General features: G+C 62.4%; 56 protein-coding genes and 1 pseudogene (2 of these 57 only partly in view). 23 read left to right on the top strand and 34 right to left on the bottom strand.

What is annotated here, in order from left to right; all coding sequences use genetic code 11:
• The 4 genes from RR_RS12415 to RR_RS12400 form a co-directional block, all read left to right on the top strand.
• Positions 1 to 975 carry the 3' portion of a S66 family peptidase gene (locus tag RR_RS12415; RefSeq protein ID WP_011223909.1) on the top strand. It extends 87 nt beyond the left edge of the window, so 975 of the gene's 1062 nt are visible here — the last part of the coding sequence; its start codon lies off the left edge, out of view; it ends in the stop codon at positions 973 to 975.
• Between the two features lie 337 nt (positions 976 to 1312).
• Positions 1313 to 1969 (top strand): DsbA family protein, encoded by a 657-nt coding sequence (locus RR_RS12410; protein ID WP_011223908.1) that lies wholly within the window; start codon positions 1313 to 1315, stop codon positions 1967 to 1969.
• Positions 1966 to 2565 carry a hypothetical protein gene (locus tag RR_RS12405; protein ID WP_004958045.1) on the top strand — a complete coding sequence of 200 codons (600 nt, stop codon included), beginning with the start codon at positions 1966 to 1968 and terminating at the stop codon, positions 2563 to 2565. The genes RR_RS12410 and RR_RS12405 overlap by 4 nt, the downstream gene beginning before the upstream one ends.
• Before the next feature lie 104 nt (positions 2566 to 2669).
• Positions 2670 to 3209, top strand: coding sequence for a hypothetical protein (locus tag RR_RS12400; RefSeq protein WP_011223907.1), 540 nt, complete (start codon positions 2670 to 2672; stop codon positions 3207 to 3209).
• A 44-nt stretch (positions 3210 to 3253) separates the two neighbouring features.
• Here RR_RS12400 and RR_RS12395 read toward each other — a convergent pair whose 3' ends face one another.
• Together RR_RS12395 and RR_RS12390 are read right to left on the bottom strand one after the other, a co-directional pair.
• Positions 3254 to 4441: a redox-regulated ATPase YchF gene (locus RR_RS12395; RefSeq protein ID WP_004958040.1), complete on the bottom strand. Its 1188-nt coding sequence runs from the start codon at positions 4439 to 4441 to the stop codon at positions 3254 to 3256.
• A gap of 100 nt (positions 4442 to 4541) precedes the next feature.
• Positions 4542 to 5039, bottom strand: a complete 498-nt coding sequence (locus RR_RS12390; protein WP_049938937.1) for a GNAT family N-acetyltransferase — start codon at positions 5037 to 5039, stop codon at positions 4542 to 4544.
• A gap of 130 nt (positions 5040 to 5169) precedes the next feature.
• Here RR_RS12390 and trpC point away from each other — a divergent pair, with 130 nt between their 5' ends.
• Genes trpC through RR_RS12370 form a run of 4 tightly spaced genes read left to right on the top strand, consistent with a single transcriptional unit; the run spans position 5170 to position 8955 of the window.
• Positions 5170 to 5985: an indole-3-glycerol phosphate synthase gene (trpC, locus tag RR_RS12385; RefSeq protein WP_011223905.1), complete on the top strand. Its 816-nt coding sequence runs from the start codon at positions 5170 to 5172 to the stop codon at positions 5983 to 5985.
• Entirely contained in the window at positions 5982 to 7244 is a 1263-nt protein-coding gene (gene trpB, locus RR_RS12380; RefSeq protein ID WP_004958030.1) for a tryptophan synthase subunit beta, read from the top strand. Before trpC ends, trpB begins: the two co-directional genes overlap by 4 nt.
• A complete protein-coding gene (gene trpA / locus RR_RS12375; protein WP_004958029.1) occupies positions 7244 to 8125 on the top strand; it encodes a tryptophan synthase subunit alpha in 882 nt (293 codons plus the stop codon). Before trpB ends, trpA begins: the two co-directional genes overlap by 1 nt.
• A 26-nt stretch (positions 8126 to 8151) precedes the next feature.
• Positions 8152 to 8955 carry a 2-amino-3,7-dideoxy-D-threo-hept-6-ulosonate synthase gene (locus RR_RS12370; protein WP_004958027.1) on the top strand — a complete coding sequence of 268 codons (804 nt, stop codon included), beginning with the start codon at positions 8152 to 8154 and terminating at the stop codon, positions 8953 to 8955.
• On the opposite strand, the gene RR_RS12365 is transcribed toward RR_RS12370, so the two are convergent.
• Positions 8952 to 10190, bottom strand: a complete 1239-nt coding sequence (locus RR_RS12365; protein WP_049938936.1) for a P-loop NTPase — start codon at positions 10188 to 10190, stop codon at positions 8952 to 8954. The genes RR_RS12370 and RR_RS12365 overlap by 4 nt on opposite strands.
• A 239-nt stretch (positions 10191 to 10429) precedes the next feature.
• On the opposite strand from RR_RS12365, the gene RR_RS12360 reads away from it, so the two are divergent.
• Positions 10430 to 11596 carry a 3-dehydroquinate synthase II gene (locus RR_RS12360; RefSeq protein ID WP_011223903.1) on the top strand — a complete coding sequence of 389 codons (1167 nt, stop codon included), beginning with the start codon at positions 10430 to 10432 and terminating at the stop codon, positions 11594 to 11596.
• A 35-nt stretch (positions 11597 to 11631) separates the two neighbouring features.
• On the opposite strand, the gene RR_RS12355 is transcribed toward RR_RS12360, so the two are convergent.
• The 6 genes from RR_RS12355 to RR_RS12330 all read right to left on the bottom strand — a co-directional run bounded on the left by RR_RS12355 (position 11632) and on the right by RR_RS12330 (position 19274).
• Positions 11632 to 12048, bottom strand: coding sequence for a DUF6677 family protein (locus tag RR_RS12355; RefSeq protein ID WP_004958019.1), 417 nt, complete (start codon positions 12046 to 12048; stop codon positions 11632 to 11634).
• An 84-nt stretch (positions 12049 to 12132) separates the two neighbouring features.
• The gene (locus tag RR_RS12350) at positions 12133 to 12822 is read right to left on the bottom strand and encodes a type I 3-dehydroquinate dehydratase (RefSeq protein ID WP_011223902.1); all 690 of its coding nucleotides are present in this window, start codon (positions 12820 to 12822) and stop codon (positions 12133 to 12135) included.
• Positions 12823 to 12858: 36 nt separating this feature from the next.
• The gene (locus RR_RS12345) at positions 12859 to 13887 is read right to left on the bottom strand and encodes a DNA-methyltransferase (protein WP_011223901.1); all 1029 of its coding nucleotides are present in this window, start codon (positions 13885 to 13887) and stop codon (positions 12859 to 12861) included.
• 499 nt (positions 13888 to 14386) lie between these two features.
• Positions 14387 to 15352 carry a transcription initiation factor IIB gene (locus tag RR_RS12340; RefSeq protein WP_004591241.1) on the bottom strand — a complete coding sequence of 322 codons (966 nt, stop codon included), beginning with the start codon at positions 15350 to 15352 and terminating at the stop codon, positions 14387 to 14389.
• Positions 15353 to 15669: 317 nt separating this feature from the next.
• Entirely contained in the window at positions 15670 to 17487 is a 1818-nt protein-coding gene (locus RR_RS12335) for a flippase-like domain-containing protein (protein WP_011223900.1), read from the bottom strand.
• A 68-nt stretch (positions 17488 to 17555) separates the two neighbouring features.
• Positions 17556 to 19274, bottom strand: a complete 1719-nt coding sequence (locus RR_RS12330) for a radical SAM protein (RefSeq protein ID WP_011223899.1) — start codon at positions 19272 to 19274, stop codon at positions 17556 to 17558.
• 148 nt (positions 19275 to 19422) lie between these two features.
• Here RR_RS12330 and RR_RS12325 point away from each other — a divergent pair, with 148 nt between their 5' ends.
• Positions 19423 to 19761, top strand: coding sequence for a hypothetical protein (locus RR_RS12325; RefSeq protein ID WP_049938935.1), 339 nt, complete (start codon positions 19423 to 19425; stop codon positions 19759 to 19761).
• Positions 19762 to 19821: 60 nt separating this feature from the next.
• On the opposite strand, the gene nhaC is transcribed toward RR_RS12325, so the two are convergent.
• From nhaC to RR_RS12310, 3 genes are all read right to left on the bottom strand, one after another.
• Positions 19822 to 21276, bottom strand: a complete 1455-nt coding sequence (gene nhaC / locus RR_RS12320; RefSeq protein ID WP_004957998.1) for a Na+/H+ antiporter NhaC — start codon at positions 21274 to 21276, stop codon at positions 19822 to 19824.
• A gap of 279 nt (positions 21277 to 21555) precedes the next feature.
• Positions 21556 to 23478, bottom strand: coding sequence for an ABC transporter ATP-binding protein (locus RR_RS12315; protein ID WP_011223896.1), 1923 nt, complete (start codon positions 23476 to 23478; stop codon positions 21556 to 21558).
• A 69-nt stretch (positions 23479 to 23547) separates the two neighbouring features.
• A complete protein-coding gene (locus RR_RS12310) occupies positions 23548 to 24345 on the bottom strand; it encodes a DUF429 domain-containing protein (RefSeq protein WP_011223895.1) in 798 nt (265 codons plus the stop codon).
• Between the two features lie 104 nt (positions 24346 to 24449).
• Here RR_RS12310 and RR_RS22445 point away from each other — a divergent pair, with 104 nt between their 5' ends.
• Both RR_RS22445 and RR_RS12305 read left to right on the top strand, forming a co-directional pair.
• Entirely contained in the window at positions 24450 to 24608 is a 159-nt protein-coding gene (locus RR_RS22445) for a DUF7559 family protein (protein ID WP_004517194.1), read from the top strand.
• Positions 24605 to 25129, top strand: coding sequence for an Hsp20/alpha crystallin family protein (locus RR_RS12305; RefSeq protein ID WP_004957992.1), 525 nt, complete (start codon positions 24605 to 24607; stop codon positions 25127 to 25129). The genes RR_RS22445 and RR_RS12305 overlap by 4 nt, the downstream gene beginning before the upstream one ends.
• 30 nt (positions 25130 to 25159) lie before the next feature.
• Here RR_RS12305 and RR_RS12300 read toward each other — a convergent pair whose 3' ends face one another.
• The 5 genes from RR_RS12300 to RR_RS12280 all read right to left on the bottom strand — a co-directional run bounded on the left by RR_RS12300 (position 25160) and on the right by RR_RS12280 (position 29471).
• Positions 25160 to 26263, bottom strand: coding sequence for an NAD(P)/FAD-dependent oxidoreductase (locus RR_RS12300; protein WP_011223893.1), 1104 nt, complete (start codon positions 26261 to 26263; stop codon positions 25160 to 25162).
• Positions 26264 to 27049 carry a DUF7388 family protein gene (locus RR_RS12295; RefSeq protein WP_011223892.1) on the bottom strand — a complete coding sequence of 262 codons (786 nt, stop codon included), beginning with the start codon at positions 27047 to 27049 and terminating at the stop codon, positions 26264 to 26266.
• Between the two features lie 70 nt (positions 27050 to 27119).
• On the bottom strand, positions 27120 to 27740 hold the full coding sequence (locus RR_RS12290; protein WP_004957985.1) for an NUDIX hydrolase: 621 nt from the start codon (positions 27738 to 27740) through the stop codon (positions 27120 to 27122).
• 91 nt (positions 27741 to 27831) lie between these two features.
• Complete coding sequence (locus tag RR_RS12285) at positions 27832 to 28302, bottom strand: DUF7109 family protein (RefSeq protein WP_011223891.1); 471 nt, start codon at positions 28300 to 28302, stop codon at positions 27832 to 27834.
• Positions 28303 to 28334: 32 nt separating this feature from the next.
• The gene (locus tag RR_RS12280; protein WP_004957982.1) at positions 28335 to 29471 is read right to left on the bottom strand and encodes an MFS transporter; all 1137 of its coding nucleotides are present in this window, start codon (positions 29469 to 29471) and stop codon (positions 28335 to 28337) included.
• Between the two features lie 119 nt (positions 29472 to 29590).
• Between RR_RS12280 and RR_RS22440 the strand changes: the two genes are divergently transcribed.
• Complete coding sequence (locus RR_RS22440; protein WP_004517187.1) at positions 29591 to 29761, top strand: HVO_0758 family zinc finger protein; 171 nt, start codon at positions 29591 to 29593, stop codon at positions 29759 to 29761.
• On the opposite strand, the gene RR_RS12275 is transcribed toward RR_RS22440, so the two are convergent.
• The 13 genes and pseudogenes from RR_RS12275 to RR_RS22995 all read right to left on the bottom strand — a co-directional run bounded on the left by RR_RS12275 (position 29762) and on the right by RR_RS22995 (position 43057).
• A complete protein-coding gene (locus RR_RS12275) occupies positions 29762 to 30847 on the bottom strand; it encodes an aldo/keto reductase (RefSeq protein WP_011223890.1) in 1086 nt (361 codons plus the stop codon).
• 72 nt (positions 30848 to 30919) lie between these two features.
• Positions 30920 to 32104 carry a DHH family phosphoesterase gene (locus tag RR_RS12270; RefSeq protein WP_011223889.1) on the bottom strand — a complete coding sequence of 395 codons (1185 nt, stop codon included), beginning with the start codon at positions 32102 to 32104 and terminating at the stop codon, positions 30920 to 30922.
• Between the two features lie 48 nt (positions 32105 to 32152).
• Positions 32153 to 33043, bottom strand: coding sequence for an SDR family oxidoreductase (locus RR_RS12265; RefSeq protein WP_049938934.1), 891 nt, complete (start codon positions 33041 to 33043; stop codon positions 32153 to 32155).
• The gene (locus RR_RS12260; protein ID WP_049938933.1) at positions 33040 to 33468 is read right to left on the bottom strand and encodes a DUF5791 family protein; all 429 of its coding nucleotides are present in this window, start codon (positions 33466 to 33468) and stop codon (positions 33040 to 33042) included. Before RR_RS12260 ends, RR_RS12265 begins: the two co-directional genes overlap by 4 nt.
• Positions 33469 to 33518: 50 nt before the next feature.
• Positions 33519 to 36521: a DUF7286 family protein gene (locus RR_RS12255; protein WP_049938932.1), complete on the bottom strand. Its 3003-nt coding sequence runs from the start codon at positions 36519 to 36521 to the stop codon at positions 33519 to 33521.
• Positions 36509 to 37381, bottom strand: a complete 873-nt coding sequence (locus RR_RS12250; protein WP_011223885.1) for a DUF7284 family protein — start codon at positions 37379 to 37381, stop codon at positions 36509 to 36511. The genes RR_RS12255 and RR_RS12250 overlap by 13 nt, the downstream gene beginning before the upstream one ends.
• Entirely contained in the window at positions 37378 to 37773 is a 396-nt protein-coding gene (locus RR_RS12245) for a DUF7285 family protein (RefSeq protein ID WP_011223884.1), read from the bottom strand. Before RR_RS12245 ends, RR_RS12250 begins: the two co-directional genes overlap by 4 nt.
• On the bottom strand, positions 37754 to 38215 hold the full coding sequence (locus tag RR_RS12240; protein WP_004957964.1) for a DUF7283 family protein: 462 nt from the start codon (positions 38213 to 38215) through the stop codon (positions 37754 to 37756). The genes RR_RS12245 and RR_RS12240 overlap by 20 nt, the downstream gene beginning before the upstream one ends.
• A 34-nt stretch (positions 38216 to 38249) precedes the next feature.
• A complete protein-coding gene (locus RR_RS12235; RefSeq protein WP_049938931.1) occupies positions 38250 to 39995 on the bottom strand; it encodes a type II secretion system F family protein in 1746 nt (581 codons plus the stop codon).
• Positions 39992 to 41854: pseudogene (locus RR_RS23080) on the bottom strand (ATPase, T2SS/T4P/T4SS family). The gene RR_RS12235 and the pseudogene RR_RS23080 overlap by 4 nt, the downstream one beginning before the upstream one ends.
• Positions 41847 to 42320 carry a DUF7311 family protein gene (locus tag RR_RS12225; protein WP_004957958.1) on the bottom strand — a complete coding sequence of 158 codons (474 nt, stop codon included), beginning with the start codon at positions 42318 to 42320 and terminating at the stop codon, positions 41847 to 41849. Before RR_RS12225 ends, RR_RS23080 begins: the two are co-directional and overlap by 8 nt.
• On the bottom strand, positions 42317 to 42838 hold the full coding sequence (locus RR_RS12220) for a DUF7310 family coiled-coil domain-containing protein (RefSeq protein WP_011223879.1): 522 nt from the start codon (positions 42836 to 42838) through the stop codon (positions 42317 to 42319). Before RR_RS12220 ends, RR_RS12225 begins: the two co-directional genes overlap by 4 nt.
• A 90-nt stretch (positions 42839 to 42928) precedes the next feature.
• Complete coding sequence (locus RR_RS22995) at positions 42929 to 43057, bottom strand: hypothetical protein (protein ID WP_004957955.1); 129 nt, start codon at positions 43055 to 43057, stop codon at positions 42929 to 42931.
• Positions 43058 to 43246: 189 nt separating this feature from the next.
• On the opposite strand from RR_RS22995, the gene RR_RS12215 reads away from it, so the two are divergent.
• From RR_RS12215 to rad50, 3 genes are all read left to right on the top strand, one after another.
• The gene (locus RR_RS12215) at positions 43247 to 43612 is read left to right on the top strand and encodes a hypothetical protein (RefSeq protein WP_004957953.1); all 366 of its coding nucleotides are present in this window, start codon (positions 43247 to 43249) and stop codon (positions 43610 to 43612) included.
• A gap of 84 nt (positions 43613 to 43696) precedes the next feature.
• The gene (gene mre11, locus RR_RS12210) at positions 43697 to 44971 is read left to right on the top strand and encodes a DNA double-strand break repair protein Mre11 (RefSeq protein WP_011223877.1); all 1275 of its coding nucleotides are present in this window, start codon (positions 43697 to 43699) and stop codon (positions 44969 to 44971) included.
• Positions 44972 to 44984: 13 nt separating this feature from the next.
• The gene (gene rad50 / locus RR_RS12205) at positions 44985 to 47660 is read left to right on the top strand and encodes a DNA double-strand break repair ATPase Rad50 (protein ID WP_049938930.1); all 2676 of its coding nucleotides are present in this window, start codon (positions 44985 to 44987) and stop codon (positions 47658 to 47660) included.
• A 25-nt stretch (positions 47661 to 47685) separates the two neighbouring features.
• Here the strand turns inward: rad50 and RR_RS12200 are convergent, their stop codons facing one another.
• Together RR_RS12200 and RR_RS12195 are read right to left on the bottom strand one after the other, a co-directional pair.
• Positions 47686 to 48108 (bottom strand): DUF7346 family protein, encoded by a 423-nt coding sequence (locus tag RR_RS12200; protein ID WP_004957946.1) that lies wholly within the window; start codon positions 48106 to 48108, stop codon positions 47686 to 47688.
• A gap of 27 nt (positions 48109 to 48135) precedes the next feature.
• Entirely contained in the window at positions 48136 to 48537 is a 402-nt protein-coding gene (locus RR_RS12195; protein ID WP_011223875.1) for a DUF7322 domain-containing protein, read from the bottom strand.
• A 142-nt stretch (positions 48538 to 48679) separates the two neighbouring features.
• On the opposite strand from RR_RS12195, the gene RR_RS21520 reads away from it, so the two are divergent.
• The gene (locus RR_RS21520) at positions 48680 to 49702 is read left to right on the top strand and encodes a tyrosine-type recombinase/integrase (protein WP_011223874.1); all 1023 of its coding nucleotides are present in this window, start codon (positions 48680 to 48682) and stop codon (positions 49700 to 49702) included.
• Positions 49703 to 50650: 948 nt separating this feature from the next.
• Here RR_RS21520 and RR_RS12190 read toward each other — a convergent pair.
• Positions 50651 to 51220: a hypothetical protein gene (locus RR_RS12190; RefSeq protein WP_137440613.1), complete on the bottom strand. Its 570-nt coding sequence runs from the start codon at positions 51218 to 51220 to the stop codon at positions 50651 to 50653.
• A 900-nt stretch (positions 51221 to 52120) separates the two neighbouring features.
• Between RR_RS12190 and RR_RS22075 the strand changes: the two genes are divergently transcribed.
• The 5 genes from RR_RS22075 to RR_RS22060 all read left to right on the top strand — a co-directional run bounded on the left by RR_RS22075 (position 52121) and on the right by RR_RS22060 (position 54323).
• Positions 52121 to 52303 (top strand): hypothetical protein, encoded by a 183-nt coding sequence (locus tag RR_RS22075; RefSeq protein ID WP_137440612.1) that lies wholly within the window; start codon positions 52121 to 52123, stop codon positions 52301 to 52303.
• Positions 52296 to 52583 (top strand): hypothetical protein, encoded by a 288-nt coding sequence (locus RR_RS22070; RefSeq protein WP_137440611.1) that lies wholly within the window; start codon positions 52296 to 52298, stop codon positions 52581 to 52583. The genes RR_RS22075 and RR_RS22070 overlap by 8 nt, the downstream gene beginning before the upstream one ends.
• Positions 52583 to 53275 carry a hypothetical protein gene (locus tag RR_RS22065; RefSeq protein ID WP_011223872.1) on the top strand — a complete coding sequence of 231 codons (693 nt, stop codon included), beginning with the start codon at positions 52583 to 52585 and terminating at the stop codon, positions 53273 to 53275. The genes RR_RS22070 and RR_RS22065 overlap by 1 nt, the downstream gene beginning before the upstream one ends.
• A 275-nt stretch (positions 53276 to 53550) precedes the next feature.
• Complete coding sequence (locus tag RR_RS12180) at positions 53551 to 54030, top strand: hypothetical protein (protein WP_137440610.1); 480 nt, start codon at positions 53551 to 53553, stop codon at positions 54028 to 54030.
• Entirely contained in the window at positions 54027 to 54323 is a 297-nt protein-coding gene (locus RR_RS22060) for a MarR family transcriptional regulator (RefSeq protein ID WP_137440609.1), read from the top strand. Before RR_RS12180 ends, RR_RS22060 begins: the two co-directional genes overlap by 4 nt.
• A gap of 897 nt (positions 54324 to 55220) precedes the next feature.
• Here RR_RS22060 and RR_RS12175 read toward each other — a convergent pair.
• Entirely contained in the window at positions 55221 to 55412 is a 192-nt protein-coding gene (locus RR_RS12175) for a DUF7331 family protein (protein WP_004517169.1), read from the bottom strand.
• A gap of 107 nt (positions 55413 to 55519) precedes the next feature.
• On the opposite strand from RR_RS12175, the gene RR_RS12170 reads away from it, so the two are divergent.
• On the top strand, positions 55520 to 56864 hold the 5' portion of the coding sequence (locus tag RR_RS12170) for a DNA polymerase domain-containing protein (protein WP_049938926.1). It continues 2699 nt past the right edge of the window; 1345 of the gene's 4044 nt are visible here — the first part of the coding sequence; its start codon is at positions 55520 to 55522; its stop codon lies off the right edge, out of view.

Below are 56864 nucleotides of genomic sequence, written 5' to 3'. Positions count from 1 at the left end.
GAGTCTGCACGGTTCATCTACGAACTCGGTCTTGAACGAATGCGCGAGGTTTTTGATCTTGATCCGGTTGCGTATCCGACCGCGACCGCCGACCCGGAGTGGCTTGCGGACAATCCAGAGGCGCGCGCCGAAGAGATTATGAAGGCCTTCCGCGACCCAGACATTTCAGCCGTGATCGCTAATATCGGGGGCCACGACCAGATCACGATGCTCCCGTTTCTCGATGGGGACGTACTCCGCGAACACCCGACTCGATTCTACGGATACTCAGACAACACGAATCTGGCTCTGTTCCTCTGGAATCACGGGATCGTTTCGTACTACGGAGGATCCACCCTGCTTGAATACGCGATGGATGGCGAGATGTTTGACTACACCAAAGAGTACCTGCGGCGTGCGCTTTTCGAGGATTCTGTCGGCGAGTGGACCGAAGCGGAAGTTTTCACTGATGAGTCCGGCAACTGGGAAGATCCGGAGTCAGTCAAAACCACGCGCGAGATCGAACACTCTGATGGCCGACTCTGGCGTGGTGGTGAAGAGACTGTCTCGGGTCGAATCTGGGGCGGTTGCTATGCAGTCCTCGTTGAGCAGTTCCTCGCCGACCGCTACCTGCCTGATCCCGAGGCATTGAACGGTACTGTGCTTGCGTTGGAGACGAGCGAACTGATCCCTGACCCGGCTGTCGTCGGTGCGAACCTCCGGGCACTCGGCGAACGGGGTCTTCTCGAACGATTCGACGGTGTGCTTGTCGGACGCGCCTGTGCACGCTCACACGCTGAAGAAAACCCACAAGAATGGCGAGAGGAGTATCGAGAGCGCCAGCGCGACACGATTGCTGACATCCTCAAAACGTACAATCCGAACGCACCTGTTGTCTTCAATTGCGAGTTCGGACATACGTATCCGACGTGCCCCATTCCGATCGGTGGTGAGGTCGAAATAGAACCCGCAACCAAATCCATTCGCTTTCCTTGATTCACGGCGGTTAGAATCTCGTCGGCCGCTCGCTTGTTAGCAGTGAGTTTTTGATAGTTAACAGACACGAGATGCCAACTGAGGTTAAATGCCAGATAGAGTCTCTATCCCTTGATTGGTTTCTCTGGCGTTCGTTCACTTCTCCTCGCAAATGTATGGATAGAACGCTGGCCTCGGCACTCATAGGGCTCGTCATCAACAGGGAGTCACCCCGGCTCGGCCCAGTGAGTCGTCGTCATCGGCCGGTAGATGCTACCGCTGCCGGCGACAAGACGGTTACTCATCGGGGCCACACAGTGGAACAAACGCTAAACCCACGCGGGCCAACCAGTCGTATATGAACAGACGACGCTTTCTCACACTTTCCGGGGTGGGTGTCGTCGGCGCAGTCGCAGGCTGCAGTAGCGAGGCGGACAGCGCTGAATCCGTCGACAACCACCCGGCAGCCGCCGACCTCGACGCCCAGCCCCGCCGCGGTGAACTGGGAGGTCACGTCATTCTAGCGTTCGAAGACCCTTCCTGCCCCACATGCCGCCGCTTCCACGAGGAAACACTGCCGGATATCCGAGAGAACATCGTGGACGCAGGCAAAGGTGCGTACGTCGTCCGGACATACCCAGTCATCTACCCCTGGGGTGAGCCGGCGACACAGGCGCTGGAGTCGACGTTCGCCCGCGACAGCGAGGCGTACTGGGCGCTGTTTGAGCACTACTTCGCCGAGCAGTCGTCGTTCGACCCGGACAACGTCCTGGACCGGACGGCGATGTTTCTCACCGAGGAGACAGCGGTAGATGGCGAGGCGGTCGCACGCGACGCGCAAGAACAGGCACATAACGACGCTGTGCAGGCTGATATTCAGGCAGCCGAGGACGCCGGACTGGGCGAGACGACGCCGATTATTCTGCTGTTTGAGGACGGCGAGTTCGTGACAAAGGTCAACGGGAGCGTCAGTTACGACCTCATCGCGGAGGCGCTGGGAGAGCGCGACGGATGAGCATCGCACGCGGGCTCCGACTGCCGACGACGCGCGGCGACTGGCGACTCATGGGTCGGACGGTCAGGCTTGTGCTCACGCTGCCGGTCTATGCGGCGGTCGCCGTGATCGCTGCCATCGTTTCGCTGACGCTGTTCGTCGTCTCACTGAACGTCCCGCTGGTGCTTGACCTCGTGGTCGGCGGGTCGCTCCCGCTTGCTAGCCGCCTGCGCGTGCTCGCTGAACTGTACCCGTTCATCGGCACGTCGTTCAACCTTGCACAGGGAATCCTGCTACTCGTCGTCGCCGTCCTCACCGGCGTCGACATCGGTCTGGTGACGTACCACTTCCGCGAGCACGGCCTCGACCTCCAGCAGGGCGGTGCGGGCGTCGCGGGCGTTGTCCTTGGAACGCTCGGTGCGGGCTGTGCGGCCTGCGGGTCGGCGGTGCTGCTGGGGCTGCTGTCACTGCTCGGCGTCTCGACCTCGCTGCTGTTTCTGCCGCTGGACGGGCTGGAGTTCGCGCTGCTTGCGCTCGTGGTGTTGACCCTTTCCGTCTACTGGCTCGCCGAGGGGATGCGTGGCGGCGAAATCAACGGCTGTCCGGTCGACCTCTGACCGTGTCGTTGGCAGGCCCTCGTCTCGCTTCGGTCGTGGAGTGCCAACCATTCCAGCGGGAGAAAACGTATAGTGTCGTCAGCCGAACACTCCTGCCGAGAAGTATGCCCGAGACGGAGTCCCAGGTGACGGCCTCAACGGAGTCCCCCGCCGAGTACGAACACCTCCACCGGAAGCGGAAAGAGACGGCCGGCACGGTCGAACTGGCCGAAATCGTCGACGTGTGGGTCGGCGAGAGCGAACTCGTCTGTCGATTCCAGTTCGACTGGGCGACCAACGCGATACAGCGGCGCTACGACCTGAACAGCGACCGCGACATCGCCAAGGTCGAACGGCTCTGTGAAGCAAACGGCCTGCAGTTCGAGCAGGCCAGCCATCTAGAGGGGTCGCTGGTCGAACTCGAATACACGGGGTCACAATGGCTGCCACGGCCGGAAGCCGCCTACACCGACGGCGAGGGGTCGGCGGTCGAGACGTTCCGTGCGGAGTGGCGGTTACTGGTCGATGAACTGGCCCAATCGCCTGCATTCATCCGGCGGGGTATCGAACGCGTCCGGGCGCTCTCGACGACGCAACTGATTATCGGTGTTATTCTCGTCAAGAAAGTCGCTATCATTGCGTTGCTGGCACACCTCCTGTTGTAGCCCGGCTATCGCTGGGTCGGAAAGCAGTGCCGACAGCGATCCGCTCAGTTCGTCGTCGTGATCTCGACCACGTCCCGATGGTCAAGTTCAGTGTCAGCACCGATCTGTCGCTCGGTGCGCACGTCGTGGGCGTGGAGGAATCCCTCGCCGATATCGGTGTGCAGGAAGTACGCGAAGTCCTCGGCGGTCGACCCGTCTGGGAGGACGAAACAGTCCTGCAGGAAGGTCCCGTCTTCCTGGGGCTTGCGAGCCCCGGGGAACACCGCGATAGCTCCCAGTTCCTCGAACAGCGCGGTTTCGAGGGCCTGCTGGACGCCCGTGCCGCCGAAGTCGGTGACGAACTCCCGGATCTGTTCGAGCCCTGCGGCCTTCTCTTCTGGCAGGTCTGCCGTCACGGTGAACTCCTCATCGCCCGGCCGGTAGTCGAGTACCCCCTGCTCGTTGCCGTTTTTCAGTGCCTTCTCCGCGTGGGCTGAGACCGGGACAAATGTGAGATGCTCGTACTCCGGGTCCTCGGTGATTGGCTCCCAGTTTTCTTGCGCCGCTGGGGTGTCCATCTTGTTTGCCGCGATGAGCATCGGTTTCGTCCGGATGCGAATTTCCCGAGCGAGTGCCTCTCTGTCCTCGTCGTCCCAGGTGTCGGGGTCGAGTTCCAGGTCCAGCGCGAGGACGACCTGTTTAATCTCGTCGGCGTTGATTTTGAACGCCGACATCTGCTCGGCGAGGTCGTCCTCAATGGCCTTGTCCTCGCCGTGATAGCCCGAGCGGTAGCGCTCGATACCCTTCTCTAAGATGTCGAGATACCACATATCCAGTTCGTCTTCGAGGAAGTCGATGTCCTCGCGCGGGTCGTGGTCCTCGGTGGGTTCACCCTCCAGATCAGTCTCACCGGTGAAGTCGACGACGTGGACGAGCACGTCGGCCTCGTTGAGGTCCGTGAGGAACTGGTTCCCCAGCCCCTTCCCTTCGTGTGCGCCGGGGACGAGGCCGGCCACGTCGACGAGTTTTGTCGGGACGAACCGGACGCCCTCCGTGCAGTAGCCGTGGTTGGGCGTGCAGGTGTGGTCGAACTCTGGAGCCGCACAGTCGACGCGGACGTAGGCTTCGCCCATCGACGGGTCAATTGTCGTGAACGGGTACGCGCCCTCCGGCACATCGTTCATCGTCGCCGCATTGAAAAACGTGGACTTGCCGACAGAGGGCTTGCCGACGAGTCCGATCTTGTAGCTCATTGCACCGACGAAGCGGTTTCAGCGGCTTAAACGCTGTTACACGAGCTACGAGAGCGTGTGAGTCACACACGTACTGCGGGCTGCGAATGCGAGCCGGCGTTTACAATCGCCGCTCGTACACGTTCACCGGATGCTCCTGTCCGCCGACCTTTGCGGTCCGCTGGCCGACTTTCTCGAAGTGAGCGCGGTAGAACGCGTTGCCGACCTCGTTTTCTGCCAGCACCTCGTCGCGGATTTTCCGAACGGACAGGTCGTGCAAGTGCTGTTCGCCGCGGTGTAGCAGCTCCGTCCCGATACCTTCGCCCCAGTAGTCCGGGTGGACGTACAGGTCGAGGTCGCCGAAGCCGGTCGCGTCCGTCATCCCACAGCTCATGTACGCCACTACGTCGTCGTCGGCTGTCGAGACGAACAGGCCGACCTCGTCGAGCTCGATCATCTGCTCCAACAGCGGCGGCGTATACCCCTCTTTGAGGTGTTCTTCTACTGTCTCTGCCCCGAGAATGTCGTCGTACACGGTATGCCACGTGGCTCTGGCGACCCGGCGGATATCCGCAATGTCCACCGACTCGGCTGGCCGGATGGCTGTCTGGAACGACATATGTGAACATGTAACGCGAGACATCATAGAACTGTGGCCTTATTGACAGCAAGCAGTATCCGCCGTGTCCCGCCCCCTCTGAGAGAATAGGGCAACTCTTATGTACACTTCTGTACGTTAGTGTTCAGTAATGGACGACAGTGAGGAGATAGCACCAGCGGTTCAATCGATTCTCGACGCGGCGCGGGAGCGCGGTGGGGGCGGTGACCGGGTATCGGTGACACCGAAGTCGCTCCCTGACGCGTTTGAAGCGGCGGCAGACGCCGGGCGGACGCCGGTTGTCGCCGAAATCAAGCCGACCAGCCCGACCGCGGACGGCGAGCGGGCCGACGACCCGGTCGACCTCGCACAACAGATGGTCGAGGGCGGTGCGGCAGCGCTCTCGGTGTTGACAGAGCCGGACCACTTCGGCGGGTCGACGGCGACGCTCGAACGGGTTCGTGAGGCTGTCGACGTGCCCGTCCTGCGGAAGGACTTCATCCTCCACGAGAACCAGCTGGATGTCGTCGAAGCGGACGTGATCCTGCTCATCGTCCGGTTTCTTGAAGCGGACGGGACCGACGACCTCGCGGATCTCCTCACGGCTGCGCGCGAGCGCGGCTTCCAGGTCCTCGTGGAGACTCACACCGCGGCAGAGGTCGAGAAGGCGCTCGACGCCGGCGCGGACATCATCGGCGTCAACAACCGCGACCTCGGCGAGCTAGCGGTTGACCTCGGAACGTTCGAAGCTGTCGCGCCAGATATCCCGGAGGACGTCACACTCATTGCTGAAAGTGGCATACAGACAGCGGACGACGTTACGCGGATGCGCGACGCCGGTGCGGACGCCCTGCTGATCGGCTCGGCTATCATGGACCACGACGCGGCGACGGACGTGGAAGCGAACACGCGGCGACTGACACGCGCGAACACTGATGCAGTTGAGACAACAACTACAGACACATGAGTACTGACGACGCATACGACCCCAAGTTCGGCGAGTACGGTGGACAGTACGTGCCCGAGGCGCTGATGCCAGCTATCGAAGAGCTGACCGACGCCTACCAGCGGTACGTGCTCGAAAACGAGGACGGCTTCATGGACGAATTCCGGGAACGGCTGGCCGACTTCGGTGGCCGACCGACGCCGCTGCAGTACGCGGACCAGCTCTCGGCCCGGTACGACACGGACGTCTACCTCAAGCGCGAGGACCTGCTTCACGGCGGCGCACACAAGCTCAACAACGCGCTCGGACAGGTCTTGCTGGCGAAGTACATGGGCAAGGAGCGGATTATCGCCGAGACCGGCGCGGGCCAGCACGGCACGGCGACGGCGATGGCGGCGGCCCACCTCGATATGCCCTGTGAGATCTACATGGGCGAGAGCGATATCGCACGCCAGCGCCCCAACGTGTTCCGGATGCGCATCAACGGCTCCGAGGTTAATCCCGTCACGGTCGGCCGCGGCACGCTGAAGGAAGCCATCTCCGAGACGATGCGGGACTGGGCGACCACCGTCGAGAACACCCACTACGTCATCGGGAGTATCGTCGGTCCGCACCCGTTCCCGAAGATGGTGCGTGACTTCCACGCGGTCATTTCCGAAGAAGCCCGCAAACAGATACGTGAGACGACCGGTGGCCTGCCCGATTCCGTGATGGCCTGTGCTGGCGGCGGGTCGAACACTATGGGGATGTTCGCCGAGTTTATCGACGACCCCGAAGTCGACCTCTTCGCTGTCGAGGCCGGCGGCTCCTCGCTGCAGGTCGACGAGGAGAAGGGCGTCGCACCGAACTCCGCGACACTTTCAACTGGCGACGAAGGCGTGCTCCATGGCGCGCGCACGAAGCTCCTGCAGGATTCGGACGGCCAGATCATGGAATCCCACTCCGTTTCGTCGGGGCTGGACTACGCCGGTGTCGGCCCGGAACTCGCCCACCTTGTCGATGAGGAGCGCGTCACACCGGTCAACGTCGACGACGACGTCGCGCTGGAGGCGTTCCACCGCCTCTCACAGGACGAGGGTATCATCCCGGCCCTAGAGACAGCCCACGCCTTCGGTTACCTCGAAGAGCACCACGACGAAGTCGGTGACTCTGTCATCATCAACGTCTCCGGCCGCGGCGACAAGGACCTCGAAATCGCCATCGAGGAGACCGCGAAACGTGACCTCGATATCGCCCCGGACATGTCTATCTTCGAGCGCGTCGGCGGGGGTGGCCTCTGATGGGACTCGAACGCGCGTTCGCCGACGAGCCTGCTTTCGTCCCGTACCTTGCGGCCGGCGACCCGAACTACGAGGCGTCGCTAGAATACGTCGAGGCGCTAGCCCGCGGCGGCGCGGATGTCATCGAACTCGGCCTGCCGTTTTCCGAGCCGATTGCTGAGGGCAAAACTATCCAGAACGCTATCGTCCGCTCGCTGGAAGCCGGGATGACGCCTGACCGCTTCTTCCAGTTCGTCGAGGACCTCGACGTGGACGTGCCGCTGGTGTGTATGACCTACTACAACCTCATCTATCAGTACGGTGAGGGTGATAGCGAGTCGCGAAGCGACTCGGAAAACGCGAGCGGTGAAACCGCGAGCCAGGGACCCCGCCCCTTCGTCGAGAAGGCCGCCGCGGTCGGCATCGAGGGGCTCGTCGTCCCGGACCTCCCCGGAGAGGAAGCCGGCCCGCTCCGGACGGCCTGTGATGAATTCGACCTTGACCTGGTGTTCATTGTCGCACCAACGACGAAGGGTGACCGGCTCGAACGGATGCTCGAACAGGTGTCTGGCTACGTGTACGTGCAGGCCCGTCTGGGCGTCACCGGCGCGCGCGAGGACGTAGATGATGCTACCGAGGACTCGCTGGCCCGACTGTCCGATTGGGACGTGCCCAAGGCTGTCGGGTTCGGCATCAAGACCGGTGCCCACGCCGAACGAATCGTTTCTGCCGGCGCTGACGGTATCATCGTCGGCTCCGCGCTGGTCGATATCGTCGCCGAGGGCCACGAGAACGGCGATTCGACCGATGCTGTGGCCGACCGGCTCGAAGCGAAGGCTCGCGAACTCAAAGAGGGGGCGCTCCGGGGAGCGGCAGAACGACCGCAACCGGAACGCACATAATCGTACTTGCCACACTGTCTCATAACATGACTGCAGGAAAACGCGCACGACTCGAACGTATCGGGACAGACGACACATACGTCATCATCCCGATGGACCACGGCATCACAATGGGGGCTGTAAAGGGCCTCAAAGACATCGAAGCAACGATTGACGCGGTCACCAGCGGTGGCGCGGACGCCGTCCTTACCCAGCGTGGCATCGCCGGGCGGGTTCACCCCAACAAGAACGACGCGGGCTATATCACGCATCTCAATGGCTCTACTACTATCGGCCCGGACGAGCAGGACAAGCGGACCACGGGGACGGTGGAAGACGCCATCCGCGCCGGGGCCGACGCCGTCTCGTTCCATATCAACGTCGGCAGCCAGTACGAACCCGAACAGATCGAGGAACTCTCCGAGCTGACGACCGAAGCCAGCCAGTACGGCCTGCCGGTGCTGGCGATGGCCTACGCCCGCGGTCCCGACATCGACTCCGAGAACGAGGACTACAACGAATCCGTCGGCCACGCCGTCCGACTGGCCGAGGAACTGGGCGCGGACATCGTCAAAACCGGCTACACCGGCTCCGCCGAGACGTTCCAGCACGTTGTCGAGTCCACGTCGCTGCCGGTGGTCATCGCCGGCGGCTCGAAAGGGACTGACGAGGATACCGTCCGGATGGTCCGCGGGACGATGGACGCCGGAGCCTCTGGCGTTTCCATGGGCCGATCTATTTTCCAGCACGACGAACCGGAGAAGATTGCGCGCGCCGTCTCCGCCGTCGTCCACGACGACGCCACCACCGAGGAAGCGCTCCGCGAAGCCGGACTGGCTGTCGAGGCCTAAAGGCCAAACAGCGACCGCATTCTCTCGCCGAGACCAGCAGCGCCGCTGCCGCCGGCGTCGGCGTCATCGTTGCTTTGGGAGTCTGACGACGAGTCGATGGCCGGGTCGAGAGCAAACTCCGGTGCATCGTGGCCCGACCCGTCAGTTGTGGACTGCGATGTCTCAGCGGTCGAGTCCGACAGGGCAACATCTCGATCCGGCCTGTCGACCGGTCCCGGCTCGCTGTCGACGAGGTCAGTGCCGTCGATGACCGGCGCGGTTCCGGTGTTCTTCTTGGAGTCCGCTGGCTGCGGTCCCGAAACAGAAGCTGGCGATGTCGCTGTGTCGTCCGCCGGCCGGTCACCACCATCGTCGGCGATTCCATCCCGACGGTGAATCTTCCGCCCACCGTCGGTTGTTTCGACGGACTCAGTTGTGCGCCCATGTGCTTGGTCGTCCGTTCGATGAGAGGTTGGCACCGTGTCCCCCGGGGCCGCTTCCGTGGTTGCATCTGCTGTGGAATCAGTCGATGCTTTCGCTGTGTCGATGAGCTGTTCCGAGATCCGCTCGTAGGCTATCGCGGCGCCGCTGCTGGGCGCGTTCTGAACGACGGGCACACCGCTATCCTGAGAATGCGGGACCGCGTCGTCTTCCGGCACGTGGCCGAGCAGTTCGACGTCGAGGAACTCCGAAATCTCGTCGGCACCCGGCGATGCCCCTGTCCCGGATTTCGTGAGGATGAGGCCCCGAACCGGCGCTTCGATCCGCTCGGCGAGCTCTTTCGTGTTCGAAACGTTCCGGATCGACGCTACCCGCGGGGTCGAAACGAGCAACACGTCGTCGGCGAGCTTGAGCGGCTGAATCGTCTCCTCGCTCAGCCCCGCCGGCGTATCCAACAGGACGATGTCGTGGTGCCACCGAAGTGTTTCGACGAGACCGGGCAGCCGGTCGAGGTCGGTGTCCGCGTACCCTTCAAGCGTGGTCCCGCTCGGCACGATTGACAGGTCGGCGTCGGTTTCGTACATTGCCTCCGTGACCGACGCGTTGCCGGCGAGCACGTCGTGAAACGTCGCGTCCTCGTCGGTGTCGATGTCGACATCGAGAAAGTCGACGATATTTGCCATCGCGAGGTCCATTTCCACGACGACGGTCGAGTATCCGGCTGCCGCCAGCAGTGTGCCGAGGTTGATGCTGGACGTCGTCTTTCCGACCCCCCCTTTCGCCCCGGCGATTGTGTAGACGTGGTTAGTAACCATCCGTAGCTGGACCGTAGTATTGACTACCTTGTTAGTAAGGTTCATTGATAAGTCTACTGGCCAACACTTAATTGCGATAACCTGGTGTAAATAAATAATAACTGTTGTATACTGCGCTTCTATGTTCAGGGAATCCAACCGGTGTCGCCTGCCGTACGGATATCCCTTCCCTGTCTGCCACTCAACAGACCCACCCGGGTTCCGCCACGTTCAAGCCCCGCCGTTGCGGACGTGGGCGTATGACTCGAAGCGTCTGGCTCAAAGCCGACAGCGAGGTCGGCGATTGGGAGACACGGAAACGCCGGATAACCGCCGGTATCGAGGCCGGCGTCGACTGGGTACTTGTCGACGAGGAAGACGTTGATCGCGTCTCCGAACTCGGCGAGATAAACATCGCCGCGTTCACCAACGGCGACGTCCACGTGATGGAGGCCGAGGCGGAGGATTCAGAGGCTGATGCGACCATCGTCGGGAAAGACGGTGAGGGCGACGGGACAGTCGACCTTCCGTCTGACTTTTCCGGCTCTGCGGACCTCTCGACGCTGCGGCAGAACGGGGCCGCCCCTGACGGCGGCTACGTCCGCATCTTCGACGAGGACTACGAGGCCTTCGCCGAAGCGGTCGCTGCCGAAGCCGACTTCACGATCGTCATCGGCGAGAACTGGCAGATCATTCCGCTCGAAAACCTCATCGCCCGTGTCGGCGAGGAGACGGACCTCATCGCCGGCGTCCGGACCGCTGAGGACGCCCGGACGGCCTACGAGACACTGGAACTGGGGGCTGACGGCGTCCTGCTGGACACCGACGAAGTCGACGAAATCCGCAAGACAGTGGAGGTCCGCGACGAGATGGGTCGGGAGTCACTCGACCTAGAGTACGCCGAGGTCACCGCTATCGAGCAGACCGGCTCCGCCGACCGCGTCTGTATCGACACGGGCAGCCTGATGGAACACGATGAGGGAATGCTCGTCGGGTCGATGGCTCGCGGCCTCTTTTTCGTCCACGCCGAGACGGCTGAGTCGCCGTACGTCGCCTCCCGGCCGTTCCGGGTCAACGCTGGCGCGGTCCACGCCTACGTCCGAACGCCTGACGGTGGGACGAAGTACCTCTCTGAACTCCAGTCCGGCGACGAGGTCCAGATAGTCGATGCGAACGGACGCACCCGCGAGGCCATCGTCGGCCGCGCGAAAATCGAGAAGCGCCCGATGTTCCGCGTTCAGGCTGAAACCGAAGACAGCGACCGAATCGAGACGCTGCTCCAGAACGCCGAGACGATCAAGGTTCACACTCAGGACGGCCGAACCGCCGTCACGGACCTCGAACCGGGCGACGAAATCCTCATTCACCACGAGGACACGGCGACGCACTTCGGCGAACGGATCGAAGAGAGCATCATCGAAAAGTAAGCTGACTTCGTTTGGGGCTGACCGCAACCCGCAGGTTACTGCTGGTCCGCCTCAACCGGTTCCAGTTGCGTCGTACACCAGTGACAGAAGTCGATGTCTTCGTCGAGTTCTTTGCCGCAGTTCGGACACGTCATGCCGGCTTCGACCTCCTGAGTCTGGTTCTCGTTGACTGCGAGCCAGTAGGCGTCGACAACGTTGAGCGTCGTAATCACGACCGAACCGATTGTCACCTCGGTGGGTCTGGACTGATACGACGACGAGATAGCCTCTAGGCTTAGCTGGGTGACAGGGTCGATAGCGCCAGTGACGACGAACACCACCGACAGCATGAACAGTAATCCGAGCCACAGCAGTCCCCGCACCCACTTACGGAGGTAGAAGTGTCCCAATCCAGGGAAGATGAACGCAAGCACCACGGCCAGCAACGGCCGCTTGCGTCCTGTGTCAGTCATACTCGGCGAATCTATCTCGCATACCCGTATATCTTCCGAAGGACCACTGTCCGGACGAAAGCCTCCTGACGGGCGGCTACCGGCTCAGGCGTCGCTCTGTAGCTGTCCGACCAGTGTCCGGAGCGTCGCGAGGTCGTACTGGCCCGGTGCGGTCGCGTCAGCAGGGTCGACCGGTGCGTAGCCGATGCGAGAGCCGTACACCGGGGCGACAGCCCTGGAGTGGCGGCCAGCCGCACCCATGCACATCGTGGCGACCTGTTCGCCTTCGGCGGTCAGTTCGCGGGTTGCCCCGAGCATCGCCAGCACGTCGTCCGGCGACTGGGCCGTGCTGGCCATCTTCCCAACGTCGCCGTGTGCACAGGCCCGTTCGAGCCGACTCACGATTGCCTCACGGTCGGGCGTCGACTCGAAGTTGTGTGTCGAGACGACGACGGATGCTCCGCGGTCGCGGGCAGCGTCGGCGACGCGGCCAGCGTCGTGGTCGCCAGCACCCTCCAGCGCTGCGAGTTCGAGGTCGACAGCCGTCACGGCGTCGTGTTCGAGCGCGGTTTCGAGCGCATCAAGACGACCCGCGGTGTCGGCGGCCTCGCCGCCCTCCCACGTCGGCCGGTTCGTGACGAGTATCGGGAGGTCGCCGTCGTAGGCGTCCAGCTGTGCCAGCGGCTCGTCGGCGAAATCCATCCGTAGCTCCAGTCCGTCGGCATCGACGCGGGCGGCCGGTTCCACCCCGAGGTCGTCGGTGGCGGCGAGCAGGGTGAACGACTCGAAGTCCATAGGTCAGCTTCGGCGGAGCCGCACAAAAAGCCGCGCTTACTCGACCGGCTCGTGGACGGCCCGGAAGCCGTCATCGGTCGCCGTAACGGCGTCGACTGCGTAGAACTGAATCCGTTGTTCCTGTTTCGTGTTGACGGCGAAGTCGTACTGCTCGGCCTCATATCCCGGTTCTTTCCCGTCGGCGCGCCGTTGTGCCACCCATGAGCGATGCTCAGCGAGACGCTCCTGAGCGATGGTTCGAGAACGCTCCGGGGCGGTGGCGACCCGTTCTTCGAGCGCCGACAACAGGTCCGGGTCGCGGTCCACACCTATCGAGTTCCGCCCGGCGACCATCGCCGCCAGCGTCGTCGTCCCGGTCCCGAGAAACGGGTCCAGCACCGTATCGCCGTACACCGAGAACATTGAGATAAGTCGGTACGGCACGGTCAGCGGGAAGGCTCCAGAGCGGTCCCGAAGCCCGTCGTCGAGGTCCTGCGTCTCGCCGGGGAGTTCCCAGAGGTCGGAGAACCACTCGTTGCGCTCCTCCCAGAAGTAGGCGCTCTCGTAGCGGCGGTCTGCGCCGGGTTCGAGGCGGCGGCGCTCCCCATTGCGGAACACGAGGATGTGTTCGTGCTCAAGCGTCGGATAGGCGTTCGGCGGGACCATCCCCGAGCCCATGAACTTCGCGCCGCTGTTGGTTGGCTTCCGCCACAGGATATCGGGCAACGCGCGAAGTCCGTGGTCGGTCAGCCGGTCGGTTATCTCCGCGTGGTTCGGGTAGGAACGGAACCCGTCCGAAAGCGACCGTGTCGCGTCCCCGACGTTGATGCAGGCGATGCCGCCGGGAACCAGCACACGCTCTATCTCGGCCCACACCGCATCAAGCACGTCGTGCATCAGCGTGAACGCGCGGTCGCCGTCGTCACTGTCCAGCGCCGTCCCGATGTCGGGGTCCAGTGCAGTGAAGATGTCGTCCCACATCTCGATCATCGGGTACGGTGGGGATGTGATCACCAGCTCGACGCTGTCGTCGGGGCACGCAAGCGTGCGGGCGTCACCGGTTCGAACCCGGTGTGTCGTCTCCATACCGGTCCCAGCAGATGAGACGACTCTAGTCTTGCGGTTATCGGTCGGTATCTGTGGCTATCGTCTAGTGTTGAACTACCGACCATAGACAGCCAGAAAGCCCCCGACACGCTCCGGTCCCGCGGCTCGTTGCGCTCCTCAGTCGTTGCACTCCCTGTGGTGCTTACGTCGCCGGGGTTCCCGGGGCGTGGGTGGTCGGCTCTGTCGACCACCGCATAACGTGGCGGCGATGCCGCCACGCTGTCGACCCCTTTCAGTCCACCCGTTTTCGGATGCCCAATCAGTTATGAGGTGGGACTGAAAGGGGCGGGCGGCTGAACGACGGCGGACGAAGCAAGGACCGCAGTGAGCAAAGCGAACGAGGACCACAGCGAGTCCCCCGAGTTCAGCCGGCCGGGGCTTTCTGGCTGTTCAGACTGTCCGCTGCAGGAGCGGACACTACGCTTGGAAACAGCAGTCAAAACCCGGTTCTCAGAGCAATACCAGACGAGAGTGGAGCTTACGCGACAGGCAGGTCCTGCTCGGCTTCCAGCAGTTCGTGATACCGGTTGCGGATAGTGACCTCGGAGATGTCGGCGACCTCAGACACGGCGGCCTGCGTCGTCTTCTCGTTGGTCAGCAGTGCGGCGGCGTACACCGCGGCGGCGGCGAGGCCGACCGGTGACTTCCCAGAGTGGACGCCCTGCTCTTTTGCGTTCTGGAGAAGCTGGCGGGCGCGGTGCTCGGCCTCGTCGGACAGTTCCAGCGAGGAAGCAAAGCGCGGAACGTAGCTCTCGGGGTCAGCAGGGCGCACTTCGAGCGAGAGTTCGCGGACGACGTAGCGGTAGGTCCGGGCGATTTCGCTCTTCTCGACGCGGGAGACCTCCGTGATCTCGTCGAGCGAGCGTGGGACGCCAGCCTGTCGCGCGGCGGCGTAGACGGAAGCTGTCGAGACACCCTCGATGGAGCGGCCGGGCAGCAGGTCCTCGTCGAGCGCGCGGCGGTAGATGACGCTGGCCGTTTCGCGGACGTTTTCGGGGAGGCCGAGCGCAGAAGCCATCCGGTCAATCTCACCGAGGGCCTGCTTGAGGTTGCGTTCCTTGGAGTCTCGCGTTCTAAAGCGCTCGTTCCACTTGCGCAGGCGCTGCATCTTCTGGCGCTGCTTGCCCGACAGGGAGTTGCCGTAGGCGTCCTTGTCGCGCCAGTCGATGTTGGTCGACAGCCCCTTGTCGTGCATCATGTTCGTCGTCGGCGCACCGACGCGGGACTTCTCGTCTTTCTCGCTGGAGTCGAACGCGCGCCACTCGGGGCCGCGGTCGATTTCGTCGGACTCGACGACCAGGCCACAGTCCTCACAGACCGTTTCGCCGTGTTCGTCGTCGATAACGAGCGAGCCACTGCACTCCGGGCACGCTGTGCTCTCCGATTCCGTCGACTCCGTCGTCTGTTCTTCACGCTGCTGTCGTGTCCGTGTGTGTTCACTCATTGGTTGCGAAGGCGGGTGCTCACCGGGTGGGAGACATCACAGAACCCGGAGGCAGTCGGTAACACTGTATTCGAACGAAAGTCATTAAAGCATTCCGGTATTGTCATGGAGACCGCCGATACACGTCACGAAACCCATGTTTGTGCATTGGTCGCATGACCATTCATATAATGACTGTCGGGTATTTTGACTGATTTCCCACAACCCGGTTATAATCACAGACAATAGGTAGCGTCGTCCCCGTCGCTGTCACTTCCTATTGCTATAGTAATCCCAGTAATGACAGAGCGCTGTTGCAGGGCGTGTCAAAACTGCGGTCAGTCGTTCGTTTCCGGTTCGATAGCGTCTGTAGACTGGGACTCTTCGACGGCCGTCGTCAGCGAGACGTTGAGCCAGCCCATCGACGCGACGCCGCCAATGATGGTGACGATGTTCTTTACCGCGTGGTCGACGATGGCGACGCCAATAGCCGCGGCGACGCCGACCGGCGTCAGTGACGCGACGATGACGGTGAACGCACCCTCGTAGAGCCCGACCCCACCGGGGGTCAACGGCAGGACCTTTGCGAGGTTCCCGACACTGACCGCGAAGAAGCCAACGGCCACCAGCGACGGCGTCAGGCTGTAGCCGAAGGCCGCAAAGACGATCAGGGCCGTTATCACGTCAAACGTCCAGATGAGGAGACTGCCGATGCCGACACGGGTGAAGGCCGACCCATCGGCGGCCACCGTCTGTACGTCGCCGACGAACCCCTCGATGATGCCAGCGACGTAGTCGGCATAGGAGTCGCTGCTCAGCCGGCCGATGCCCGCTCGGACGAGGTTCCGGTCGCTCCGCGCACTGGCGACGATGGCCACCACTGCACCAATTGCTGCAAGGCCGACACCGCCTGCCACGGCCACGGCGGTTCGCCCGCTGCTGGCCGCGTCGCCGCCGACGGCATCGCCCGTCAGCGCCGTCAGCAACTGTTCGGCCGACCCAGTCACGGCTAGCCCGATCATGACGACGCCGGCGAGGAGCGTTATCGTCAGCAGGTCGAACACGCGCTCGACGGCCAGCGACGCGAACCCGGAGGGGTATGGAATCGAGCGACGGGCCTTGATAACGTACGCCCGAACCGCGTCACCAGCTCGCGCTGGGAACACGAGGTTCCCGGTCTGGCTGATGAATATCGCGCCTGTCAGGAAGTCCCACCGCTCACGATACCCCATCGAAACGAGGATGTCCCGGTAGCGGATGCCACGGAGCGGCCATGAAACAGCATAAAACACGGCACTCAGCGCGACGATTTCCGGTGCCGCCCCGGCCATCTCCGCGAGGACGCGGTCGGGGTCAAGATACTGTGTCATCAACAGAAGGGCAATAACGACGAGCATCGTGCCCGCGCCGAGCGACACCTCACGGGTAATCCGGGGGCTGACCGACAGTTCCCAGAACGTCCGGAGTATCTGGCTCCCCATGCCAAACACGTCCCGGACGATGTCGACCTTCGAATCGCCCTTGGGCGTCCAGTCGACGGGGAACTCCTTCACCCGATAGCCGTTGCGCTGGGCCTTGACAAGCAGTTCCGTGTCCCAGAACCAGTGCTCGTCCTGGACGAGGGGCAACAGCGTCTCCAGTGCCCCCCGGTCGAAGGCCTTGAACCCGCACTGGTGGTCCTTGAGGTCCGAGCGGAGGACCGTCCGAACGAGCGTGTTGTAGCCGAAGCTCGGAATCCCGCGCTTCGCGGGTCGGTCGGCTCGGTTTTCGGGCAGCCACCGTGACCCCGTCGCCACGTCATAGCCGTCGACGCGGACGGCGTTGACGAGCTCTTCGAGATGCGACATATCCGTCGCCAGGTCCGTATCAAAATACACCAGTGTGTCGCCGTCGGCCTGGTCGAAGGCGTACTCTAACGCGCCGCCGCGTCCGAGGCGGTCGTCGCTGTGGACGTGTCGGATCCGGCTGTCCTCGTTCGCGAGCCGCGCCGCGATTTCGGGTGTGCGGTCCGAGCAACCGTCCTCCGCGACGATGACCTCATACGCGTCTTCGGAGAGAAACGAGGCGAGCGTTTCGAGTGTTATCGACACCGTCTGCTCGATGGTATCCGCCTCGTTGTAGGCAGGGAGAACGACGCTCACCTTGACCGCAGTCATACGCTCTTGGTCATCCCCGGAGTGAAAAGTACTTTCCGTTCGGTATGCTTTCGGGACCAAACCGGCTGTTAGTCAGCGCCTTCCTGTGACCGGGTGGTTGCGAACCGCTCGATTGACGCGACGTCGATATCTCCGACCGATTCGTAGGGTCTGTTTACCACCACATCGCCGGCGGTGCTCCGGCCGATACCGGGAATCTCGGTGAGTTCGTTCATCGACGCGCTGTTGAGGTCCAGCGGGTAGGGGACGCCGGTGACCGACCGGTAGCCGTGGTCGGTGACCGCGATGTCGACGACACTGCCGAGTTCGCGTTCGCCCGGAATGCCCACAAGGAGCGGGTAGGTCCCCAACTGCCGGCCGAACGTCTTGCCGTCCTGATGGTACTCTAGATGGACATCGGGCAGCACCGTTCCCGGCGGCGCGACCCGCTGGAGCATCGGGTTATCGATGGTTTCACGGACCTCCTGTTTGTACTGCTTGAACAGTTGTTTGTGGTCCTTAGCGATTTCTGCGCCGGTGTCGGCCATGTCGGTCCCCTCGAAGGCCATCACCTGCCGGATGTTCACCCGCCGGAGCATGAGCCCCTCGTCGTACACCCGCTGGAGGAACCGCTTGTTGTGCTCGAAGGTCTCCCGCGTCTCGCCTTTCAGCCCGTGGACGAGATTGATACCGGGCAGGAGTTTGGGGAGCCGCCGAGCGGCGTCGTCGCCAAAGTTGGGGGCAGTGTCTTTATCTCCTCCGGGTCGCCAGCCAGCCACCTCGTTGACGATTTTCACCGCCTCGAAACACTGGTCGGCGGTGACGTTGAGGTTGTTGTCGCTCATCACGTTCGGGTCGGCTGACTCCAGGCCGAAGGCGGCGGTATCGCCGGGCGTGTTGTGTTCGGCGATGATGCGAATCCCCTCGCGGGCCTTCTCGGGCCACTTCACAACCGTGATGGGATTCATATTGTCGAGATGCAGCGTCTCAAGGTCCGGCGCAACGTCGCGGATACCGCCGTAGAGCCGCCGCAGGGCGTCGGGATTCGGTGCTTCACCGTCACCGCCGTACGCGAGGATGTCGGCCTGCCGGCCCAGCCGGAAGTGCTTCACACCGCGGTCCGAGAGGGCATCGACTTCATCGACAACACTCTCGGGCGGCCGGAAGTCCGGGTTGCCGTACATCGGCTCCGTACAGAAGGAACACCGGTACGGACAGCCCCGGGAAGTCTCCATCTCGCAGATGAGGTAGTCGGGGTGGTTCGGGTGCTGTTCGACAACGAACGCGCCGGCGCGGGCCCAACGTGTCTCCTCCTCGATGTCGCGGTAGCGGTCGTTGAACCCCTCCAGGCCGGACTCCACGAGGTCGAACACCGCGGCCTCGACGTCCGCCATCGCCAGGAAGTCGAAATCGAGGTCGTCGCGGGCCGTCTCGCTCGCTCCCTCGTTTGCCTCGCCGACGCCGAAGCGGACCGGACCGCCCATGATGGAGGTCCCGTTGGCCGTCCAAGCCAGCTCGCGCACTTCGTCGGGTTCCGCCGGCGTCCCACCGACGTACTTGCCGGGAACGGTCATGCCGCCGACGTATACCATGAGGTCGGCGGCCTCAACGTCTCGCCAGACTGCGTTGTCCTCCCGGAGTTCGTCGATGGTGTGATACGTTATCTGCTCGCGGGGGACGCCGGCATCGACGAGCGCGCCGGCGGCGTACCGCGGATACGTCGAGATGTACGGCGGCACCCCGAAGTGCGCGGGCTCGTCGACGTAGCCGTCGACGATGGTCACGTCGAGCGTCTCGGGGTCAGTCATACCCGTCGCTTGACGTTCGATACCTAAAACCGTGTCTGGTCGGCCGTGGAAACAGGAACGGTTATGTGCGAGCTAAAGAGGGCGTAGTCAGCACCACGGCCACCCATGGTACAAAATCACTTTCTCCCAGCCCGTGCCATGGATGTGTATGGAACGGGTCGAATTTACGGTCCGTGGCGAAGGGGCCAGCACGCTGCCCAGCGCGTTCCACGATATCGCCGAAGATTCCCGCGAGCTGTATGACGGCAACGGGTTCGTTGTGGCGGTTACGGAGAACCACTACCGCATGGAACTCACTGAGGTACAGGCGACGACCGTGCTGGAGCTAATAGATGAGACAACTTGCGAGGTGACGATCATCGCTGGCGGCGGTGGATACGGATTGACAGCCGATGCGGGTGGCCGTGAATCCGAGGAGGTTCGAAAGGTCAGGCGTCGACTCGAAACGTTCTGTGAGGACCGCAATCTCACTGTCGAACGGATGTAGGCCAGCAGCACTTCCGGAGGGGATGATGCGGTGACAGCAATCGCCCAGGGGCAGCCGAATTCAGTCGTCGGCGACAGCGGATGACGTAGCTGAATCAGCTTGCTCGGACCCGTCGTATCGGCCACCGAACAGCGTTGTCGCAAACAGGATTAGCGGCGAGAGGAACGCGAAGAAGTAGTACGGGGCATAGGCAAGCGTTCCGACCCCAAAGACTGCGGACATGTAGACGGCACCGGCGTGCCACGGGAAGAGCGCGCCGGTCGGGGTTCCGGCGGACTCGATAGCCTGTGAGAGGTCGTCGCTGGACAGACCGTACTCGTCATAGAGGTTCCGGAGCGTGAGTCCGGGGACGACGATGCTCATGTACTGCTGGGCCGAGAAGGCGTTGACGAAGATGGCCGAAACGCCGGTCCCGACGACTAAGCTGCGCGGGCCGCGGACAGCAGTTGCGAGATGGTGTGCGAGCACGGCGAGGACGCCGGTCCGCTCAAGGAGCCCACCGAGACTGAGAGCCGCGACGACGACGGCAATCGTCCAGGCCGACCCTGAGATACCACCGCTTGCCAGTAGGTCGTTCACGAGGGCTGTCCCCGTCTCAGGGGCCGTCCCATCGAGAAAGACAGTCCAGGCGGCAGTGAACGACCGGCCCTGCACGAAGATGGTCGTGAAGGCCCCGGCGAAGACTCCGGCGACGAGCGTCGGGAGCGCCGGGATGCCGTACAGTGCCAGCCCGAAGGTGACAATGAGTGGAAGGAGCACCAGCACTGAGAGGTCGTAGCTCCCAGCGAGTGCGCCCTGTATCTCGGCGACACGCCCGGTCGGGATTTCACCGACGGCACGCAGTCCCAGAACAGCGTAGAGCAGGACCGAGAGGCCAAACGCCAGCACAGTCCCGTTGCGCATCGCCCGGATGTGGTCGTAGAGGTCGGTGTTCGTCACGGCGGCCGCGAGGTTTGTCGTGTCTGAGAGGGGAGACTGCTTGTCGCCCGCGTAGGCACCCGAGAGGATAGCACCAGCGGTCATCGGTGTTGGCACGCCGAGACCGGAGCCGATGCCGATGAAGGCCACGCCAAGAGTGCCGGCTGTCGTCCACGACGACCCAATAGAAAAGGCGACGACCATCGCAAGCAGCGCCGTCGCCGGCAGGAACACGTCCGGCGTCAGTATCGAGAGGCCATAGTACATCAGCCCGGGGATAGTCCCCGCGCTCACCCACGTCGCGATGAGTCCGTAGATGATGAACAGGATGAGAATGGCCTGCAGCCCCATCAGCAGACTGTCCGCGAGGCCCTCGTAGAGGTCGTCCCACGAGTACCCTAACCAGTATTTGCCGACTGCGCCAGTCAGCACAATGCTCCAGAGCAGCGGCCCGTGTGGGGCCAGCTTCAGATATCCCGATCCGATGCCGAGGAACAGAACGACACCGAGTACGGGGACCAGCGCCTGCAGTACCCCCGGACGGCGCTCCGACGGGATGTCCTCGTACGTCAGCGGTTCGAGAGTGAGTGATGTCACGTCTACGCCGACCTAATAACTTGTGTGTATTAAAACGAGCGATAATATCTCTGTAGCGCATATGTGACACTGTCACTTTCAAGCCTATCGTTACCAAGCATCGATACAGCAGACCGGAAGCGGGGTTAACGTGCACCTGACTGGCGGCCATGCTGGCTGCTATCGAGGGACTTGAATGAGCAAATCAAGTATTTCTCGGCAGCAACTATTTCGAGACAGCGCAGTTGGTCGTGCCACTGGTACTACCTCCCTGCCGGAGACGTTTGGACAGCAGCAGTCTCAGTCGTCGGCGCTGACCGTTCGGTCGTCGGCTTGGGCGTGCCAGAGGTCGGCGTAATCGCCGTCCGCCGCGAGCAGGTCGGTGTGGCTACCGCGTTCGACGATTTTGCCGTCGTCCATCACGACGATGCGGTCCGCGTCCTGAATCGTTGAGAGGCGATGGGCGATGACGAAGGCGGTGCGATCCGCGACCAGTTGCTCGATACTCTCCTGAATGCGGTCTTCTGTCTCCGTGTCTACGTCGCTGGTCGCCTCATCGAAGATGATGATTTCGGGGTCGTTCAGCAGGGCCCGGGCGATGGCAACACGCTGGCGCTGGCCGCCGGAGAGTTTGATGCCGCGCTCGCCGATCTGCGTGTCGTACCCATCCGGCAGGTCCTCGATGAACTCGTGGGCCTGTGCGGCTTCCGCCGCGTCGCGGACGCGGTCGCGTGCGGTCTCCCAGCTACTCCCCCGCGCCTCGTCGTCCGACTGCTCAGCGTCAAGGACTTCGCGGTCGCCGTAGGCGATGTTCTCGGCGACGGTCCCCGAGAACAGGTACGGCTGCTGCTCGACGATTGCGATTTCGCTCCTGAGACTCTGGAGGCCGTATTCGCGCACGTCGACGCCATCCACTCGGACTGCACCGCTATCCACGTCGTGGAACCGCGGCACCAGTTTCAGCAGGGTTGATTTGCCGGCCCCGGTCGCCCCGGCGAGGCCGACGGTTGCGCCGTCTGGCACGTCCAGCGACACGTCGCGGACGACCGGCGGCTCGTCGCCGTAGCCGAAGGTCACGTCGTCGAACTCGACTAACCCGTCGATGCTATCGGGTTCGTAGGTGTCCTCGGGGTCGGTGACTTCGGGTTCTTGGCCCAGCAGGCCGAACACGCGCTCGGCGCTGGATTTGGCGAGCTGGTACTTGTTGGCCGACTTGCCGACCCGCCGCATCGGGGAGTAGAGCCGGCGGATGTAGAGGAAGAAAGCGGTAAACGCCCCTGCCGACAGCGCCGTTTCGCCCTGTGGATTCGTGATGAAGTCCATCCCGGCGACGTACAGAATCAGCACGAACACGATGCCGGTCAATAGCCGCAGGCCGGCGAAGAAGGCCCGGCGGATGCGGAGCGCGGCGACCTTCTCATCGTGGTACTCCTGGCTCTGGTCGGTCACTCGCTTGCGCTCGAAGTCGTACCGGTCGAATGCCTTGATGACCGGCGCGCCGCTGAGGTTGTTCTCCAGCCGCGTGTTGAGCCGCGACACCGTCTGGCGAATCGAGCGATACCGCGGCTCAATCCACGTAAGGAAGAAGCCGCTGGCGACGCCGATGATCGGGACCGGTGCGAGCGCGATGAGCGCTAGCTTCGGCGAGTAAGTGTAGAGGATGACGGCGATACCGCCGACGGTCGCCACCACCCGTATCATCTGGCGGAACTCCGTGTTCAGAAACGACTCCAGCCGGTTGATGTCGCTGTTGAGTATCGACATCATCCCGCCGGTCTGGTGGTTCGCAAAGAAAGACAGCGAGAGATGCTGGAGGTGGTCGTACGTCTCGTTTCGGAGGTCCCGCTGTATTTTTTGGGCGCTCGATTGCAAGAGGTATCTCGATGCGAAACGCGCTGCCGACCGGATGAGATACGCGATGGCCGCGATGACAACGAGTCGCTGGAGGAAGGCGATTCGGGCGGCTTCGCCAGTGATTTGGCCGGGCGGCAACAGACCGGCGTCGGTCAGCAACCCCGGTTCGCCGCTGTTGAGGACGACGCGGTCAATGGCCGCGGCGACGATTATCGGCGGCACGAGGCGGGCGAACCGGGTACAGAACGCCGCCAGAATGCCGACGAATAGCCGGAGCCAGTAGGGCGTAGCGTAGCTGACGAGGTTGACCATCGGGTGGCCGTCGACGTTCTCACGGACGCCTTCGAAGCCGCCCTGGTCGTCAGGCATAGACGGTAGTTGGGCCGGAAGCTGATATATGCCGGGCTTCGACCCAGAGACACTGCCGCCACTGCGTCGTCAAACGTAGATACAGCCTTCGCTCTGTGGGCCTGCCGCGGGCGGTCTTGCACCGTCGGCCAGTCGGCCCGCAGAGACGACAGCAGCCAGCGAGTCCAGCGCGTCGTGGTTTCCGAGGTAGGTGTCGCGGTGGTCGCCGACGGTGACGCTACAGGCCTCAACCGCCGCGATGTTTGCTTCCCGACGCTGTCGGGGGTCGTCGACGTTCTTGTACCCCTCGCGGTAGCAGCCCAGCCAGCCGAACGTCGCAGCGGGGTACACCTCGGCGACGAGCGTCTCGGCGTCCCAGCCCTCCATCGGTACGACGGCTGTTTCCTCGTCGTCTCGCAGTTTTCCGAGCACGTCCCGGACGCCGTAGAAGGTCATACTGCGCGTCCGATTCGTGTAGGGACACAGCGCGCCGCGTCGGAAATCCGTCTCCCGGCGCAGGTCACGGCTGCCGGTTGCCATCTCGGCGGTGTGCCGACAGGCCTCCGAAAGCGACCCCGGGTCAGTCGGGCCGCTACCGCTCGCAAGCCAGTCGACGAAGCCGTCCCAGGTTCCGCCGCATTGTGCGTCAAGTAGCGCCTGTGGCAGACTGAACGGGAAATCCAGCCCGACCGTGCCGACATCATCGTCGGTAATGCGGTCGAGGAGGCCGGCGTGGGCCGCCTCGCGGTCCCGGCCCCATTCGTCCGTCCCGCGGTAGCACCGTTGAATCGTCAGCCCGTCGTCCGTTGGTATCGCCTCGGTAACCCAGAGCGCGTCGCCAGCGCTTGCTGCGCCGCTGAAATCCGCCCCGAGGACGCGTTCACTCATACACCTGAGTACGCTGGTGACGGCATCAATGTTGGGACTGGCAAGACGGGGTAACCCCGGCCCCGTCCGTAAGGGGTTTGTCCCCGACGGACCAACGAAATACTATGCCAGCCACTATGGAGGTCGTCTGCACGGACGACAGCTGCGAACTCGACATGTTCGAGATGCACTACACGTACGATATGCCGGACGATGTCGAACTCGCGGCGTTCTCCTGCCCGTACTGTGGCGGAACGGACTGCCTCGACGAAGTGGAACTATGATGCGAGACATCGGCTCCTCTATCAGCGACGCGATATTCGAGAACATCGGGCGGGCCGCCGGCCGGGTCCAGGAGAACAAGCCGCTGGCCTCGGACCTGCTGGAGTCAGACGATGCCTACCTCGTCGTCTTCGACGCGCCCGGCACGACGGCGTCGGACATCCAGGTCCGGTACGTCGACGACCGCGTGGAGGTCCGTATCGACCGCTTCCGCGATTTCTACGATGGATTCGAAATGCGCTACCCGGGCCGCGGGCTCGCACTCGACGGGAGCGTCACGCTGCCGAGCGATGCCGCTGTCGACCCGGAGACAGCGCAGGCGACGCTCAAGAGTAACGGCACGCTCCACGTCCGCGTCCCGAAAGCCGACACGGACCACGACGAGGACGAAGCAACGGATGTCGGCGTTGCAACCGACGATAGCGGGACTGCTGAGGTGACTGACGCGGATGCAGACAGCGAAACGGCTGATGTCGAAGACGTGACCGACGCAGCTGACGAGGGCGAAGACGACGACGCCTGATCCTTCTGTATACTCCTTCTCACAGCGTATTCACTCGTTCCAGTCACGCGTCGGGTCGTCCAGCGCGGCGAATTCTTCGGAGCCGTCGAACCGTGTCGGGTCGACGCGACCAGGCAAGTGTTCTGAAAGCGGGTTCGGGCGATTGAGAACGTCTGCGGCGAGATAGTTGCCCATCGCCGGCGCGCGCATGAGTCCGTGGCCCTGCCAGCCAGTGGCTACCCAGAGTCCGTCGGCGACCTGCCCGGCCAGCGGCGCGCCGTCGGGTGTCGCCGTACACAGGCCGGCCCAGGCTCGGTCACAGGCTGGCGTGAGCGCCGCCGTCTGCTCGACCCGGTCGAGGCTCCGAGTGACGAACTCGGCGTCCGCGTCCGGGTTCCAGTCCGTCGGGTCGACCTCGTGTGCGCCGTTGCCGACCAGTAGCGCGTCGCCCTTTGGCCGCCAGTAGAACTCTCGTGTCGCGTCGTAGAACGACGGCAGCGTGGCATCGACCGGTTCGGTCACGAGGGCCTGCGCCCGGTAGGCTTTCAGCGCGAGCGAGACGCCGACATCGGCGACGAGCGGCTTCGTTTGCGGGCCGGCCGCGACGACCACCGCGTCGAACGCCCGAACCTCGTTCGCTGTTTCGACGGTCGCCGGCGAATCGAGGGAGACCGGGGTGCCAGTCTCGATGGTCGCACCCGCTTTGCGGGCTGTTTCGGCGAGCGTCGCCACCACCTCGTCTGGGTCGAGTACGCCGGCGTCGCGGGCGAGGCCAGCCACCTCGATGCCGCTGGTCTCGAGTGCGGGGTAGCGGTCGCCGAGTGCCGCTGGTGTGAGCGCCTCGACCCCGACGCCGTTTTCCTGCATCTGCGTGATCTGCTCGCGGACGGCCGTGGCGTCGCTCTCCGTGCGCGCGACCCAGACGTAGGGCTGGGCCTCGAACAGGCCCATGTCACGGTAGCGAGCGAGTGCGTCCGCGGCCACGACGGCGTCCACGTCGTCAGCGAACGCGTCGTAACAGAGGCCGGCCGCCCGGCCGCTCGCGCCGCTCCCGAGCGTATCACGTTCAAATACCGTGACCGATGCACCGCGGCGAACCAGTGCTAGCGCGGTCGACAGGCCAACGGCCCCACCGCCAACGACGGCGACGTGCATTTACGAGAGGAAGGGGTCGAGTCCACGCGCCGGGTAGCCGACAATCGTGTCGACACCGATGTCGTGGAGTCGCTTGGTTCGCTCGGCGACTGTCTCGACGGAGCCGACGAGCGCGTAATCGCGGATAGCCTGTTTGAGTACGTCTCTAGTCCGACCCGTCGCTCGGCTGTCCGTCGGCGCGCCGTCGGGCAGTGCGTTCCGAACCGGGCCGCGCCGGGCCGTGTAGTCGCCGACGGCGTCCAGCATCGCGTCCTCGCTGTTCGAGAGCACCAGCGGGGCGTACACGGCAATCGACCCGTCGAAGCCCGCCGTCCGGAGCGTCCGAACATCGCGGGCGGTCGTCCGCGAGAGAAGTTCGTACTGTGTGCCTCCGACTGCCAGCGCGAGTCGCTCGATGCCCTCGGTACCGACCCACGGATTGCTGGTATCGTCGACGGCCGCCCGTAACCGCGGTGCGACGGCCCGTGCGGCCTCATCATCTGAGAGATACGCGCTGTGGCCGGCAACCAGCACGTGTCTCGCATCTGCCGGCAGCGTGTCGAACCCGCTGTCATCGCCCAGCGGGTCGAAGCCGTTGGCCCGGACCGGCGTGGTGACGCGTACGTTGGCAGTCGATGCAAGTCGCTCGATAACGTCCGTCTCTGGGACGTGGGCCGCTCCCTCGTAGTCGATTGCGAGCGTCTCAACATCGAGGGCTGTCGCCTGCGACACGTCCACTTCTGTCGGCTTGAGTGCCACCGCGTCGATGCCGGCGGCCGCCAGTGTCGCACCGGTAAGCGTGGTCATCCAGTACGCCACCAATGCCTCGGGGTTGGAAAATTCTGTCGCTCTCGGCCCCGCTCCAGCCGGCTCTGTGTTACTCAGCTTCGTCGCGCACGCTCGGCGGCAAATCGTCGTCCGGCTCCATGTACCGGTCCGGTTCGGGCGGCACCCGCCAGTCGGTCGCGAGTTCAAGCAACTGGACGAGCATCCGTGCCGTCGCACCCCAGACAGTGTAGCCGTCGACGTAGAAGAAGTGGAGCCGAATCTCGCCGTAGTGGGGGTGGTCGCGGTGCTCTGACTCGTAGTTGTCCAGATCAGTCAGCTCCGACACCGGGAGGGTGACTATTTCCGCAACCTCCTCGTCCGAGGGTAGGTAGTCGCGGTCTGGAATCCGCCCGACGAATGGACGCACGGAGTAGCGCGTGATGGTCCGGATATCGTCCAGTCGGCCGAGGACATTGACCGCCAGCGGGTCGAGCCCGATCTCCTCGTTTGCTTCCCGAAGTGCAGTCCGAAGCAAATCATCATCTTCAGGTTCGCGACCGCCGCCGGGGAACGACATCTGTCCGGGGTGGTCCGACAGGTGGTCAGCGCGTTTCGTGAACAGTATCGCCTCGCCCGCAGGTCGCGTGACGACCGGAGCGATGACGGCCGCCTCCTGTGGCTCGTCGTCCACGACGACTGGCTCGTGGGCCGCGACCCGGTCAAACTGCATAGCTTGTGATAGGTGATGGACTGTCTTAATTCGGGTGGCTCACTCGTGTGAACTAACTGATTTAATTATGCGGGATTTTGGAGCGTCGGGCTCATACGTCGTCCAGACGGTCGCGGAGGCCGTCCATTTCGACATTCTCCCAGGCTTCGATGTCGTAGCTCACGTCAAGCAGTGTCTCGACGCGGTCCTCGTCGCCGTTCTTGACGGCCATCACCGCATCCTCTCGGAAGCGGGCCTTGACGGCCTCAATGACGGCGTCGCGTGCGAGGTCGCGGGCCGGCACGTCCATAATGTGGGGGAGATCAGCCGCCCCGTCGGGCAGGGCCGGGAACGCGACCGGACCGACGACCAGCAGCGTCTCGTCGGTATCGGCGGCGTGGTCGTCAACGGCGACGAGGTGGTACGAGTCGATAGCGCCGTCGATGGCCGCAGCAACCGCGTCCGGGTCGGCGTCGATGCCCTGCTTGAATGCGAGTTCGCCGCAGGCATCGACGAGCTCCGCGCTGGTGAGCGAACCGAAGAGGTCGACGACGCCAGCCAGCTCGTCCGGTGGCAGGTCCATACAGGTGACGCGGCACCGAGTGGCTTCAGCCTTTAGGCTCGGGCGGCACTCGGCAGCCGGCCATTAAGGTGTAGCGACACCATCGCGACGAGGACGACGAGCAACGCGACGCCCATGCCGCGAAGCAGCGTCGGAAACGTGACGCCGGCGTCAAGTAGCCGTCCGACAAGCGCACTCCCGGGGGCCTGCATCACCATCATCCCCGCGCCGTATGTGGCGTAGGCGCTCGCGCGGTGACGGTCCGGGAGCGAGCCGAGCAGGTACGCGTCCACCGCCGGGAAGATGCTGTGGATGACGTAGCCGACGATAACGCTGAACGCGGCCAGCGACCAGAAACCGGTCAGCGACGGCAACACCAGCACGCAGCCGGTAAATGCCGCAAGTATCGTCAGCAGGTACGGAATCGACGGGAGCCGGTCGGCCAGCCGACCACTGACGTAGAAGGCCGGCACGCCGGCACCGAACGCGAGCAACAGGAGCGTCCGACCCGACCCCGCGGACAGGCCGACGCTCGTGGCGTATGTGACATAGAAATTGAACAGCCCGTTCCAGACCAGTCCCGCGACGCCGATGGTAGCGACGCTGGTGACAATGATGTGCCACTGGGCACGCGCCGCGCCGAGGAGGTCGCGGTCTTTGCTCCCGGCGTCTGGAAGCTGGGCGCGTCTCGCGATGATAGTGAACGCGACGGTTACCACTCCCGCGGCGACAGCTATCCCTTGCAGCGCGGTTCGCCATGTCCCGACGACGAGCACGAAAGAGATCAGCGCCGGCGCGCCGACGGCGGCGAGCTGGGCGGCGACGCCGTGTTGCCCGAGCGCGCGACCGGGCCGCTCCGGGAACAGCTCACTGACCAGCGTGTTCGCTGCGGTCAGGTAGACGCCGCTTGCAAGCCCCATAGTGAACGCGCCGACGAGCAACAACGTCGGGTCGAACGCGAACGCGGTGAACGTCGTTCCAAGCGTCAACACGACCCCGGAGCCGAAGATGACCTTCGCCCGCGATATCCGGGTCAGCAGGACGCCGGTGGGGAGCCGTGGGAGGGCGCTCCCGGCCCAGGCCATCGTTGCGAGCAGTCCGAGTGTCGCATCGGATGCTCCCGTTGTCGCCCGAATCGGCTCGATAAGCGGTGCAAAGACGACTCTGCCGAGGTTGATGCAGAACACCATCCCAAGCAGCGAGCCAAAGATGCGGCGACGTGACACGACCGGCGATAGAGCGGAAAACCTGAACAACGTTCCGGAACGCCGCCACGGGGTTTTTACACGCGGGTAGCACACTGGCAGGTATGGACTCAGTGAGGAAGGCCCTCCGGGCCGGCGATGTCGAGAAGGACAACTACGGACGGCTCTCCTGTACCAGCTGTGACGAGCCGCTTGCGACGGAGAACGACCCGGACGAGGTCGGGAAAGTGCGCGTCTGCCCCGAGTGCGACGGCAAGTGGAAGGAACTCAGCTAGCTACTCAAAGACGGCGTCGAACGCGTCAGCACCGAGTGGCTCGTATCGGCCCGCATCGACGTTCTCCCGGGCGTGTTCGACCGACCCCGTGCCGACCAGCGAGCAGGTCACGCCCGGCGCACTGCGTGCGAAGTTAATCGCGCGCTGCGCGCTCGTTTCACCCGAGAGCTTCGCCGCTACGTCGTCCGGGAGTTCCGCGGCTAGCTGTCCCTGCATGATGGAGGCGCTGGTGAACACGTCTAACCCGGCCTCGTGCGCGAACCAGAGCGCCGACTGTGGCCCCTCCGCGCCGTCGTGAGACTCGACCGTGAACGCGTCGGCCATCGCAACGTTGAACGGCAACTGAATCGCGCGGAGATGCGTCGCCGCGTTGCCGACCGTCTCTGCCGCGGCGCGGGCGCGCTCAACGATCTCTGGAAGCGAGAGGTGGCTGTCGTGGTCGGCGGGCACGCGGAACGCCTCCCACGTCGCGACGCCGTACTGGTTGATATCGCCGGCCGCCGCCCGTTCCTCCAACTGTTCGAAGGTCGCCTCCAGCTGGTCGTACACCGCTTCACGGGAGTTCACTTTCAGTTGCGTCTCCGGATTGTGGACGTAGTAGAGGTCGATGGTATCCAGTCCGAGATTCGTCAGCGACCGGTCGATCTGATCGTCAATGTAGTCGGGCGCAATGCAGTGCTGGCCGGCAACGAGGTCGTCGCGGTCGACGATGCCGGTGTCGAGGTACTCCGACCGGACGAACGCGCCGGGGTCAGCCGGGCGCGCCCCGTCAAATGGGATGAACCCCCCTTTCGTCGCAACAGCGATTGCCTTACGGTCCACGTCGGCGTCCGCGACGGCGTCGCCGACGACACGCTCGGAGCGCTGGTGGCGGTAGTTTATTGCTGTGTCGACGACGTTGATGCCGGATTCGAGCGCCGTGACGATGGCGTCGTGGTAGCTCGCGTCCCGCTCGTCGGTCGGGTCGCCGAGGTACGTGCCGATGCCGATGCTGGAGACGACGCCGTCGCCGAACCGGCGGTAGAACGTGCGTGCGAACTCGTCGTGGTCGTCCCGGTACGCCCAGGTCGCCTCCCGTGTAGCCATACCGGCTGTTGGTCGGGTAGTAACAAAAGGGCAGAGATTCACCCCGGTCGGCGACCGCGCACAGGTCGCCTGTTACAGTTCGCCGCTCATCGCATCGAACACCCGTTCGCGGAAGTCGTCACGGGAGACGCCATCGCTGGGACCGAGGCCGGCCATGTGCTTGACCGGGACTTTCCCGCCGCCCATCCGCGCGTGACCGCCGCCTTCGGCCATCGGGATATCGTCGACGACAGCCTCTATCGCCCGGCCGATGTGGACGCGGTCGTCCCGGGAGCGCCCGGCGATGCGCATGGTTCCCTCCTTCTCGCCGACGATGACGACTGCCGAGACGCCCTCTAACGTCTCCAGCTCGTCCGCCGCCTGTGGAATCGCATCCGTGTTTGACACCTCGCCCACATCGCTGAACGCGTAGGGCGCTCGCACCTCCCGTTTCCCGATGGCCCGGGATTTCACGTCGAGGACTTCGGCGTCGACCTGGGGGTTTGCGATGCGGTTGAGGAGGTCGCTGTCCATCCCATCGTAGAGGAACGCGGCAGCCGCGAAGTCCTCAGACTGACACCCGTTTGTCAGCGACCGGGTGTCCGACTGAATCCCGTACATCAGCCCCGTTGCCAGCGCACAGGGGACGGTTTCTGCCGGTGCTGCGTCGATATCGATACTCCCGGTCCCCTGTGTGTCGCTGAACTCAAATTCTAGCTGATTGAAGTAGCTTGCGAAGATGGTCGCACAGGCCCCGTAGTCGGACCGGATGTCGGTGAACTCGTCGCCGCTGCCGTTGCCGGGGTGATGGTCGATGACGGCGACCGGTTCGACCTCCTCGGCACCGAGGAAGCCGCGTGCCGTGTTGTGGTCGACGAGGACGACGGCCTCTCCGTTGATGTCTTCGACAGTTTCGATGTGGTCGAAATCAAGATCCAGCACCGTCTGGAAGGCCCGGTTCTCCGGGCGGCGTATCTCCCCGGGGTACAGCAGCGACGCTGACGTATCGGTGCCGGCGACGAGCTGGCTGACGGCCAGAGCAGAGGCCATCGCGTCCGGGTCCGGGTTCGGGTGCATCAACACTGCGATCCGGTCGTAGCCGGCCAGCGTCCGACGCAGTCGCTCGCCGGGCGTTCGGCTGAGATACCGACGCACCCAGATACCGGCACCGAGGAGGGCGAGGAGGACCACAGCGACACCAGCGATCAGCAGGGGGTTCTCGCTAGCGACCGCCGCGGCGGCGTCAACCTGGAGTCCGCCGACGGCAACGCGTGTCATACCACGCTGTTCGCCAGCCTATCAGTAATAAAGTTCGCCCCGATAGGGCTAATTTTGCCGGTAGTCTCGGACGGCGTCGCGGTACCCTTCCCGGAATGTCGGGTACTCGAATTCATATCCCAGTTCGTGGAGTCGGTCGTTCGAGCATCGCTTGCTCGTCTGAATACGGCGCTTTGCGGTCTCTGAGAGGCTCTCGTCGGCGAGTCGTTCTTCGGTCGTCTGTTTCGGCGGGAACGAGACATCACACTGCTCGGCCAGCCAGTCGGCAAAGGCCCACTTTTCGACTGGTTTGTCGTCGACGACCAGCACGACTTCGTCACGGTGGTTCTCGGTCAGGAGGTGGCGCACGGCACCGGCTGCGTCGGCCCGGTGGACCATGTTCAGGTAGCCGGCCGTCACCGGCCCTTCCAGATACCGATCCAGTCGGTAGCGGTCCGGGCCATACAGGCCGGCGAAGCGAGCGACCGAGCCGTGGCCGCCGTATTCCACGGGACGCTCGCGGGCGACCCGCTCCGCTTCGGCCAGCACTTCGGTCTTCTCGGTCTGTGGGTCCAGCGGCGTCTCCTCATCGACCCACGCGCCGCCGTGGTCGCCGTAGACACCGGTACTGGAAGTGTACACCAGTCGCTCGGGCGGGTCGGCCCGCGACCAGAAGTGGTCGATAGCTGTCCGGAGCCCCTCGACGTACACCTCGCGGGCGGCCTCGGCACCCCTACCGCCGGAGCTTGCGGCGAAGACGAGCCAGTCGGTATCCGGCACCGCCGACAGCGACTCGGGGTCGGTTACGTCGGCCCGGACCGCCTCGAAGCCGGCGTCCTCGATAGCCGCGATGCCGCCGTCGGACCGGCGAACGCCCACGACCTCGTAGTCGTCTTGCAACTGCTGTCCGAGTTCGAGGCCGACGTAGCCACAACCCAGAATGGCGACGCGCTCCGTCACCGCTTTTCCCCCTCGATGTGACTGTGCAAGAGGGCATACTCGGCCAGTGTCACCGGGTAGCGGCCCTCGATTTTCTGCTGTATTTCTTTTGGCTCCAGTTCGTCGTCGATACCGGAGGCGAGAGACTCAACGTCCATGACAGCCGTCGTCATCCCCATAAGGAGGATATCCTGTGCTTCGGCCTGTAGTGCGTCCGCGTCCGGCCGGTTCGGCCCGGTCGCCAGCACAGCGACCGCCTCATCAAGCGTCCGGTCGGCGATATCGCCGTCGGCGAACGCTGTCACTGTCGCTTGGTCGAGACCGGCCTCGGCGACGATTACCTCAACGCCGACTGTCTCGACTGTCTCGGCCAGCACGGTGCCGTAGGCCGTCAGTAACTCCTCGGGGGACTGCTCGCCAGCGTCCGGAAACTCGCCTCGAAGCATGGGCATCGGTATGGCCCCGGGGTATTTTACTTCGGTTATGCGGCCCGGGGTCAGGAGCCTGCGTCCGGCCACCCACTCGATTCTTCCACACCGTTGCCGCCCTTGTCACCGACCCCGCGCGGTTTGGGTGGCACGACGACGACAACGCCCGTCTCGGCTCGGAACGAGACGCGGTCGGCGGTTCCCAATCGCTCGCCTGTGCCGTCGCCGTCCACGTCAAGCGTGACGTTGTGCCCATCACGCGCATAGGTGGTCTGTGCGCCGGGCTCGCTCGGCGGACCGTGACTCGCGGAGACGGCGAACCGTGCGTACTCGCCCTCCACAGTCACCCACCAGATGTTCGCCGTCGCGTACCAGGGGGTAACTGGCGGTGCCAGCGGGAGGCCCGCTGGGAGCCTGTCCGTTCCAAGCCGCTTCTTCGCGAGCTGCTGGACCTTCTGTTCGCCGGCATTCGCCAGAGCGCTGCTCAGTTCGTCTTTCGCAACGGACCGCACCGCCGAGGCCGTCCCGTTCGTCGACTCCAGCGTCGGTCTGGTCGCCGGCGTATCGACCGAAAGCAGTTGCAGGCGGAGGCGGTCGCGTTCGACCCGCGTGAGGTTCAGTCGGGCACCGGCGACGCGGGCGACCCGTTCCTGAGCGGAGCCGTTGGTCAGCGCCAGTGCTCTGGCCGCCGATGTTTCCCACGGCGACATCGCTTCAGTGACAATCGCCTTGCTCTCGTCCTGTTCAGCCTCAGTGTGCTGGGAGACTGCCAGCCAGAGCGTCGTCGTCATCTCCGTGTTGGCCGCCGCAACCTCCCGCTGGAGTGCGTCGCGTTCCGAAGCGAGCGTGGCGTTTGACCCCGCTTCGAGGGTTTCGTTTGCGGCCGCGAGTGTGTTCGCTGCCGTTGCGAGGCGTACCCTGTCACCACTCTCGAATGCACCGCCAACGACGGCGTCAGCGGCGTCGCCGTACGGGACCGTGAACACGTTCACGTTCCGCGCTACCAGCGGGTGCTCTCGTCCGTCGAGAGCGCGATACCGACGCTCGTCCAGTTCGGCCAGCGTCAGATACGGCGTCTGCGTATCGACCCGTGTCCTGACGGGGCCGGCCGGACCGACCGGGACCGGGCGTGACCGGGGGACGCGCGTCTCACGAGCGGTCAACCCTTTCCGGAGGGCACGCAGCGACCCCTCGGTGCGTTCCGTTAGCTGTGCGTCGACTCGCTTCCGGTGACCGTTCCGCGCCGAGGCCTGCTTGTCCAACTCCGCCGACACCGCGTTCAGATAGGTCAGCCGGGCCGCGACGCGTGCCTTCTGGGCCGCGCTGTCGTAGGTGTCCGGCACGGCCGCAAGGGTAGCACGACGCTGTCCGACCCGTTCTCGGAGTTCCTGCGGAGGATTCGTCTCGAAGGTCCCGACACGTCCGCGCTCAACGGTGACGGTCGTGTTACGGACTGACGCCCGCAGAGTCATCAGGTCCCGATACACCCAGTTCCGCAGCTCTGGCGGTCGGTCAGCCGTCACTGTCGCCTCTGTCCGGCTGAGGCTGTCGTCGACGACTCGCTCGGCCACTCCGTCCCGACCCCCGGTGTGACTGACGAGCACGTCCATTGCTTTCGGCTCCACGTCGGCAAGGTTCGACCCGTTCAGCGGACTCGGGCTGGCATCGTGCGCGGTCCGAATCGAGCGGTTCGGTGCCGGTGAACGCCCGTGATGGCGGCCGACGACGGCGACAGTCACCCGATAGCGAACAGTGCTTGAGGTAGCTGTGCGCCGACGTACTGACCCGTTCTGCCAGACGGCGGTCCGCGTGTACTGGCGCTCGACAGTCCGGCTAAACGTCTCCAATGCGTGCCAGCCGTCCGGTGTCGCAACACCGCCGCTGGCGTTCCCGACTGCCTCCGTAGTGGTGGTCGTCCGGTCGGCGACCAGTGTCCACTCGGTGCCCGGCGACGACGGCGTCCCCGGCGGCCCCCCGCCCAGTCGATGTTTGTCGGTTTCCAGCGCTACCTCGACCGTGTATGCGTCTTCGAGCGTCTCGTTGAGCGCTGACGGCTTGGTGACGGACCGGAACGCGGTGTCGGCCGTCTCGTTGACGCCAACGGTCATCGAATCGGTCGAGCTTGGACCCGTTGTGGATTTCGGACGCGGCGGTGTCTCACTGATCGGCTTGTACTGGGCTTGGCCGACCACGTCGCTGGAGACAGCGGTTCCCCTGCTGCCCCGAATGATGTCTTTGATTCCGGTCACCGCTGTTGCCTCTTTCAGCGCACGGCGACCCGCCGGGTCACTCCGGCCGAAGGTCGACCGCTGGACGCCGAGCAGTGCGCCGTTCGCCGCCAGCGAGACGTGCCGGTTTGCGACGACGTTTTCGATGCCAGCGCCGCCGTATTGCGCGTACCCCCTCGCCCACGCCATCGGGTACAGCCGCGCTGTCATCCGCTGGCTCAGGCCCGGCTTGTCCAGACCGTTGTTCAACCGCGTCTGGTAGGTTGACACCTGGTCGTGGAGCATGAGCGCCTGCGTCGGAACGACAACAGTCGGCGAAACGCGCCGCGTCGAAACCACTGCGCCGTTGCGCCGAACCGTCAGAACGACATCCTCGACCGTCGCCCGCATCGCGGTTTTGTTCGGCCCAGCACGTTCGACCGAGACGCGGCGTTTCGCCGCTCGGAGACCGCGCATGTTAGAAACCGCCGGCAGGCTGGCGGTCACGGTCACGTCACCGCTTCGGCCGGAGACGCGCTCCAGTCGGTCTGCGACCCGGAGATAGGCGCGGATTCTGAGCGCGTCCCGAAACGCTGTCGAGTCGTTCAGGACCCGACCAGCGGGTGTGTTGGCCGGCGTGATGACTGGGTTCGCCGCTGCCTGCTGGCCAGCCGTCGAGACGCCGTCCCGCACGGCGACCTGTGTCTCCGCCGTGGCCTCGTCAAGTGCCCGCTCAACGGCTGTTTCGCTTGGAGCCGGTTCGCTGACGAACGTTGGGGCCAGCGTGAGACTGCTCACCAGCAGGAGAACGCCGAGCAACGCGAAGGGGACGCGGCCGCGAGTGTCGTCTCTCACGGTGACCACGTCCTGACAGTCACGCGGACACGACTCGTTCGGACGGCGCTGGCGGCGTCTGCTGGCGAGTCGTACCGCGACCGCATATCGGTCCGAAGCCGAGCGGCGAGGGCCGCGGTCAGGTCGCGGTTCATCTCGACTGTCGACTGTCGTTTAACGGCAACGTTCGCCCCTGTCAGGTCGGCCATGCGCTCGTACCGCGTGGCCATCAGCACGTCTGCGGGGTAATCGCCGCGGAGGGCGTACCGCGACTGTGTCGGCGGGAACAGGCCGTCGACAACACTCCGGGCCACGACCGTCGCCACACCGTCGTAACCACCAGTCTTCGCCGCTTCCCGGGCCGGCTCCGAGACGTTCTCCATCCCGCTTGGGACCGTCACCGTCGCCGCTCGAACGTCTACAGTATCCGGCGGCCGGTCGCCGACGCGGTACTCGCCGCTGACTGGCGCACCGGGATACGGTGCCCAGGTGACACGGACGGACGTTCGATGCCCGCGGCTGTGGAGTCTGTCACGCGTCGCCGCAGCGACTCGTGACTCGAAGTCCGTGCCGGCGCTCGATACCCGCTCGCCCCCCACGGTGACGCTGCTCATCGCTGCTTCACCGAGCAGTTCCGCGACGGTCCCGTGGCTCGTCCGTTGCCGTCGCGTGGCGTGGTCGGGCGGCCTGCGGTGCTCTGACGGTGGGACGAGCAAATCATACTCGACGCTCGCGGTACTCGTCGCCAGCGTCGACGCTTGCTCGGCCGCAGGGTTTGTGGTCGTCGCCGGGTTCTCGACCCCGACACCGCTCACAAGGGTCACCACGGCCGCACCGATGAGCAGGAGGAACACCGTCACGTCGGCGACGGCACTCATTGCTCGGGTCATCGCCACACTCGCACGGTGAGCGTTCCACGACGGACTGTCCCCGGCCCGACTTGTACGCTCACTGTTCTGGTTTCGGTGTCGGCGCTGGTCGGTGGCTCCCGGCCACCACTCCATCGCTCGCCGGTCATCGCCGTGATGGTCGCGTTCCCGTGGTAGTTCGCTGGCACCGCATCGAGCGCGTTGTCGAGCCCTTTGGGCCGAACGACACCGGCCGATGAGAGCCGTTGTTCCACAGCATCCGCGGTCGGCGTGGCGATGTTGCGGTCGTCGTCCAACGTTCCGAACGCATCGTCCAGCACGCCGGCATACAGCGATACGCCAAGCGTGACGGCGAAAACGGCAACGAGCACGGCGACGGGTTCGGTCGTCCCGCTATCCGACGATGGTGACATCGGTCCCTCCCCAGGCGACGTGCCTGACGGTCAGCCGGTCTGGAGCTGGTCGCCACCCGTCGTGCTTAGTCCGAGCCCGGCGGGTGTCCCGACGGAAAGCGTTGGGCGAATCGTACACCGCCTGTGGCCGCTCCCCGTTCACCACAGCCTGTAGTCGGTCGGTTCGCGCTGGGACAGCCGTTCGAATCAGTCGTGCGGTGGCTGTCCCGCCGTCGTTGCGAAGACGGACTTCACGGCCGTCGAACGCCCACTCCGTAGCGATGAGTCGTCGATGTGTGACGGACCCGGGCGGGCTAGTCGTGACTTCATCGATAGTTGCGGCCGCCGCCGTCGCGTCCGGCGGTGCGGTCGTCGGCAGGCTGGCGACGACCCCAAGAACGGCCACGCTCACTGTTCCCAACCCGACCCAGAGGTACAGCGTATCGACGTGCGTCTCGAACATGGAACGGCTTGGCCGCGTTCTCCGATTTAAATACTCAGACCAGCAGCCCGGTGGCGACGACGGCGACAAAGAAAGTGGCCGTGGCCGACAGGAGCGCCAGGCCGGTTCGGTAGCCAACGAGCGCGCGGTCGAGACCCCGATGCAGGCCCGTCGATAGCGCCGTCAACAAAACAGCCAAAACGAGCACGTACCAGCCGATAACCGGGCCCAGCAACGCACTCGAAACGGTGGCGAACTGCTCGCCGCCGCCCATCGACCCAGCCAGCGCGACGGTCGCGCCGCCGACCAGTGGCCCGAACAACGCGGCGGTGTTCGACAGCGTCTCGGTAATCTGCGAAAGGTCGCGGCGCGTCTCACGCTCGATGGTCCGGAGTGCGTCCAGATGCTCACCCATCGTCGTCACGGACGCTCCCGCTGGTGGCCCGATTGCTGCGGCTGTATCCAGCAGTGTCGCCACCCGACAGGCTCGATGGCTCGGAACATCAGCGAGCGCGCCGCCGGGACCCAGAAACGCTCCCTCGACGCTGGTTCCGAGGTGCTCCTGTCGGGCGGCGGCGGCTTTGATGACGGCGCTGGTCGGTTTTGGAGTCTCGTCGACAGCCTCGACGAGCGCGGCTTCGACCGACTGGCCGCGGTCCAGCCGTCGACCGACAGCCGACAGCGCGTTCGGGAGGCCCGCTTCGATGTCGGTAATTCGACCACGGACCTCGGCGACGGGTCGGTAGTAGCTGACGAGCGCGCTCCCGACGCCGGCCCCGAGTGCCCCGATGGGAGACGCCCACGCAGCGACGAGCGCGCCGGCAAGGCGCCATCCCCCGATTCCGGCGACGATGCCGCCCGCGATTGACGGGAGCGCCGATGCCGGCACGTCCGGATGGCTCCGCGGGATTGTCGCCGGCGGGAACGCGACTGGTCGCTGTCCCAGGAGCCAGCAGCAAGCGACCAGCAGCGCGGCGGGCAAAATAACGCCGTAGGTCCCGACCAGCACGGGGGCGGTTACAGGCACACCCGCGGCAGCGGCGGCGGGCAACAGTGACGCCATCGCCAGCGGCAAGAGAACACCAAACGCGTACAGGCCAGTCGCCGGACCACGGAGTGAGGCCGCAAAGGCCGCCATCTCATCGCGCGTCCCATCAAGGATGCATCGTCGTGCGCGTTCGAGCACTTCGGGCCGCTCCTTGGCTGGAGCCGCTGTCGCGTTTTCGACCAGCCCGACCGAACGTTCCAGCGCCGGGAACCGGTCGCTCCATGACGCCGCGAACGTTCCCAGACCACTCTGTGGCGTACCTGCGGCTCGCTGTCGGTGGTAGTGCAGCCGTCTGGCAAGCAGGCTGTCTCCGGTCCGTCCAGCGAACGCCGCCGCCCGCTCAGCGCTGGGCCACAGCGTCGCGCCGAGCACTAAGGTCGTGACGAGCGACGGTGCGGCCCCCAGCGTTCGGATGCGCTTCGCCTCCGCGGCAAAGGGGACACCGTACCGTCCCAGCGCTCCGACACCCAGGGACAGGGCGAGGAACCCGAGACTGACAGTCGTCGCCAGCGGTCCGGTCACCGCCACAGCGACGAGCAATGCGAGCAGGGAGCCACACACCGCAACGGCGTAGCTCGCCGTCAGCAGTGTCTCAGGCGGAGCCGAAACCGAAAGCAACCGATACGCTCGTCGGTAGTCATCTGGCACCTCAACAGTGCCCGGGCAGGCCGCAACGAGCGCGGTTGTGAGCCGTGTGGCTGATGCCGTGTTCACGTCATCATGGGCGTCGTCTGAACCGCTGGCGTGGCTCACGGCTGGACCTCGTCTGTGTGTGGTTCGTTCCCACGAGTCTTGACAGCCACCGACTCCTCGAATTGTTCGGTTCGCGTCTCGATAGCGTCGAGCACCTCTGCGTAGGACTCACCGGGCGCGGCGAGTGACTCCACCAGACGGCTGTTACCCCGCTCCAGACGACCAGTTGCTGTCGCTGTCGACCCGTTACGCTCGTAGAGCATCTCAAAAGTGACATCGTCACTGTGAGAGACGATTTCCGCGATAGAAGCGATACCGCGGCCGTGTTCCGACGTGGGCGGAGCCAGCGTCACGACGAGGTCCGTCACGGCAAACGACTGGACAGGGACACCGAGGTCCGACACCAGTCGTTCCTGAACGGCGTTGGGGCCGTTGCCGTGAATCGTTCCGAGGACGGCCCCGTCGCCGCCACCGACACGCATCGCCTCGTAGAGAACGCTGGCCTCCTCACCGCGGACCTCCCCAACGGCGAGCGCGCCTTCGCCGAGTCGGAGCGCGGTCCGCAGGGCCTCTGTCGCATTGACTGACGGGCCGTCCCCGCTGGCGGTCCGAAGTGCCTGCACGTCCCGTCCGTCGGACTGCAGTGACGCCGCCGGAAGTTCGGGCGTGTCTTCGATCAGGATGGTCCGGACCTCGTGGGGAAGCTCCCAGAGCAACGCCCCGAGTGTCGTCGTCTTGCCCGCGCCGCGAGGGCCGGCGACGAGGCAAGCCCCGCCCCGCTCCGCGACGACAGAGAGCAATCCAGCGACGGCGGCTGGCATCGTCCCGTTGTCGACGAAGTCGGCCAGCCGCCATACGTCGCTGTCGTGGGCGCGAAAGGCGAAGGCAAGGCCGTCACTGACCGGTTCGCTCACACCGGCGACGCGAATCTGCCGGTCAGCCACCGTTGCTGTCGCATCGAGCGTCGGATTCGCTCACGAGAATGCCCGGCCGCTCGACCGTCTGAACGTCGACGCCAGTGTGTTCGCGCCCGACGGCGTCAGGCGGATATTCGTTCGCATGGTTTCACCGTCACAGCGCACTCGGAGCCGGGTGTCGCTCACCGGGGCAGTCGCGAACACGTCTGACACCCGCTGATCGGCGAAAATATCTTCGAGAATCCCGAGCCCGCCCGTGTGTTTCTCCAGTACTGCCCCGACAACGGTTGCCGTCGAGCCATCGTCGGCAACCGCGTTCGCTGCACTGTACGGGTGACAGCCGCCGTCGGCGGCAGCGGTCGCGACTCGCTCGTACGCCCTGACAAGCGTCTCCATCGTGTCCGCGTCGAACCGCTGTTCGCGGGGCTCGATATGATACATCGATAGTTGGTCACCGCCCGTGTTGTATCTCCGAACGACGGCCTCTGTCGGGAGCGTTTGCTGGTCCCGGAGAGTCGCATCGGCCGGCGGCGCTGCACCGACACGGGCGTCGCTAATCGTTGGCCCAGTGTAGGCAGTGAGTGCCTGTTCGCTGGTGTCGAAGCCTTCGGTGGCGACCGCCAGTCCAGTCTCCGCAGCCAGGTCAGCGACCGGTCCCGACCGACCGATTGCCTCCGACGCAGCAGCGACAGGGTCGCGGCGGGCGCGGTTTGCGAGGCGGTCGTCCAGCGAGGCAACTCTGGTTGCAAACCGGCCAGCCGCGGTGAGCACCGCCGCCGCCCGGTCGCTGTACATCTGCTCCTGTCCGGCTTGCTCCGTAACGACGGTATCGACACTAGCCGAAGAGAGCGAACCGATGACTGTCGCCCGGCAGTCAGCCGACGCGGCGAGGTCGCCACCGCCCGGACACTCGCCCGCTGTCATCACCAGCCGCCCGCCCTCGATAGCCGTTTCACAACGACACTCGGGCGCTGTCGATGATCCAAAGAGCCACTCACGCATGGCCACTCCTCGCCGCGGCTTCGGACTTAAACCGATGGACCATTACCACTCGCTGGCCATCCGACCGCGTCAGCACGAACACCAGCTGATGTGTGCCGGGTTCTTCCAGCCGGTCGGTCCCCGCTGTCGTTCGGATCGGGATACCGACCAGCTGTTCGGTCTGTTTCCGGGACTCAACTGTCCAGGTCGCGACGCCGACACCGGCCCGCTCTGTGAACTGCAGCCGCCTGACACCGGCGTTCGTGTAGGTACGTGCGGGGAGTCGTAACTCCACCGCGCGTCGGGCGTCGCCGTTCGGCGTCGCGTCGTCAGTCTCGACCAGCATCGTCAATTCGGCTCCTAGTTCGTCCAGTTGTCGCTCCATCGTACCGCTGGCTGCGTCCGCTCGGGCCGTCGACAGTGCCGGCGCTGTTGCACCGATAAGTGCTGTCATGACCGCGACAGCGAGGACCAGCCGGTATATCACAGCAGCGCACGGATACGTCCGATAACGCCCGCGTCCAAGTCCTCACTTTCGTCCGAGTCGCCGCCGTCAGTGATGGCAGAGAAATCAGTCTGTGCCTCCGCCGTGAGGCCAGTTGTGGCGCTCGTCTCTGTGTGGTCGTCGGCTGGCGAACTCGAAGTGGCCTGTGTGCTCCCCGTCCGTCGCTGGTCGGTCCCTGCCGCCGGGTCAGATACCGACGGCGATGCCAGTTCCTCGTCGAGTCGGACCTCCAGTCGGTCGGTCGTCGCCAGCGCCGCGTCAGCGCGCTGTTCGACATCTTCGTTGACCGAACGGATGTTCCCCACGTACCCCCGGAGGGCTTGCGTGGCTGCTTCGAGTTCCGCCGTCCGCTCGTCGATGTCGGCGAGACGCCCCTCGACGGTGTCCATGCGGTTCTCCAGTTCTGCGAGTTCCGTTACCTCCGGGAACTCCGTCGTTCCGTCCGTGACCGCGCGTTCGACCGTACGGAGCCGCTCCGCCAGCGTTTCGATATCTGTCATGCCCGGCGCTGGTCCCGTACTAGTATTTGAACGCTCGGACAGGGTACTACGGGAAACGCGTCGGCCACTGACTGACGGTACTCTTCCGCCTCACCCGCTCATGCCGAGGATGAACAGCGCGAGGACGACGGAGATGAGCAGGGTTGCAAGGATAAGCAACGCGACGACTGTGACTGACGAGAGCGCTTCCTCGTCGGAGCGGAATTTGCGCAGTGGCATGGTGGTGAAATCCGATAGTGGCTTTTCCTCAACTAGCACCGGCGCTGGGTCGGTAGCTGTATCAAACCAATCAGATTACTAAACTGTATGCGTTTTTACTCGGTTCGACTGAGTTGTGGTCTCGAACGCGCCAGTACCTGACCCGGAGCCAGCGAACGTTTATGTTGGATGCCGTGCCCACGCCGTCCTATGGCCGATAGCGACCAGGTGAAAGCGGCACTCTCGGCGCTCGCTGATGGAAATGGTGACAGCGACGACGGGGACAAGTCGATCCGAGCGGCTGACCGAGAGGACGATAGTAGCACAGGTCGGATAGGAGCCCACGAGACGGGCGGTAACGCTGACTACCGGACGGTCATTGAGCGAGCGACTCGGGCAACCGACGATCTAGACGAAGCGGTCGCCTTCGTCGAGACGCTCGGCGTCGGTCAACTCGAAGCGGCCGTCGCGCAGGCCGAACACGAGGTGAGCGGGTTGGCAGACGAGGGACGGGCGGCTTTGCGAGCGTTCCGGCGGTACCGGGACGCCGCGGCGGGACCCAGTGATGGGTCGTAGCCAGCGGATCGAACACAGCACAGTCAACCACTTTCACTCCGCTCACGATACCCCTTTAGGTGGCGCTGGCTTACGAGTGGGCAAATGACTCGGGTGATACACACCGGCGATACTCACGTCGGGTATCAGCAGTACAACGTCCCCGACCGACGGGACGACTTCCTCGATGCGTTCCGGCAGGTGGTCCGGGACGCTATCGCGGACGACGCTGACGCCGTCGTCCACGCCGGTGACCTGTTCCACGACCGCCGCCCGGCCCTGACTGACATCATGGGTACGCTGACCGTTCTCGAAGAACTCTCTGAAGCCGGTATTCCATTCCTTGCTGTCGTGGGTAACCACGAAGCCAAGCGGGACGCCCAGTGGCTCGACCTGTACGAGTCACTCGGCTTGGCGACACGACTCGACGACGAACCGACCGTCATCGGCGATACTGCCTTCTACGGCCTCGACTTCGTCCCGCGCTCGCAACGCGACGACCTCGACTACGACTTCGGCCCCCACGATGCCGACAGCGCTGCGCTGGTCACTCACGGCCTGTTCCAGCCCTTCGACTACGGCGACTGGGATGCCGAAGAAATTCTGACCGAGTCGTCGGTCGAATTCGACGCGATGTTGCTCGGCGACAACCACGACCCCGGTAAACAGCAGGTCGAGGACGCCTGGGTCACCTACTGCGGGTCGACCGAGCGCGCGAGTGCAAGCGAGCGCGCGGACCGCGGCTACAACATCGTCACCTTCGACGACGAGGTCCAGATCACCCGCCGCGGTCTCGACACCCGCGAGTTCGTCTTTGTCGACGTAGACCTCGGGCCCAAGGAAGGTGTCGAGCGTGTCCGGAGCCGCGTCGGCCAGCACGACCTGGAGGATGCCGTCGTCATCGTCTCTATCAGCGGCGACGGCGACCCGGTCACCCCGGCCAGCGTCGAATCGTTCGCGCTCGATCGGGGGGCGCTCGTGGCTCGCGTCACTGACCACCGGGAAATCACGGCCGAGGAGCGAGAAACCGATATCAGCTTCGCCGACCCGGACGACGCCGTCACCGAACGTGTCCGCGACCTCGGACTGAGCGAGGCCGCCCACGACATCGACGAGACGATCCGGGCCTCGAAGGTCGCTGACGCGAACGTCAAAGACGAGGTCGAACGGCACGTTCGTGAGCTGCTCAGTGAGGATTCGGATGCGCTTGAAGCCGACACGGATGCGGCTGCGAGCGGCGGGACGGCCGATGCGGAAGCGAACACAGACACGGCTGAGGACGACACCGACGACGGAGCGGCAGTGAACGAGGCCGACGACAAGGCACCGGTAGACGGGGCCGATGACGACGGCCAGGCGAGCGTCGAGGAGTTCCTGTAATGGAGGGTCAACAATGAAATTCCAGCGCGTCAAGCTATCCAATTTCAAGTGTTACGACGATGCCGACCTGCGACTTGACAACGGCGTGACCGTCATCCACGGACTCAACGGGAGCGGGAAATCATCTTTGCTTGAAGCCTGCTTCTTCGCGCTGTACGGCTCGAAGGCACTGGATGAGAATCTCGGCGACGTGGTTACCATCGGAGCCGACGACTGTACCGTCGAACTGTGGTTCTCCCACGCCGGTGGCGACTATCATCTCACGCGCCGGGTCCGCGCGACCGGAGCACAACCGACGACGGCGAAGTGTGTGCTGGAGACACCTGAAGGAAACTATGAGGGGGCGCGCGACGTGCGCCGACGCATTACCGAACTCTTGCGGATGGACAGCGAGGCGTTCGTCAACTGCGCCTACGTCCGTCAGGGCGAGGTGAACAAGCTCATCAACGCCTCCCCCGGCGACCGCCAGGATATGCTCGACGACCTCCTGCAACTGGGGAAACTGGAGGCGTACCGCGAGCGGGCCAGCGACGCCCGCGTCGGCGTCGGTCGGGTACGCGATGACAAACAGGGGGCCCTCTCACAACTCGACGAGCAGATTCAGGAGAAAGAAGAAAAGGACCTCCACGAGCGCCTGAACGGCCTCGAAACGAAGGAATCAGAGCTGCAAGACGAGATCGAACACATTGAGGACCAGAAGGCCACCGCCGAGGAGACGCTCACGCAGGCCGAGTCCGTCCTCGAAGAGTACGAAGAGAAACGCGACGAACTGTCGACCCTCGAAGCCGACATCGAGGATCTGGAAGCGACTATCACCGAGACGGAGACGGAACGAACCGAGCTCAAAGAGCAGGTCAGCGACCTACAGGACCAGCGAGAGTCGTTGCGAGAGGACCTCTCGGAAACAGTGGCCAAAACCGACCTCGACAGTTCGGAGCCGGACCCCGAAACCGTCGATGCGCGGCTTGACGAACTGCAGTCCCGCGATGACGAACTGCAGAGCCGCATCGAGGACCAGCGGGTCGATGCGAAGGATCACAGCAGCACCGCCGACGCGCTGGCCGAGAGCGCTGCCGACCTCGAATCCCGGGCCGAGGACAAGCGTGAAGAAGCCGCCGAACTGGAAACAGACATCGAAGCTGCGCGGGAGACTATCGCCGAGCGCCGGGAGCAGATCAGCGACATCGACGACCAGATCGCCGATCTCGAAGCCAGGTTCGAGAACGCGCCGACCGACCGTGACGGGTCGCAGTCGTACAAAGAATCCGTCGCCAGTGACCTCGATAACACCCGACAGCAGGTGACCGAACTGGAGACGAAACTGGAGAGCGAGCGCGAGTCGCTCGCGGAGGCCGAGGCGCTGCTGGAGGCCGGCAAGTGCCCCGAGTGCGGGCAGGACGTGGCCGAGTCACCGCACGTCGACTCTATTGAGGACGACCGTGGTCGGATTGCCGAGCTAGAGGAGTTGCTCGCGGACGCTCGTGAGGATGTCTCGGACCTGAAGTCTGAGCACGAGACCGCGACGGAACTGGTCGAGACAGCGGACGAGCTATCGACGCTTGAGAACAACCGTTCGAACATCGTCCAGCTCGTCGAAGAGAAAGAAGCGGGGCTGGATGCGGACCAGGAGCGCATCCAGACGCTCCGCGAAGAAGCAACAGCACATGAGTCCGAGGCTGAGACGAAACGCGAGAAAGCCGCCGAAGCCCGCGAGCAGGCCGAGGACTGTCGCTCGGTCGTCGCCGAGTGTAATCAGGAGCGCCAGCAGGTCAAACAATCGATAGAGAACCTAGAGCGGGTCGAAGACCTGCTTGCGAAGATCGATGACTGCGACGACGACATCGAACGCCTGCGAGAGAAGCGCAGTCAGCAGGCCGAACTGAACGACCAGCGCCGCGACCAGCTCGCGGAGAAGCGCGAGCGCAAGCAGGACCTCGCGGAGTCCTTCGACGAGGACCGCATCGAAGCGGCTCGAAGCGAGAAGCAGCGGGCGAAAAAGTACATCGAACAGGCAGCGGAGGCACTGACGGAGAAACGCGAGAAACGCGACGAACTCCAGAACGCTATCGGTGGCGTCACGAACGAAATCGAGGAACTGGAGTCGCTGCGAGACCGGCGCGAAGACCTCGAAGCGACACTGGAGAGACTCGAAACGCTATACGAGGAAACCGAGGAGCTACAGGAGATGTACGGGACGCTCCGGGCAGAGCTGCGCCAGCGCAACGTCGAGACACTCGAACGGATGCTCAACCAGACGTTCGACCTGGTGTACCAGAACGACTCGTACTCCCACATCGAACTCGACGGGCAGTATCAGCTGACGGTGTACCAGAAGGACGGCGAGCCGCTGGAGCCCGAACAGCTCTCCGGCGGCGAACGGGCGCTATTCAACCTCAGCCTGCGGTGTGCCATCTACCGACTACTCGCCGAAGGCATCGAAGGGGCCGCGCCGATGCCGCCGCTCATCCTCGACGAACCGACAGTGTTCCTCGATTCAGGCCACGTCACGCAACTGCTTGACCTCGTGGAGTACATGCGCGATGAGGTCGGCGTTGAGCAGATTCTCGTGGTCAGTCACGACGAGGAACTGGTCGGTGCGGCGGACGACCTCGTCCGCGTCGAGAAAGACGCCACGACCAATCGCTCGCGGGTCGAACGGGTCGAAGCGACGGTCGCGGAACTGGCCTGACCGCAGTCACGACGCTGAACTGGCCTCAGTCGCGGAGATGTGCCAGTCCATCGCTGGCCGTTTCGGTCGTGTCGTAGCCTCGCTGGCCGTGGACCGTCGCCTCGGCGAGCAGGCCGGCGGCACGAAACTCGGCCAGCAGGCCGTGCAGGTCGCTCTCACAGAGGTCGTAGGCGGAAAGCAGCTCCGCCACGGAGAGCGGCCCGCGGTCGTCGAGTTCGACGAGCAGGCCCAGCGCACGCTCATCGTGAGCTGCTGTAATGACTTGGCGGGCGGCGTCAGGAACGCCCTCAGCGGCCGTGGCAAGCGGCGATTCGCCATCAACGGGTTCGAGATCAGCGTTTGGGAGGTGTTGCTGTTCGCCGGTTTCGGGGTCACGGACCAGACTCGACTCGGTGGACTCCTTCAGCAATAAGTATCGCGTGCCGTCGTCGTCCCGCACAGTACGCATACGGCTGTTTGTAGCCGACCGGGCCGGTTAGCCGTTGTGGTCGCTTGCCTCCGCGCCGTCTGGCTGGGTATCTGTTGTTTCGGTTGGTTCGTCCTCGTCGTCCGATTTGCGCTCCCGTTCGAACTGGACGTACCGAAACGTTCCGTAGCCGAAAGCGATGACGCCGACGAGGAAGATCCGGACCCCGAGGTCGACCTGTCCCTCGAAGTAGGCCAGCATCGGTCCGAGCGAGAGCGCCAGCAGCGCGACGTTGAAGACGATGACGAGTTTGACGAACAGTCCCGTGGCGTCACCGTCGTAAGCGCCGTCCGACGGCGATGGCACGTCCGGCCCGAGACTCTCCGGGTCGAACTCCTCGGGCTCGTACTCGCTCTTTTCCGAGAGGACGCCGCCGCTCTCGTTGGGGTCGTCCTCGCCGGGAATATCCATCACACTAGCTACGACGTGTGGACGCTAAAAGTACTTCCTGTCAGGCGATCTCCTGTAAGGTGAGTGCCGTATCAGTCTGTAGCCACGCGAGAGGGTTCTCTGCATCGTAGATGCGACCGCTTGCTGGTGGTTCGGACCAACGATGAAAGCAAACACCAATCCGACCGACCTGCAAGCTATCACCCCCGTAGAGGCACTACGACTGTATCTCGAAAGCAAGGTAGACGAATGGGCTACAGCGACTAAAGAATTACAACAGTTCCATCTCAATGAATTTGTTGAGTGGTTGGCTGAAGAAGATATAGACGATATGCGGAATATCTCTGCCCGCACCGTTCATAGATTCCGCTTGAAAATTAAAGGTGATATAGCACAATCAACACTTGCGCAGCGGGTTAGCTCGGTTCGGCGGTTCTTACAGTTCTGTACGACGATAGACGCAGTGAGTCCGTCTGTACCTGAGCGGGTAGAAATTCCGAACCGAGATACGGAGGCTCGAACAGAGACGCTTGAAGCCGACCATGCAGAAGCAGCATTAGACTATCTGGAACGGTTCGCCTATGCATCAAGAGAACACGCCCTATTGGCGCTCACATGGCACACAGGGATTCGAACGGGCACGTTAGTCGCCTTGGATGTAGACGACGTGGAACCCGCTCAGAACCGCCTACGGATTCGACATCGGCCCGATAGTGATACCCCGCTAAAGAATGGTGAGAAAGCGGAACGGTACTGTGCGCTCTCAGAAGATGTAGCAGAGGTGTTAGAAGACTACATCAATCACAAGCGTATGGATATTGAAGACGACTACGAGAGAGTGCCATTATTCGCTACTGAAAACGGTCGGGCACCAGTGAAAACACTACGGCGGTGGTTTCAGGCAATTACTCGACCGTGCATATACGGAAATAGATGCCCCCATGGTCGTGATAAAAACGAGTGTGCGGCTGCCCAATCAATGTCTAATGCGAGTGACTGCCCATCAAGTGTGAGCGGGCATCCTATTCGACGTGGTGCTATCACGCACTTCCTCCGCAAAGACGTGCCTGAGAAAGTCGTCTCAGATAGAATGAACGTCTCGACTGATGTGCTGGAACAACACTACGACCGTCGTACTGAAGACGAGAAGGCAGAACAGAGGCGTGAATACTTAGACGGCGTGTAGACGCACCACACTTCGTCCCGAGTCGTAGAGTCGGGACTCAATGGTGCGGAGTTATCCGCACAACAGCACCGCTGGGGAGAGCCAAAGACCGCCCCCTCCCCCAACTACCGCCCCACTCCGCACCCCACTTTCGTGCGCACACACAACGCGTCTAATCTGAATTGTAGCGAGTGGCTGAATGGGGTGTTTCTATACCCCTATATTTGCTGTAGAACGTTCCTATCACAGATGTAACGTACAGAGACGGAATATTGTACGTAGCAACCTGCTACCACGAACATACCACCAGCAGCGACGTTCGGGTATTGCTGTAGGGCCGTGCAACCCGTTTGCACCACTCCAACCCCCACAGTCTATGGGGTGCAAACAGTACTCCACGGGGTTGTTCGGATAGCACGAAACCTGCAGTACGAATGTATAAGCCGCACAACCGCTACCGCTGGGGAGGGCAGAGAACCGCCCCCAACTACCGCCACCACAATTCTCTGCGATTCAGCGGTGGTGGTGGGTGGTGGGTGGTAGTGCTTCTATATTACTTAAGTAGTATCTGCACAGATACATTAGTAAGAAGGGCGGTGGTGGTGACTACCGTTGTTGAATTGCTGTGCGGTGGCTAAGGCTGTGTTCTGAAGGGAGTTTTGTAGATTTCATCAGCGTGCCAACAGTTCTACGCTCCTGCTGTAGATGAGCGTTGGTAATACTCATGCTGATTGAATACTCTACGATTCAGATTAGTGTTGGTGCTATGGTCGTTGCATTTAATTAGCTGTAGAACGTATACCAACATACACCCTACCCCACCGCGGTGGGGCGGACTACTCACGTTTCTTGCTGGCTGAGGCGGTTACTAAGACCGTGTTCTAAAGGGCGGTTTGCTGTGGTTTCATCAGCGTGCCAACATACCACACACACTCTTTTGTAGATGAGTGTGGGTAATATCCACGCTGGTTATATCGGTTCGGCTACAGTTTCGAGAGATAGGTCTATTTCATCCAGCAGATTCATCGCATCGTAGTGTTCTAAAACCAACACATCGTCTGAGTAATGGTAGCGGTGGGTGGGGCTATTACGTGCATAGCCGTCACCGTCGTAGGAAACTGTATCATATCCTCTATCAGCCAGCATATCAGCGAATCTATCACTATCTACGTCCCAACCCCGTAGGTCGATTTGTAGGCTACCAAACAAGTCACCTACAAAAGTGCCAGCAGTGATGATTGTAGCCTTCAAACAGCTGTTGCTGAGAGATTTCACCGACGTGCTACCTTCGGCATAATTCTCAAGCTCAGGGTGTGGAATCGTAGAGATAGCATACACGTCGTTCAATCTCTTTGTGGTAGTATCAGAATCTTTATACAATCGAATTCCATTACTCAGCCACCCCAATAGGTCATCGTAGGCGCGTAAAAGCTCTCTATCCGTACTGAATACGTCGATAGAAGGGTGAGATGTTCTATCTTCAATGGTGACACCGCGTAGTATCAAATACTCTACAACTCCTAACTGTAACTCGCTCAACTCTGGCCGATGAGAAGGGACATGACTAAAGTGCATTCCGAGTCTCTGATATTCGTTACTACATTCTGGACACTCCGAACTATTCTTACCCTTTTCACAACTATTAGACGAAATTACCACGATATATCACCACAATTGGAGGCTATTTTCATCTTTTCAGTCTTGCAAATACCCATTTGCTTATTCCGACCGAAGTGCCACGATATAGACGGACACATGATTTCGAGTTTAAACATTATTGAATAATCTACCAGCGTACCAATAATTCTACACTCGTTTGCTGTAGATGAGTATGAGTCACAGCCACACGCTGATGAAATCTACAGCAAACGCCCTTCAGAACACGGTCTTAGTCACAGCCACAACACACCGCACTAAGTCACCGCAACCGCCCTTCTTACTAATGTTTCTGTGCTTACCCACTTAAGTAATATACAAACCTACCACGCCTCACTATTGTTCCGTACAGCAGCAGTTGGGGAGCGGTCTTTGACTCTCCCCAGCGGTAGCAGTAGCTGTAACCGTCTACACGGCTTCTCAAGCGGTCGGTATTCCATTCCAATGAATACCACTCGCAATTGAATAGGATTACACACAGCGTATTCTGTGGCTTCTGAGAGTGATTGTAGGACGATGGTAGGACATCAGGAATATAGAAATCCAGCAATAGATTGGCTCCATAACCTGTCAGTACGATATAGTAGAAGGAGCGTAGCACAGAAGTGCTACGTTTCTGAGGTTGATTCAAATGACACGAGAGAAAAATATTCGAGTATCAGAGAGCGAACTAAGTACGCTGAAGGCCGCACGAGATAGTGAGGATGAGACGCTACCCCTCGGCTACGTAGCGGCTGAGGGAGCTAAGCAACTGCTGGCTGAAGATTCGGAGATTGGTTTCTGATGGTAGTTGATGAGACTTGCGGTGAAGACGGATGTAAGATTATTCTCCCCCCATTTCTAGATAAGAAGGGTCTATACTGGTGCAAATCGCATTATCCAGAGCCAAACAACGGTACATTCAGCCATATTCCCGACGAATTTGCAGATTACCGTGATGAACGGAGGGAAATGTACAATGACTGAGGTTTTTAGCATCGTTTTCACCCCCTCCGCTGGAACGACCATAGAGCTACCAAGTGAAATTGGACGGAAGGACTGTGGCCATTATGGTGGAGGTCAGCGAGGAGATGGCACCTTTAAAATCAGTGTTGTTGGCCGTGGCAAAAAGTCTGAATACGTCGTTCTGAGCAATGATGTAGGTCATACAGAGGTAGAGGGGGATTCTGAGATTCTTGGTACTGATGTGGCCGATGAGACGCTGTGGTATGCCGTTCCAATTTCTGCATATGGAGGCGGAGAGTAATGTTGGATAACGAACAACTTAAAGAGGCACGAGAAAGAGATGGGGAACGTGCTGATGAACGTCCAGATGAAGCCGATGTCGGACTTGAACGAGATTATCCCGCTGTTGGATTCTCGAATGGTGACCCACTCTTAAATCGGGATTACAGCGAATATCCCCGCAGTGATGATATTCTCTCACCAGACGCCAGCGGGGTTCTGGAAACTCTCGTTGAGCATCGGCTTATTGGTTCAGTCCGTGATATCTCTGATGAACTGAGAGCCGATGTAACGGTTGTGAGCAAGGCGCTTGAACTGCATGATGTAGACCGCCCAGAATCAGTTGAAGACGATGCACAGCCATCTGAGAGCGAAATTGAGCTTCCTGATGGCACGGTCGTGGCTACAGAACAGTTCCGTAGCCCTATCTATAGAGACGCCCGTCTACTCGAATATCTCTACGTAGATTGCGGTTACTCTATTGCCGAGATGCGGGAGTTTCTGGAATCCGAACGGAATCACGGGCGGGGGGCAGAGAAACCACGTTGGACGGTGGATAATACAGATATTCGCACAGAACTGGAAATGGTCGGACTTCTCATCGGTGACGGTGACGACGGTGAGCGCGACGATATTCGATTGGGTGGGGCGAGTCTATCGGAATCTGAGACTTCGGGCACAGATGGGCTAACAGTTAGCACATCCGATTTCTGAATAGTTAGCAAACCAACAGGCAGCAGTAATTATCAATGACTATACAAACAGCAGCAGGTAACAGTAGAGTCGGATGGAACAGCAGCAGCGATAATCTTAGCCGAGATATTGGAGATACGGCACATAACCCTAAAACCGTAGTGCGAGAGCGAGATGCCTACGAAATTAGTGAGTATAGCGGACGAAGGGACTACGACGGGGATAGCAGTCACGGCAGCAGATTCGACCGTGGCGATATTCCACAGCAGAAACAAGAAAAGTGGCGAAGGTTGTGGATGCTGAATGAAGGGGCGTCACCGAGCTACGAAGACCCAGACGGCTACAAATCCGAGGTTTCTCAGCCGTCTGATACAACTGGTAGGCGTGCCCATCAGGATAAACTCGGAGTAGTCGATAGAATTGCGGCAGAGTTTTCTATTCCATCAGCTACGCGGAATGAAGCACGGACACTGGCCTCTGCTGTGGATGGGCAAGGCCACTCACTGGAAAAAATCGCCGTGGGTGCGTTGTGCGTGGCCGATGATAGTCATATAGCTGAGAAAGCACGTCGGGCAGACGTAGATAGCATCGTCGTAGAAGCACTACACGGCGATATATCTGATGCAGAAACAAATACCGCCTTGAACCTACTCGAAGACGCTGAGACGCTACCTAAGCTGTTTCAGCGACGGCTGAAAGGTAGGGACGACGTTCAATCCTACGTTGAAGACTGCGATTTTACTGTTCAATCAGCGATGGGAGTGTTCTACGAATGAGCCATCCCTACGATATTTCCGTCGATAATGAAAAAGTTTCTAGAATATTAGCTGAAAAACAAAAACCGTGGTGGGATGCAAGAGTGTTAGGTTACCTACATAACGAATTACATCTTAGCTTAGCTGAAATAGGTCAGTTATTTAATATAAGCCGCCAATCTGTTCGGCATGCTGCGAAGGAACTTGATGTGTCTATAGAGAGGAAAAAGAGTGGTTACTCGAAGATTATTGATAAGGAACAAAAGCGGTTAGATGATTTTGAGAATCAAAACGGGTTATCTGATTTTATGTAGACGAATCTATCAGCGGTAGTGATAGGTTGTGGCTGAAAATAGTAGCCACGATAGAAACAGACAGCAGCAGGCGGGTGACTAACCCGCCACATGGACAACGACTTCAAACTTCCACAGGTAGCAGCAAGCTTGAAGTTGAAACGGAATCTCACCGCTTCACTACTGTTTCTGAGCGCATGGTATAAAAAGGGATTTAAAAAGGCAGTATATTGGATTATTTTCTATCTGATAGAAAAAATTAAGTTTAAATCATATTATTGATTTTGCTATATATGCGCCGTAAGGAATCGAAGATTCCGTTACATCTGTGATAGCGAACTGATGCAGAGTGGCCATTTATGCACCCCGCACCCCGATAAAAAAGATGTTACCTTCCCAACCTAATTACGACGGGTAGGGTTGCACGGTTCACACCGTGCGTACCCACGGCCTAAGCAAGCTTAGGCAGGGGTAGCAGTGTTGTCCCCTTTGGCTCTCCCGCAGCGGTCGCTGTTGTGCGGATAACTCCGCACCATTGAGTGCGAATACTACGTCTTCGCACGAAGTAGCGGTGATGATACCGACGTAGGAACCACTTATCCCCATCAGAACTGCTACGACTTTGTACGAATCATCGAATTCGCACTCTTTAGGGCGACTGCTTCAGTCGCACGACTGTAGAAAAGCGGCAAATATTGCTGTTCCGTATCTCTCTCCATAGGGTAGAGCGATACACTCATTGAGGAATTGGCGTCTTATCCCGCGTGCGACGCGTCTAATCGGGTTTGTGGCCTTGAACGGTCGAAAGAACTAGGTGTATTGGCACCTACTATACACTCGAACCGCCAGCAGGCAAGAGCATACCCTACTGCGTGGGGCTATACAAAGCGGCAAGTTGCGTAACCCCTGAAAACGGGCTTATGCAATCTCCTGTAAGGTGAGTGCCGTATCAGTCTGTAGCCACGCGAGAGGGTTCTCTGCATCGTAAAACACTGTCCCCTCCTCGGTCTCGTAGGTCTCGGTCGTCTGGATGGCGTCCGGGAGCGCCGGCTCCGACCGCAGTTCTTCGGACCTATCCGCCTCGCCGTGGGGGGATGCGTGGTGCGACATTGGCCGTCAAACTTGGGTATGTTACTCGATGGCATATACTTTCTGCCTGTGGCAATACCCCGTCGACCGCCGGTGTTTTTATGCGGCATCTCGAAACAAGGCCAAGAATGAGTGACGGGACCCAGGGCACGCTGGGGGACTTCGGGCAGGACGCAGACGCGGGCACAGACGACCGCCCGGTCGCCGACGAAGCGGCGGCCATCGCGGGCAACGGTGGGAGCGACGACGGTGACACGAGCGTCGTCGACCTCGACGAGCGCCAGTTCCCGCCGGTCGAGGAGACCGTCGAGTTCGTCGTCACGCAGGTCGACTACACCATCGAGGGGCAGGGCGATGATGAGTCACCGGTCGTCCACGTTTTCGGGCGCACTGACGACAATGAGTCGGTCCATGCGCGGGTCTTCGACTTCCAGCCCTACTTCTACGCACCGACTGACAGCGTCACCGAGGACGGACTCCGCCAGTACGACAGCATCGCCGGCTGGGAAGAAGCCGACGCGGACGGCGACCCCTACGAATCGATTCGAGGCGAGCGTCTGACGAAGATATTCGGCCAGACGCCACGCGATGTGGGACAGATCCGTGACGACTTCGACCACTACGAGGCGGACATCCTCTTTCCCAACCGCCTGCTCATCGACAAGGACATCACGAGTGGCGTTCGCGTCCCCGCCCGCGAACTCGACGACGGGAGTCTGAAGGTCCATCACGAGGAAATAACGCCGGTTGAAGCTCACGCTGACCCGCGGGTCAACACCTTCGACATCGAGGTCGACGACAGACAGGGGTTCCCCGAGGACGGCGAGGAACCGATCATTTGTCTCACCTCCCACGACTCCTACCGCGACGAGTACGTCGTCTGGCTGTACGAGTCCCCCGACGGCATCGACGGCCCCGAGGCGCTGGCCGGCTACGACCCGATTCGGGAGGACTTCGAGGCCGACGTGCGCGTCTTCGACGAGGAGGAGGCCATGCTGGAGGCGTTCGTCGACTACATCGTCGACACCGACCCAGACGTGCTGACTGGCTGGAATTTCGACGACTTCGACGCGCCGTACTTCCTTGACCGTCTGGAGGAACTCCAGAGTTACAACCACGACTTCGATCTCCAGATCGACCGACTCTCGCGGGTCGACGAGGTCTGGCGTTCGGGCTGGGGTGGCCCCGATATCAAAGGCCGTGTCGTCTTCGACCTCCTCTATGCCTACAAGCGAACGCAGTTCACTGAACTCGAATCCTACCGGCTTGACGCCGTCGGCGAGCAGGAACTCGGCGTCGGCAAGGAACGCTACACTGGCGACATCGGTGACCTCTGGGAGCAGGACCCCGAGCAGTTGCTGGAGTACAACCTCCGGGACGTGGAGCTCTGTGTCGAACTCGACCGCGAACAGGACATCATCGACTTCTGGGATGAGGTCCGCACCTTCGTCGGCTGCAAACTGGAGGACGCGA

The organism is Haloarcula marismortui ATCC 43049 (assembly GCF_000011085.1).
GTDB lineage: Archaea > Halobacteriota > Halobacteria > Halobacteriales > Haloarculaceae > Haloarcula > Haloarcula marismortui.
This window is presented reverse-complemented; position numbering and strand designations above follow the sequence as displayed.

Coding starts and splice junctions, on each gene's coding strand:
- rad50 (WP_049938930.1), top strand. CDS start 44,985: ATGAAATTCCAGCGCGTCAAGCTATCCAATTTCAAGTGTTACGACGAT.
- RR_RS12290 (WP_004957985.1), bottom strand. CDS start 27,740: ATGCAGTTTGACCGGGTCGCGGCCCACGAGCCAGTCGTCGTGGACGAC.
- RR_RS12355 (WP_004958019.1), bottom strand. CDS start 12,048: ATGACTGACACAGGACGCAAGCGGCCGTTGCTGGCCGTGGTGCTTGCG.
- RR_RS12315 (WP_011223896.1), bottom strand. CDS start 23,478: ATGCCTGACGACCAGGGCGGCTTCGAAGGCGTCCGTGAGAACGTCGAC.
- RR_RS12400 (WP_011223907.1), top strand. CDS start 2,670: ATGCCCGAGACGGAGTCCCAGGTGACGGCCTCAACGGAGTCCCCCGCC.
- RR_RS12360 (WP_011223903.1), top strand. CDS start 10,430: ATGACTCGAAGCGTCTGGCTCAAAGCCGACAGCGAGGTCGGCGATTGG.
- RR_RS12240 (WP_004957964.1), bottom strand. CDS start 38,215: ATGTTCGAGACGCACGTCGATACGCTGTACCTCTGGGTCGGGTTGGGA.
- RR_RS22995 (WP_004957955.1), bottom strand. CDS start 43,057: ATGCCACTGCGCAAATTCCGCTCCGACGAGGAAGCGCTCTCGTCAGTC.
- RR_RS12175 (WP_004517169.1), bottom strand. CDS start 55,412: ATGTCGCACCACGCATCCCCCCACGGCGAGGCGGATAGGTCCGAAGAA.
- RR_RS12215 (WP_004957953.1), top strand. CDS start 43,247: ATGGCCGATAGCGACCAGGTGAAAGCGGCACTCTCGGCGCTCGCTGAT.
- RR_RS12310 (WP_011223895.1), bottom strand. CDS start 24,345: ATGAGTGAACGCGTCCTCGGGGCGGATTTCAGCGGCGCAGCAAGCGCT.
- RR_RS12405 (WP_004958045.1), top strand. CDS start 1,966: ATGAGCATCGCACGCGGGCTCCGACTGCCGACGACGCGCGGCGACTGG.
- RR_RS12345 (WP_011223901.1), bottom strand. CDS start 13,887: ATGGAGACGACACACCGGGTTCGAACCGGTGACGCCCGCACGCTTGCG.
- RR_RS21520 (WP_011223874.1), top strand. CDS start 48,680: ATGAAAGCAAACACCAATCCGACCGACCTGCAAGCTATCACCCCCGTA.
- RR_RS12195 (WP_011223875.1), bottom strand. CDS start 48,537: ATGGATATTCCCGGCGAGGACGACCCCAACGAGAGCGGCGGCGTCCTC.
- RR_RS22060 (WP_137440609.1), top strand. CDS start 54,027: ATGAGCCATCCCTACGATATTTCCGTCGATAATGAAAAAGTTTCTAGA.
- RR_RS22075 (WP_137440612.1), top strand. CDS start 52,121: ATGGTAGTTGATGAGACTTGCGGTGAAGACGGATGTAAGATTATTCTC.
- RR_RS12395 (WP_004958040.1), bottom strand. CDS start 4,441: ATGAGCTACAAGATCGGACTCGTCGGCAAGCCCTCTGTCGGCAAGTCC.
- RR_RS12365 (WP_049938936.1), bottom strand. CDS start 10,190: ATGGTTACTAACCACGTCTACACAATCGCCGGGGCGAAAGGGGGGGTC.
- RR_RS12270 (WP_011223889.1), bottom strand. CDS start 32,104: ATGACACGCGTTGCCGTCGGCGGACTCCAGGTTGACGCCGCCGCGGCG.
- RR_RS22070 (WP_137440611.1), top strand. CDS start 52,296: ATGACTGAGGTTTTTAGCATCGTTTTCACCCCCTCCGCTGGAACGACC.
- RR_RS12260 (WP_049938933.1), bottom strand. CDS start 33,468: ATGCTTCGAGGCGAGTTTCCGGACGCTGGCGAGCAGTCCCCCGAGGAG.
- RR_RS12300 (WP_011223893.1), bottom strand. CDS start 26,263: ATGCACGTCGCCGTCGTTGGCGGTGGGGCCGTTGGCCTGTCGACCGCG.
- RR_RS12325 (WP_049938935.1), top strand. CDS start 19,423: ATGGAACGGGTCGAATTTACGGTCCGTGGCGAAGGGGCCAGCACGCTG.
- RR_RS12245 (WP_011223884.1), bottom strand. CDS start 37,773: ATGTCACCATCGTCGGATAGCGGGACGACCGAACCCGTCGCCGTGCTC.
- RR_RS12410 (WP_011223908.1), top strand. CDS start 1,313: ATGAACAGACGACGCTTTCTCACACTTTCCGGGGTGGGTGTCGTCGGC.
- RR_RS12280 (WP_004957982.1), bottom strand. CDS start 29,471: ATGGTGTTCTGCATCAACCTCGGCAGAGTCGTCTTTGCACCGCTTATC.
- RR_RS12200 (WP_004957946.1), bottom strand. CDS start 48,108: ATGCGTACTGTGCGGGACGACGACGGCACGCGATACTTATTGCTGAAG.
- RR_RS22445 (WP_004517194.1), top strand. CDS start 24,450: ATGCCAGCCACTATGGAGGTCGTCTGCACGGACGACAGCTGCGAACTC.
- RR_RS12305 (WP_004957992.1), top strand. CDS start 24,605: ATGATGCGAGACATCGGCTCCTCTATCAGCGACGCGATATTCGAGAAC.
- RR_RS12350 (WP_011223902.1), bottom strand. CDS start 12,822: ATGGACTTCGAGTCGTTCACCCTGCTCGCCGCCACCGACGACCTCGGG.
- RR_RS12340 (WP_004591241.1), bottom strand. CDS start 15,352: ATGAGTGAACACACACGGACACGACAGCAGCGTGAAGAACAGACGACG.
- RR_RS12180 (WP_137440610.1), top strand. CDS start 53,551: ATGCTGAATGAAGGGGCGTCACCGAGCTACGAAGACCCAGACGGCTAC.
- trpA (WP_004958029.1), top strand. CDS start 7,244: ATGGGACTCGAACGCGCGTTCGCCGACGAGCCTGCTTTCGTCCCGTAC.
- RR_RS12335 (WP_011223900.1), bottom strand. CDS start 17,487: ATGACTGCGGTCAAGGTGAGCGTCGTTCTCCCTGCCTACAACGAGGCG.
- RR_RS12285 (WP_011223891.1), bottom strand. CDS start 28,302: ATGGACCTGCCACCGGACGAGCTGGCTGGCGTCGTCGACCTCTTCGGT.
- RR_RS22440 (WP_004517187.1), top strand. CDS start 29,591: ATGGACTCAGTGAGGAAGGCCCTCCGGGCCGGCGATGTCGAGAAGGAC.
- RR_RS22065 (WP_011223872.1), top strand. CDS start 52,583: ATGTTGGATAACGAACAACTTAAAGAGGCACGAGAAAGAGATGGGGAA.
- RR_RS12370 (WP_004958027.1), top strand. CDS start 8,152: ATGACTGCAGGAAAACGCGCACGACTCGAACGTATCGGGACAGACGAC.
- RR_RS12220 (WP_011223879.1), bottom strand. CDS start 42,838: ATGACAGATATCGAAACGCTGGCGGAGCGGCTCCGTACGGTCGAACGC.
- RR_RS12295 (WP_011223892.1), bottom strand. CDS start 27,049: ATGACCACGCTTACCGGTGCGACACTGGCGGCCGCCGGCATCGACGCG.
- RR_RS12390 (WP_049938937.1), bottom strand. CDS start 5,039: ATGTCGTTCCAGACAGCCATCCGGCCAGCCGAGTCGGTGGACATTGCG.
- RR_RS12250 (WP_011223885.1), bottom strand. CDS start 37,381: ATGACCCGAGCAATGAGTGCCGTCGCCGACGTGACGGTGTTCCTCCTG.
- RR_RS12330 (WP_011223899.1), bottom strand. CDS start 19,274: ATGACTGACCCCGAGACGCTCGACGTGACCATCGTCGACGGCTACGTC.
- trpC (WP_011223905.1), top strand. CDS start 5,170: ATGGACGACAGTGAGGAGATAGCACCAGCGGTTCAATCGATTCTCGAC.
- RR_RS12275 (WP_011223890.1), bottom strand. CDS start 30,847: ATGGCTACACGGGAGGCGACCTGGGCGTACCGGGACGACCACGACGAG.
- mre11 (WP_011223877.1), top strand. CDS start 43,697: ATGACTCGGGTGATACACACCGGCGATACTCACGTCGGGTATCAGCAG.
- trpB (WP_004958030.1), top strand. CDS start 5,982: ATGAGTACTGACGACGCATACGACCCCAAGTTCGGCGAGTACGGTGGA.